At 70.8% G+C, this 57,671-nt stretch carries 44 protein-coding genes (2 of these 44 running past the window's edge); 27 read left to right on the top strand and 17 right to left on the bottom strand.

Annotated elements, in window-relative coordinates; all coding sequences use genetic code 11:
* Positions 1-423 carry the 3' end of a CdaR family transcriptional regulator gene (locus tag IWX89_RS19000; protein ID WP_196902809.1) on the top strand. The gene continues 1,182 nt to the left of window position 1, outside the view, so only the last 423 of its 1,605 coding nucleotides appear in the window; its start codon lies off the left edge, out of view; the stop codon is at positions 421-423.
* Between the two features lie 59 nt (positions 424-482).
* On the opposite strand, the gene IWX89_RS06895 is transcribed toward IWX89_RS19000, so the two are convergent.
* Positions 483-1,946 carry a cryptochrome/photolyase family protein gene (locus tag IWX89_RS06895; protein ID WP_196902810.1) on the bottom strand — a complete coding sequence of 488 codons (1,464 nt, stop codon included), beginning with the start codon at positions 1,944-1,946 and terminating at the stop codon, positions 483-485.
* A 242-nt stretch (positions 1,947-2,188) separates the two neighbouring features.
* On the opposite strand from IWX89_RS06895, the gene IWX89_RS06900 reads away from it, so the two are divergent.
* Positions 2,189-2,509: a type II toxin-antitoxin system Phd/YefM family antitoxin gene (locus IWX89_RS06900; RefSeq protein ID WP_196902811.1), complete on the top strand. Its 321-nt coding sequence runs from the start codon at positions 2,189-2,191 to the stop codon at positions 2,507-2,509.
* A gap of 74 nt (positions 2,510-2,583) precedes the next feature.
* Positions 2,584-3,480 carry an oxygenase MpaB family protein gene (locus IWX89_RS06905; RefSeq protein WP_196902812.1) on the top strand — a complete coding sequence of 299 codons (897 nt, stop codon included), beginning with the start codon at positions 2,584-2,586 and terminating at the stop codon, positions 3,478-3,480.
* Between the two features lie 72 nt (positions 3,481-3,552).
* Here IWX89_RS06905 and IWX89_RS06910 read toward each other — a convergent pair whose 3' ends face one another.
* From IWX89_RS06910 to IWX89_RS06920, 3 genes are all read right to left on the bottom strand, one after another.
* On the bottom strand, positions 3,553-4,533 hold the full coding sequence (locus tag IWX89_RS06910; protein WP_196902813.1) for a hypothetical protein: 981 nt from the start codon (positions 4,531-4,533) through the stop codon (positions 3,553-3,555).
* Between the two features lie 2 nt (positions 4,534-4,535).
* A complete protein-coding gene (locus IWX89_RS06915; RefSeq protein WP_196902814.1) occupies positions 4,536-5,204 on the bottom strand; it encodes a MerR family transcriptional regulator in 669 nt (222 codons plus the stop codon).
* 80 nt (positions 5,205-5,284) lie between these two features.
* Entirely contained in the window at positions 5,285-6,610 is a 1,326-nt protein-coding gene (locus IWX89_RS06920; protein ID WP_196902815.1) for a M18 family aminopeptidase, read from the bottom strand.
* Between the two features lie 60 nt (positions 6,611-6,670).
* Between IWX89_RS06920 and IWX89_RS06925 the strand changes: the two genes are divergently transcribed.
* Positions 6,671-9,154, top strand: coding sequence for a glycoside hydrolase family 65 protein (locus tag IWX89_RS06925; protein ID WP_196902816.1), 2,484 nt, complete (start codon positions 6,671-6,673; stop codon positions 9,152-9,154).
* A gap of 49 nt (positions 9,155-9,203) precedes the next feature.
* On the opposite strand, the gene IWX89_RS06930 is transcribed toward IWX89_RS06925, so the two are convergent.
* Positions 9,204-9,944 (bottom strand): hypothetical protein, encoded by a 741-nt coding sequence (locus IWX89_RS06930; protein ID WP_196902817.1) that lies wholly within the window; start codon positions 9,942-9,944, stop codon positions 9,204-9,206.
* Between the two features lie 79 nt (positions 9,945-10,023).
* On the opposite strand from IWX89_RS06930, the gene IWX89_RS06935 reads away from it, so the two are divergent.
* Positions 10,024-10,503: a PPOX class F420-dependent oxidoreductase gene (locus IWX89_RS06935; RefSeq protein ID WP_196902818.1), complete on the top strand. Its 480-nt coding sequence runs from the start codon at positions 10,024-10,026 to the stop codon at positions 10,501-10,503.
* A 31-nt stretch (positions 10,504-10,534) separates the two neighbouring features.
* On the opposite strand, the gene IWX89_RS06940 is transcribed toward IWX89_RS06935, so the two are convergent.
* Entirely contained in the window at positions 10,535-10,780 is a 246-nt protein-coding gene (locus IWX89_RS06940; protein WP_196902819.1) for a hypothetical protein, read from the bottom strand.
* A 202-nt stretch (positions 10,781-10,982) separates the two neighbouring features.
* Between IWX89_RS06940 and IWX89_RS06945 the strand changes: the two genes are divergently transcribed.
* Both IWX89_RS06945 and speB read left to right on the top strand, forming a co-directional pair.
* On the top strand, positions 10,983-13,172 hold the full coding sequence (locus tag IWX89_RS06945; RefSeq protein ID WP_196902820.1) for an ATP-dependent DNA helicase RecQ: 2,190 nt from the start codon (positions 10,983-10,985) through the stop codon (positions 13,170-13,172).
* Between the two features lie 126 nt (positions 13,173-13,298).
* On the top strand, positions 13,299-14,267 hold the full coding sequence (gene speB / locus IWX89_RS06950) for an agmatinase (RefSeq protein WP_196902821.1): 969 nt from the start codon (positions 13,299-13,301) through the stop codon (positions 14,265-14,267).
* Here the strand turns inward: speB and IWX89_RS06955 are convergent.
* Entirely contained in the window at positions 14,264-15,253 is a 990-nt protein-coding gene (locus IWX89_RS06955) for an ADP-ribosylglycohydrolase family protein (protein ID WP_196902822.1), read from the bottom strand. The two genes, speB and IWX89_RS06955, sit on opposite strands and share 4 nt — an antisense overlap.
* A gap of 254 nt (positions 15,254-15,507) precedes the next feature.
* Between IWX89_RS06955 and IWX89_RS06960 the strand changes: the two genes are divergently transcribed.
* Genes IWX89_RS06960 through IWX89_RS06970 form a run of 3 tightly spaced genes read left to right on the top strand, consistent with a single transcriptional unit; the run spans position 15,508 to position 17,839 of the window.
* Positions 15,508-16,323 (top strand): amino acid ABC transporter substrate-binding protein, encoded by an 816-nt coding sequence (locus tag IWX89_RS06960; RefSeq protein WP_196902823.1) that lies wholly within the window; start codon positions 15,508-15,510, stop codon positions 16,321-16,323.
* A 54-nt stretch (positions 16,324-16,377) separates the two neighbouring features.
* On the top strand, positions 16,378-17,046 hold the full coding sequence (locus IWX89_RS06965) for an amino acid ABC transporter permease (RefSeq protein ID WP_196902824.1): 669 nt from the start codon (positions 16,378-16,380) through the stop codon (positions 17,044-17,046).
* Positions 17,033-17,839, top strand: a complete 807-nt coding sequence (locus IWX89_RS06970; RefSeq protein ID WP_304505281.1) for an amino acid ABC transporter ATP-binding protein — start codon at positions 17,033-17,035, stop codon at positions 17,837-17,839. Before IWX89_RS06965 ends, IWX89_RS06970 begins: the two co-directional genes overlap by 14 nt.
* On the opposite strand, the gene IWX89_RS06975 is transcribed toward IWX89_RS06970, so the two are convergent.
* The 4 genes from IWX89_RS06975 to IWX89_RS06990 form a co-directional block, all read right to left on the bottom strand.
* Positions 17,836-18,897 (bottom strand): TerC family protein, encoded by a 1,062-nt coding sequence (locus IWX89_RS06975; protein WP_196902825.1) that lies wholly within the window; start codon positions 18,895-18,897, stop codon positions 17,836-17,838. The two genes, IWX89_RS06970 and IWX89_RS06975, sit on opposite strands and share 4 nt — an antisense overlap.
* A 187-nt stretch (positions 18,898-19,084) precedes the next feature.
* Complete coding sequence (locus IWX89_RS06980; RefSeq protein WP_196902826.1) at positions 19,085-19,429, bottom strand: DUF2834 domain-containing protein; 345 nt, start codon at positions 19,427-19,429, stop codon at positions 19,085-19,087.
* Between the two features lie 71 nt (positions 19,430-19,500).
* Entirely contained in the window at positions 19,501-22,497 is a 2,997-nt protein-coding gene (locus IWX89_RS06985; protein WP_196902827.1) for an AAA family ATPase, read from the bottom strand.
* On the bottom strand, positions 22,494-23,696 hold the full coding sequence (locus tag IWX89_RS06990; RefSeq protein WP_196902828.1) for an exonuclease SbcCD subunit D: 1,203 nt from the start codon (positions 23,694-23,696) through the stop codon (positions 22,494-22,496). Before IWX89_RS06990 ends, IWX89_RS06985 begins: the two co-directional genes overlap by 4 nt.
* A gap of 194 nt (positions 23,697-23,890) precedes the next feature.
* On the opposite strand from IWX89_RS06990, the gene IWX89_RS06995 reads away from it, so the two are divergent.
* The 5 genes from IWX89_RS06995 (at position 23,891) to IWX89_RS07015 (ending at position 29,788) form a co-directional block, all read left to right on the top strand.
* Positions 23,891-24,679 (top strand): DeoR/GlpR family DNA-binding transcription regulator, encoded by a 789-nt coding sequence (locus tag IWX89_RS06995; protein ID WP_196902829.1) that lies wholly within the window; start codon positions 23,891-23,893, stop codon positions 24,677-24,679.
* On the top strand, positions 24,676-25,647 hold the full coding sequence (locus IWX89_RS07000) for a 1-phosphofructokinase family hexose kinase (RefSeq protein ID WP_196902830.1): 972 nt from the start codon (positions 24,676-24,678) through the stop codon (positions 25,645-25,647). The genes IWX89_RS06995 and IWX89_RS07000 overlap by 4 nt, the downstream gene beginning before the upstream one ends.
* Positions 25,644-27,647 (top strand): fructose-specific PTS transporter subunit EIIC, encoded by a 2,004-nt coding sequence (locus tag IWX89_RS07005; RefSeq protein ID WP_196902831.1) that lies wholly within the window; start codon positions 25,644-25,646, stop codon positions 27,645-27,647. The genes IWX89_RS07000 and IWX89_RS07005 overlap by 4 nt, the downstream gene beginning before the upstream one ends.
* 92 nt (positions 27,648-27,739) lie before the next feature.
* Entirely contained in the window at positions 27,740-29,425 is a 1,686-nt protein-coding gene (gene ptsP / locus IWX89_RS07010; protein ID WP_196902832.1) for a phosphoenolpyruvate--protein phosphotransferase, read from the top strand.
* An 84-nt stretch (positions 29,426-29,509) separates the two neighbouring features.
* The gene (locus IWX89_RS07015; RefSeq protein WP_196902833.1) at positions 29,510-29,788 is read left to right on the top strand and encodes an HPr family phosphocarrier protein; all 279 of its coding nucleotides are present in this window, start codon (positions 29,510-29,512) and stop codon (positions 29,786-29,788) included.
* A 128-nt stretch (positions 29,789-29,916) separates the two neighbouring features.
* Here the strand turns inward: IWX89_RS07015 and IWX89_RS07020 are convergent, their stop codons facing one another.
* Positions 29,917-33,402, bottom strand: a complete 3,486-nt coding sequence (locus IWX89_RS07020) for a TM0106 family RecB-like putative nuclease (protein ID WP_307836456.1) — start codon at positions 33,400-33,402, stop codon at positions 29,917-29,919.
* Positions 33,403-33,623: 221 nt separating this feature from the next.
* Here IWX89_RS07020 and IWX89_RS07025 point away from each other — a divergent pair, with 221 nt between their 5' ends.
* The 3 genes from IWX89_RS07025 to IWX89_RS07035 all read left to right on the top strand — a co-directional run bounded on the left by IWX89_RS07025 (position 33,624) and on the right by IWX89_RS07035 (position 36,530).
* Complete coding sequence (locus tag IWX89_RS07025) at positions 33,624-33,899, top strand: hypothetical protein (protein ID WP_374220497.1); 276 nt, start codon at positions 33,624-33,626, stop codon at positions 33,897-33,899.
* 2 nt (positions 33,900-33,901) lie between these two features.
* Complete coding sequence (locus IWX89_RS07030) at positions 33,902-34,930, top strand: FHA domain-containing protein (RefSeq protein WP_196902834.1); 1,029 nt, start codon at positions 33,902-33,904, stop codon at positions 34,928-34,930.
* 199 nt (positions 34,931-35,129) lie between these two features.
* Entirely contained in the window at positions 35,130-36,530 is a 1,401-nt protein-coding gene (locus tag IWX89_RS07035) for a putative Ig domain-containing protein (protein WP_196902835.1), read from the top strand.
* 63 nt (positions 36,531-36,593) lie between these two features.
* On the opposite strand, the gene IWX89_RS07040 is transcribed toward IWX89_RS07035, so the two are convergent.
* From IWX89_RS07040 to IWX89_RS07050, 3 genes are all read right to left on the bottom strand, one after another.
* Positions 36,594-38,258 (bottom strand): DHA2 family efflux MFS transporter permease subunit, encoded by a 1,665-nt coding sequence (locus tag IWX89_RS07040; protein WP_196902836.1) that lies wholly within the window; start codon positions 38,256-38,258, stop codon positions 36,594-36,596.
* The gene (locus IWX89_RS07045; protein ID WP_196902837.1) at positions 38,255-39,061 is read right to left on the bottom strand and encodes a tryptophan-rich sensory protein; all 807 of its coding nucleotides are present in this window, start codon (positions 39,059-39,061) and stop codon (positions 38,255-38,257) included. The genes IWX89_RS07040 and IWX89_RS07045 overlap by 4 nt, the downstream gene beginning before the upstream one ends.
* Before the next feature lie 161 nt (positions 39,062-39,222).
* Positions 39,223-40,512 carry an LCP family protein gene (locus IWX89_RS07050; RefSeq protein ID WP_196902838.1) on the bottom strand — a complete coding sequence of 430 codons (1,290 nt, stop codon included), beginning with the start codon at positions 40,510-40,512 and terminating at the stop codon, positions 39,223-39,225.
* A gap of 132 nt (positions 40,513-40,644) precedes the next feature.
* Between IWX89_RS07050 and IWX89_RS07055 the strand changes: the two genes are divergently transcribed.
* Positions 40,645-41,031: a VOC family protein gene (locus IWX89_RS07055; protein ID WP_196902839.1), complete on the top strand. Its 387-nt coding sequence runs from the start codon at positions 40,645-40,647 to the stop codon at positions 41,029-41,031.
* 1 nt (position 41,032) lies between these two features.
* On the opposite strand, the gene IWX89_RS07060 is transcribed toward IWX89_RS07055, so the two are convergent.
* The gene (locus IWX89_RS07060; RefSeq protein WP_196902840.1) at positions 41,033-41,740 is read right to left on the bottom strand and encodes an HAD family phosphatase; all 708 of its coding nucleotides are present in this window, start codon (positions 41,738-41,740) and stop codon (positions 41,033-41,035) included.
* Positions 41,741-41,832: 92 nt separating this feature from the next.
* Here IWX89_RS07060 and IWX89_RS07065 point away from each other — a divergent pair, with 92 nt between their 5' ends.
* Both IWX89_RS07065 and IWX89_RS18770 read left to right on the top strand, forming a co-directional pair.
* Complete coding sequence (locus tag IWX89_RS07065; RefSeq protein ID WP_196902841.1) at positions 41,833-43,989, top strand: S9 family peptidase; 2,157 nt, start codon at positions 41,833-41,835, stop codon at positions 43,987-43,989.
* A gap of 148 nt (positions 43,990-44,137) precedes the next feature.
* The gene (locus IWX89_RS18770; protein WP_196902842.1) at positions 44,138-47,299 is read left to right on the top strand and encodes a DEAD/DEAH box helicase; all 3,162 of its coding nucleotides are present in this window, start codon (positions 44,138-44,140) and stop codon (positions 47,297-47,299) included.
* Between the two features lie 51 nt (positions 47,300-47,350).
* Here IWX89_RS18770 and IWX89_RS07075 read toward each other — a convergent pair whose 3' ends face one another.
* Complete coding sequence (locus IWX89_RS07075; protein WP_196902843.1) at positions 47,351-47,878, bottom strand: flavodoxin domain-containing protein; 528 nt, start codon at positions 47,876-47,878, stop codon at positions 47,351-47,353.
* A 354-nt stretch (positions 47,879-48,232) separates the two neighbouring features.
* On the opposite strand from IWX89_RS07075, the gene IWX89_RS07080 reads away from it, so the two are divergent.
* From IWX89_RS07080 to IWX89_RS07105, 6 genes are all read left to right on the top strand, one after another.
* A complete protein-coding gene (locus IWX89_RS07080; protein WP_196902844.1) occupies positions 48,233-50,416 on the top strand; it encodes a bifunctional diguanylate cyclase/phosphodiesterase in 2,184 nt (727 codons plus the stop codon).
* Positions 50,413-52,680, top strand: coding sequence for a bifunctional diguanylate cyclase/phosphodiesterase (locus IWX89_RS07085; RefSeq protein WP_196902845.1), 2,268 nt, complete (start codon positions 50,413-50,415; stop codon positions 52,678-52,680). Before IWX89_RS07080 ends, IWX89_RS07085 begins: the two co-directional genes overlap by 4 nt.
* A 127-nt stretch (positions 52,681-52,807) precedes the next feature.
* Positions 52,808-53,593, top strand: coding sequence for a hypothetical protein (locus IWX89_RS07090; RefSeq protein WP_196902846.1), 786 nt, complete (start codon positions 52,808-52,810; stop codon positions 53,591-53,593).
* Between the two features lie 36 nt (positions 53,594-53,629).
* The gene (locus tag IWX89_RS07095; RefSeq protein ID WP_196902847.1) at positions 53,630-56,497 is read left to right on the top strand and encodes a cation-translocating P-type ATPase; all 2,868 of its coding nucleotides are present in this window, start codon (positions 53,630-53,632) and stop codon (positions 56,495-56,497) included.
* Positions 56,451-57,005, top strand: coding sequence for an MOSC domain-containing protein (locus IWX89_RS07100; protein ID WP_196902848.1), 555 nt, complete (start codon positions 56,451-56,453; stop codon positions 57,003-57,005). Before IWX89_RS07095 ends, IWX89_RS07100 begins: the two co-directional genes overlap by 47 nt.
* A gap of 84 nt (positions 57,006-57,089) precedes the next feature.
* Positions 57,090-57,671: the 5' end (the start) of a bifunctional diguanylate cyclase/phosphodiesterase gene (locus IWX89_RS07105; protein ID WP_196902849.1), read on the top strand. Its footprint extends 1,707 nt past the window's final position; only the first 582 of its 2,289 coding nucleotides appear in the window; the start codon lies at positions 57,090-57,092; the stop codon falls past the right edge of the window.

The following is a 57,671-nucleotide window of genomic DNA, read 5'->3' on the forward strand; positions in this document are numbered from 1 at the left end:
ATCGGATCGTCAATGCCCACCCTCGGCGGCATCGCCCGGTCGCGCCACGACGCCGACCTGGTGCTCCTCCTGGTCGGCGGCCGGCCAGGCGGCGGTCGGGTGGCGAGCGCGCGGGACGCGCGCAGCCAGCTGACCCTGCTGGAGCTGGCCCAGGTCTTCCGGGACACGCCCCGGCTGGTCTCCCCCGTGGCCAGGCGCATCCTCGAATCGGATGCCGGCACCGGCACCGAGTACGCGCGCACGCTGCGCACCTACCTCGACTGTTCCCGGGACTCCGCCGTGACGGCCGGTCTGCTCTCGGTGCACCAGAACACGCTCCGCTACCGGCTGCGCCGCGCCCGCGAGTTGTTCGGTGTCGACCTCGGCGACCCCGACGGCACGCTCACCCTGTGGCTCAGCCTCCGGGTGGCAGAGTTCGACTGAACTGCGGCGTCGACCGGCATCGCGCCGGACCGATCGCCGCAGCCGGCGACGCGCGCAGGTCACCACTCCGTGCGAGTGCGCTCCTGTTCGACGACCGCGTCCCGATCGACGAGACGGCGCAGGCCGGCGAGCGGCTGTGCCATTCTCTGGTTGCCCCGGATGCGCGGCTCCACCCTGTGGAGGAACGCCCAGTACCCCGCGGTGAACGGGCAGGCATCCTCGCCGAGCCGTTTCTTGGGATCGAAGGTGCAGGATCCGCAGTAGTCGCTCATCTTCGAGATGTAGGCACCACCTGAGGCATAGGGCTTGGTGGCGACGATCCCGCCGTCGGCGTGCTGGGACATCCCCACCACGTTGGCGGGCATCACCCAGGGGGTGCCGTCGACGAACGCGTTCGTGAACCAGTCGGTCAATTCGTCCGGCCGGTAGCCGCGCTGCAGCGCCCAATTGCCGAGAACCATCAGGCGCTGGATGTGGTGTGCGTAGCCGGTCCGGCCGACCTCGTCGAGCACGTGGCTCAGACACCGTGCCCGCACGGTCCGGCCGTCGAGCTCGAGGAATTCCCTGGGCAGGGGCGTCTCTGCCCCGAGGTGGTTGCTGCGCCGCACGTAGTCTTCACCGAGGTGCCAGTACAGGTGCCAGACCCAGTCCCGCCAGCCCATGACCTGCCGGACCACGGCCTCCACGCTTTGCAGCGGGGCTCCCCCGGCCTCGTAGGCGGCGACCACGGCGTCGATCACCTCGCGGGGATGCAGCAGCCCGAGATTGAGCGGGACGCTGAGGCGCGAGTGGGCCATCGCGTCGTCACCGAGCAGCGACGCGTCCTCAAACGGGCCGAAATCACCCAGCCGTGTGTCCACGAAGTCGGCCAGCGCCGCCAGGGCTTCGGCTCGGGTGGCCGCGAACCGGCGCGGGCCGTCCTGCCCGATCAGACGGATGCGTCCCTCCGCCTGCAGCCGGTCGAGATCGGCACGAACCTGCTGGTCGATGTCATCCTCGACCGGCCGGTACGGATCAGGCAGGCCCAGGCCCGACGCACCCTTGGGCGGAGGGCGGCGGTTGTCGTGATCGAAGTTGAAGCGGCCGCCCTCCGGGTCGGGACCACGCATGAGCACCCCGGTGCTGGTGCGCACATGGCGATAGAACTGGTCCATGACCAATCGGGACGGGGTCCGGCCCTGGGCCCAGGCCGCGAAGTCCGCTTCACTCGTGACGAAGCCGCGACTGGGCAGCACTCGCGCGCCGAGTTCGCGCACGAGTGCCCGAGCACCCCACGAGGTCGGATCCACGGCTTCGAGGTCGCGCCCGGCCAGCACGTCGCGATAGTGCTCGGCATGGAGGTATTCCACCCGGTCACCGAGCTCCCTGGCCCGGTGACGGTGGGCGCTGAGGATCAGGTGCGCCTTGGCCCGGTGGTAGGGGCGCCGGCCGAGCACGCCGACCGCTTCCACCATCAGCAGCGGACCGCCATCGTCGAAGTGGGGGCCGAGCTGGTCGGCAAACAGGATACGCGACAGCGGCATGGTGCCGATCCTAGGGCGGCCGGGCCCGCAGCTGCCACCGCGGCGAGGGTTCCGGGCCGCGGGCGCGTCCCTTTTCGCAGCCCTCCCCTGCCCTGCCTCGCGGGCGCGGGCGGCCGAAACCGGCGCGGAGAGGACGGGCCACCGGCTCGGGAGGAGCCGCGCGACAGGGGCGACCGGCTAGCGAACGGAGGCCGATCGAAGTAGCGTCATTGCAGGCATCCGTCAATGGAGAGGAGCCGACGATGTTCTACCCGGACGATCTCGACCAGCTGCCCGAGCTCCCCGACCCCGGCCCGCGCGACGGGCGCCACGGCGTCGACCGCGATCCCGATTACGACCCGTATCCGCTGCTGCACTCCGGCACCGGCAGGCTCCTGCCCCTGACCGTCTCCGTGCCGGATGCGAGGTGGCACCTCGGTGTGCTGCTGGACCGCGTGGAGGCCGGAGAGGAGATCCTGCTGACCCGGCGCGGACGGCCGGTCGCGCGCATCGTGCCGTTCGGCCCGCCGGTGCGCGCCGCGGTCACCCGCGCCGGGCGCCGCCCCCCGCGCGACCCATCCTGAGCGGCCGCGGGCCGACAACGGGCCGCGGCCGGGTTCCGGGCCGATGCCCAGCCGGCCCGGGTTAGCCTCTCTGCATGGGAAGGTTCGTGGACAGCTGGCGGTCGCATCTCCTGGTGACGTTCTCCGGCAACGGTGAGGGCCGGCCGCAGTGGGTCGACAGGATAGAACTCGGCGACGACGTCGGCTTCTTCGGCCCCGGCTCCGCGGCCTGGGCCGTGCACGGCGGGATGGCGACGATGGTGGCCGGCATCCGTGCCCTGCTCATGCAGACCCTGCATCCGGGCGCCATGGCCGGCGTGCACGACTGGTCGCGGTACAAGGAGGACCCGCTGGGCCGGCTCTCCGGAACCATCCAGTGGCTCGTCACGGTCACGTTCGGCGACACCACCCTGGCCGAGAACGAATCCTCCCGGGTGGGGCGGTTCCACGACCGGGTCACGGGCACCTACCGCGACGCGCAGGGCATCGAGCGCCCGTACGCGGCCGGCGACCCCGACCTGCTCGCCTGGGTGCACATCGTCTTCACCGACGCGTTCCTCCAGTCGCACACCATCTGGGGAGGGCCGATCCCCGGCGGCGCGGACGGCTACGTCTGCGAATGGGCCAAGGCGGGCGAGCTCGTCGGCGTGCGCAACCCGCCCAGGTCGCGCCTGGAGCTGCAGCGCCAGCTCGACGCGTTCCGGGATGCCGGCACCCTCAAGAGCGACGAACGCGTCGCCGAGGCGGTGCGCTTCATCCGCAACCCTCCGCTCCGGCCCGCGATGATGCCCTTCTACCGGGTGATGTTCGCCGGCGCCGTCGCGTCGATCCCGCGTGAGTACCGCGACCTGCTCGGCGTGCGGCGCTCGATGCTCCCGGTCGTCTGGGGCACCGGCGCCGTGCTCGGCCTGGTGCGGTTACTGCTCGGCCGGTCGTCGACCTCCGAGGATGCCGCCCGGGCCCGGATCGCCCGTCTCGCCGCGGCGGCCTAGCCGCTCCCTGGCCGCGGGTGAGTTGCGGAGAAGACACCTTCGCGGCCAATGGGAAGGTGCTTTCTCCGCAACTCAGCGGGCGAAGGCTGTACCACTCGATCGAGCCTGTGTGCGATGGCCGGCCCAGAGCACTACGCCGGCGACGATGGAGGCCGCAACCATCAGGGACACCGCGGACACCACGACGACGACGTCCGGTCGCACGATCGACTGCCCGGCGAGCGCCTGGCCGGTCAGGAGGGCGAGCACCCCGAGGTAGAGCCCGATCACGACCCAGATCAGGCGAAACCGGGTGCGCGGCTCGGCGAGGGCCGGGATGCGCCTGGCCAGGAGTTCGAGCAGCAGCGCGGCCAGCGGGATCGCCTGCAGGGCGTGCATGCCGACGAAGTGCGGGATGCGCAGGTCGCCGGCCACTGTGCTCCAGCCGAGCAGCGGCAGGCCCGGCCCGCCGTCGGGCACGCCGACGGTGTGCGCGCCGGCGATGCCCTGGAAGCTGTCCCGCTGGGCCGCCGTCGGCCCGGTCATCAGGAAGGCGAGCCCCATCCCGGCCACCGCGACCAGGGCGCCGGCCCGGATGGCTAGCGACCGGGCCGGATCACCGAGGTCGGCCCGGAAGAGCAACACCGCCACGAGCAGCGCGATCGCCCAGACGATGACGATCGAGACGGCCATCACGCTCCAGAGCGCGGCATGGAACGGGGTCGTCACATTGAAGTGACTGGTCACGCCGGCGGCCGCAGCCCCGACGATGACGATCATCTCGACGGTCAGGAAGACCGCGGTGATGGTTCCGGCCCACCAGGCGAGCCGCCGGCCGCGCCTCAGCAAGCCGAGCAGCCAGGACAGCGTGAGCGAATAGATGAGGATCGACACCGCGAACTTGAGCGGCTTGGCCCAGAGCGGCGCGCCCGTGAGCGTGCGCGGGTCGACGAGGAGACCGACGACCCCGACCAGGGTGACTGCGGCCATGGCCAGTGCCAGCCAGAGCAATGGGCGGTGCCAGGTGACGGTGCGGGGACTCGGCCAGGACGGGCTGGACGACTGTGTGGACATTCTCACTCCTTGGTCGTGGGGGTTTCCCGGTTCGGGGATGGTGCCGGTTCGGAGTCGGCTGAGCCTGAGTAGCGCAGCGAGGAGACGTGTTCCTGGGCGGCGCGGCGCAGGCCGGAGAAGAGTGCGTCGCCGAGCACCGTGCCGACCACGACCGTTTCGGCCTTGGCCTCCCGGCCGGGCAGCGCGTCGACCTCGTCGAGGTCGGCCTCCGCGACGAGCAACGCGGCGGCCGCATAGCCGGCGAACCAGCCGCGATGGTCGACGTGCCCGATCTCCTCGAAGGTCTCGAGCACGCTCGCTGCGGCCAGCCGGCCGGGATTGGTCTCCGACACGCGCCAGCCGGCCAGCAGGGCGTCGACCCTGGCGAGGGCGCCGGCATCGATGGTGGCCGGGTCGAGGTCGGCGGAAACCGACCGCTGGGCGATCTCGAACGTCTCCGGCAGGGGCAGTTCGGAGTCGATCGCCTCGATCACCCGGCGGGCGGCCGCCACGCTCAGCCCGCCGACGTCGATCAGCCCGTGGATCAGACGGATGCGCCGCAGGTGAACCGCGTCATACCGCGCCTGGTTCGGGCTGGAGCGTTCCCCTCCCGGGAGCAGGTTCTCCCGCAGGTAGAACTTGATCGTCGCGACCGGCGTGTCGCTCGCCGCGCTCAACTGGGACATCTTCATGGTCGATAGCGTAACTATCGGATAGCGCCGCTGTCTATAGTTTTTCCCGGCCCGGCCCGGCCCGGGCCAGCCCGCAGCCGCTACCGTTCGGGGGCGAAGAACGCGCCGATCGCCGCGGACAGGGCGACCGGGTCGTTCACGTGGCACAGCTCGCGGGCCGAGTGCATCGAGAGCAGCGGGATGCCGACGTCCACGGTGCGGATGCCGAGCCGCGTCGCCGTCAGCGGCCCGATGGTCGAGCCGCACGGCACAGTGTTGTTCGACACGAACTCCTGGTACTCGACCCCGGCCGCCGCGCAGGTGCGGGCCCAGAGCGCGGCGCCGGCGGCATCCGTGGCGTAGCGCTGCGTCGCGTTGATCTTGAGCAGCGGCCCGCTCCCGGCGATGGGCAGGTTCGCCGTGTCGTGCTTCTCCGGGTAGTTCGGGTGCACGGAGTGGCCGGCGTCGGCCGACACGCACCAGGAGTCGGCGTACGCCCGCAGGCGCTGGCTGACGGATGCCCCGAGCCCGGCCCCGATCCGGGTCAGGATGTCGCCCAGCAGCGGGCCGCTCGCCCCCGAGCGGGTCTGGGAGCCGAGTTCCTCGTGGTCGAAGGCGGCCAGCACGCTGATCTGCCCGGAGCCGCCCTGCGAGGAGACCTGCGCCGGGTCGCCGGCCGCCAGGAGCGCGACGAGGCCGGCGTGCACCGAGGACAGGTTGTCCATCCGCCCGGCGGCGAAGAGGGCCAGGTCCTGGCCGAACCGGGCCGGAGCCTGGCTGTCGGCGGTGAGCAGGTCGTAGCCGGCGACCTCCGCCCCCGTCAGCCCGGCCAGGCCGGCCAGGTGCCCGACCAGGTCGGCCTGGGCCAGGTCGCCGACGCCGAAGACCGGGGTCAGGTGGCGCTGGCGATCGAGGGTGAGGCCCGTGTTCGCGTCCCGGTCGAGGTGGATCGCGAGCTGCGGGATGCGCAGGAACGGGCCGGTTCGCACGAGATGCTCGACGCCGTCCCGGGTGACGAGCCGGCCGGCGAGCTCGAGTTCGCGGTCGAGCCAGGAGTTGAGCAGCGGGCCGCCGTAGACCTCGACGCCCGCCTGCAACCAGCCGTGCGAGCCGATCGTGGGCCTGGGCTTGAGCTTGAAACCGGGCGAGTCGGTGTGGGCACCGAGGATCCGGAACGGCGTCGTCGGCCCGGCGCCCGCCGGCTGCAGCCAGGCGACCATGGCGCCGTCGCGCACGACATAGCGCCGGCCGGGCTCGGCCGGCCACTCGTCCGACTCGCTCAGCCGGGTGAAACCGCCCTCGTCCAGGCGCCGGGCGGCCTCAGCCGCCGCGTGGTACGACGACGGCGACGCCGTGATAAACCGGGCGAAGTCGTCGATGTACGCTGTGGTCGAGGCCGCGGTGTCGCTGGGCGCTGTGGAGGTCATGGGTCAATCCAACCACCCGCGGGCGGGCATGGTGGCCGCGGTGCGAGCGAAGGGACTGGCATGGACTCGACGACGAGCCGGGCCGGCGCCGAGCCCGAGGGCCGCACTGAGGGCCGCTCCGAGGGCCGCTCCCCCGCAGCCGCCGACGATCCCTGGCTGCTCGGCTTCGACGGCTTCGACCCGGAGGCCGAGGGCCGCCGCGAAGCCCTGTGCACGCTCGGAAACGGCTATTGGGGCACCCGCGGCGCCGCCCCGGAATGCGCCGCGGATGCCGTGCACTACCCCGGCACGTACCTCGCCGGCGTCTACAATCCGTTGCACACCGACCTCGGCGAGCACTCTCGCGACGATGAGCACATGGTCAACGCCCCGAATTGGCTGCCGCTCGGCTTCCGGTTCGCCGGCGGCGAGTGGTTCCGGCCCGGCAGCCCCGAGGTTTTGGACTACCGGCAGGAACTCGACCTGCGGCGCGGGGTGCTCACCCGGTTCGTGCGGATCCGGGACCTGGCCGGGCACACCAGCACGGTCACCTCGCTCCGGTTCGTCTCCCAGGCCGCGCCGCACCTCGCGGTGCTCGAGACCACGTTCGAGGCGGAGGACTGGAGCGGCCCGGTCACCGTGCGGGCCGGCATCGACGGCCGGGTCGCCAACCGGAATGTGGTCGCCGATGCGCTGCTGGCCGCCGGCCACCTCGTCGCCTGCAGCACCGAGCAGGTCACCGCCGACACCGTGCTGCTGCAGATGGAGACCACCCGCTCCGGCGTGCAAATCGCCATGGGCGCCCGCACCCGGGCGTTCGCGGGCGACCGTCCGCTCACCCCTGAGCGCCGGTTCGAGAGCGACCCGGCCGGCTGGGTCGCGCAGGAGTTCGACCTGCTGCTTGAACCGGGGCATCCGGTGCGGGTCGAGAAGACGGTCGCGGTGAGCACGTCCCGGGACCGGGCCGTGCTGTCCGCCCCGGCCGCCGTCACCACCTGGCTGGAGCGGGCGGCCGACCCGGCCGAACTCCTCGCCGCCCACGAACGGGAATGGGAGGGGCTCTGGGACGAGTTCGCGGTGAACCTGAAGAGCGGCGACCACCAGGCGCTCGCGCTCAACCTGAACACCTTCCACGTGCTGCAGACCCTCGCGGGCGTGGACGCGGACCTGGATGCGGGGGTGCCGGCGAGGGGTCTCAGCGGAGAGGGCTACCGCGGGCATGTCTTCTGGGACGAGACGTTCGTCTACCCGATGCTCACCCTCCGCCGGCCCGACCTGAGCCGGGCGCTGCTCGGCTACCGGTACCGGCGTCTGAACGAGGCACGGGCCGCGGCCCGGGCGGCCGGGTTCACCGGCGCGATGTTCCCGTGGCAGAGCGGCATCGACGGGCGGGAAGTGACCCCTGCCGAACTGTTCAATCCGCGCTCGGGCCGCTGGCTGCCGGACAACTCCTACAAACAACGGCACGTCGGCCTGGCCATCGCCTACAGCGTATGGAAGTACTACCAGGCCACCGGCGACGCCGACTTCCTCGTGCACCAGGGCGCGGAGCTCATCCTCGAGATCGCCCGCTTCTTCGCCTCCCTCACCACCCACGACCGGTCCGAGGACCGCTACGACATCGACGGGGTGATGGGACCGGACGAGTTCCACGACGGCCCGCCGGGGGCACCGGGTGCCGGGCTGCGCAACAACACCTACACGAATGTGATGACGGCGTGGGTGCTCGGCCGGGCGGTCGAGACGGTGGCCCTGCTGGCCGGGCGCAATTGCCGCCCGCTCTGGAACCGCCTCCGCCTGCGCCCGGACGAGGTGGACGGCTGGGAACGAATCAGCCGACGGATGCGGGTGCCGTTCCACTCCGACGGGGTGCCCAGCCAGTTCGACGGCTACGAGGACCTCCCTGAGTTCGACTGGGCGGGGTACCGGGAGCGCTATGGCGACCTGGGCAGGCTCGACCTGATCCTCAATGCGGAGGGCGACAGCACCAACAACTACCGGCTCTCCAAACAGGCCGACGTGCTCATGCTGCTCTACCTGTTCTCGGCCGAGGAGCTGCGTGAACAGCTCGAGGCGCTCGGCTATGAGTTGTCCCCGGAGGCCGTCGTGCGCACGGTGGACTTCTACAGCATTCGCTCCACCCACGGGTCGACGTTGAGCAACGTGGTGCACTCGTGGGTGGAGGCTCGTCGCGATCGGGAACGGTCCTGGCAGTTCCTCGGCCGGGCACTGGCGAGCGGCCTCGCCGACATCCAGGGCGACACCACGCACGAGGGCATCCACCTCGGGGCGATGGCCGGCTCCGTCGACATGGTGCTCCGCTGCTACAGCGGCCTGGAGATCAGGGACGACGTGCTCTGGCTCCACCCGGTGCTCCCCGCCGAGCTGGACGAGGTGGCCTTCAGCATCAACTATCGTGACCAGCCGATCCGGCTCGAGCTCACCCCGGCCACCCTGCGAGTCCGGCTGCGGGCGGGAGGAGCGGCACCGATCACGGTGCGGGTGGAGGGACGGGAGGCCCGGCTCTCGCCCGGCGAGAGCCGGGACTTCCCGCTCGGCGGTTGACGGCATCCGTTGCGGCGCGCGGCCGCGCGCGGGAGCCGGCCGGCAATTGTCAGTCGTAGTCCCGGGACTCGACGTCGGTCTGCAGGGCGGCACGGGCGAAGGCAGCCCCGCCGGGGGTGATCGTCCAGTGCCGGTAGTCGTCCGGGGTGCGCGCGAAGACCCCGAGCTGGTTGAGCAGCCGCCACTTGGGGGCGACCAGGGCCATCGCCACGTGGCTGGACAGCTGGGCGCCGTCGGGGGCCACCCAGCCCAGGGTCTCCAGGCCGAGGGCGAGCATCTGGGTGAAGAGTTCCGCCTCGTCGAAGCCGCGCCGGGCGATGAGCACGAGCAGCAGGTTGACCGCGTCGCTTTCGGCCGGGTTCCGGCTGATGTGGATGGTGCGCGCGAGATGCCACCACAGCTCCCGCGGAGCCTCGGCGAGCGCCCGGCCACGGCTGGTCAGCAGCAGCACGCCCTTGCTCACCCGCAGCAGCCCGACCGACCGCAGGTGGGCGCGCAACTCGGCCAGCGGGAGCAGGTTGGACTCCCGGTTCGCCCCGGTCGGCCAGTCCCAGTCGAGTTCGGCCGACGCGGCCGCCACGACTGCGGGCGGCAGGTGGCCGGCCCTGGTGAGGCGGATGCCGTCGGCCCCGACCCGGCGCAGGATCCACCGCACCTGGCCGAGCATGCGCGTCATCGCCCGCTCGGGGAGCAGGATCGAATCGGTGACCCGCGCCTCGGCGACCACCAGCCGGAAGCCGGCGATGGCATCCGGGTGCATACGGGTCTCGAGTTCCTGAATCACCTTCACGCTGCGAGCCTAGCGACGCCCGGCGCGGAGACGGCGCGACTCCCCGGCGGAGCACGGGTAACTGCCGTAGCCTTGCTGGATGGCCAGAAGCATCGCAACCACCACCGTCGTCGACCAGGACGGCATGCTCGATTTCGTCCGGCCACGGCACCGGATGCTGCTGGCCACCACCCGCGCCGACGGCCGCCCGCAGATCTCACCCGTGTCCGGCGGGGTCGACCCGTGGGGACGGATCGTGATCGCCTCCTACCCGGCCAGGGCCAAGACCCGCAACGCCGAACGGGACGTGCGCGCGTCCGTTCTCGTGCTCTCGGACGACTGGGACGGCGGCTGGATCCAGGTCGACGGTGACGCCGAGGTACTGCACATGCCCGAGGCGGCCGACGGCCTGGTCGAGTACTTCCGCTGCATCGCCGGCGAACACTCGGACTGGGCGGAGTACCGCGCGGCCATGGCGCTGCAGGACAAGTCCCTGATCCGCATCACGCCCACCCGGTGGAGCCCCATCGGCACCGGCGGCTTCCCGGCCGATGTGGCCGCCCGCCTCGACGCGGTTTAACTGTCCGACGCGCTCAAAGGGCCCGACGCGCTCAACCGTCTGTCCGCCGGGCACGCGCCTCGCGGTCGTCCTGGACGATCCACAGCGTGCCCAGGATGAAGAGCACCAGGGCTGCGGCGGCGGTCATCGCGACCCACGGCCAGAGCGCGAGCCGGTCCCAGCAGACCGTCGTTCCGGCGATGTAGATGAGCAACCCCACGTAGCTCAGGGTCCCCCGACGCGGCGTCGAGTACATGACCGTCACCGTGTCCGGCGTGAAAACCCGTCGACGCGTCATGTCGTGCGTGTTCCGCCCGGATGGCCGGGCGCGGCGGTCGTCAGCGAGCGCATCATTCCCCCGAATGTTGAGAGCACAATCGATACTGCGCCAACATGCACGCTATGGCGGGTGCCGCCTTCGCCGCCATTCCCAGTTCAGGCGCCCGCAGGTCTGGGGGCACGTGGGGCGCACTGTCACCTGCGTCTGCAAGGCTGGGCCGATGACCGACACCCGTGCCGCCGCCCTTGAGATCCTGCGCAGCCTGGTCGGTCGCGACGACGCCGACTTCCACGAGGGCCAGTTCGAGGCGATCGAGACCCTGGTCGACGCGCGCAAACGGGCGCTCGTGGTGCAGCGCACCGGCTGGGGCAAGTCGGCCGTCTACTTCGTGGCGACCCTGCTGCTGCGCCGCCAGGGCGCCGGGCCGACCATCCTCGTCTCGCCGCTGCTCGCCCTGATGCGCGACCAGGTGGCCGCGGCCGCCCGCGCGGGGGTGCGGGCGGTGTCGATCAATTCGTCCAACGCCCACGAGTGGGCCGAGGTTCTGCAGAAGCTCCGCGACGACGAGGTCGACGTGCTGCTGGTGTCGCCCGAACGGCTGAACAACCCGGCCTTCCGCGATGAGCAACTCCCCGCGCTGATCGCCAGGGTCGGGCTGCTCGTGGTCGATGAGGCGCACTGCATCTCCGACTGGGGCCATGACTTCCGCCCGGACTACCGGCGGCTGCGCGACCTGATCGCGGAGATGCCGCCCGGCGTGCCCGTGCTGGCCACGACCGCGACCGCCAACAGCCGGGTCGTGACGGATGTCGCCGAGCAGGTCGGGGCGGCGGTGGGGGTCGGGGCAGGCCCGACCACCGGCGGCCCGACCGCCGGCGGCCCGACCGCCGGCGGCTCGACCGCCGGCGGCGCGGAGGTCGTCACCATCCGCGGCCCGCTCGCCCGGGCCTCCCTGCGCCTCGGCGTGCTCCGGCTTCCCGATTCCCGTGCCCGGCTGGCGTGGCTGCTCAGCCACCTGGCCGAGCTGCCGGGCAGTGGCATCATCTACACGCTTACCGTCTCCGCGGCCGAGGACACCGCCCGGATGCTGCGGGAGGCCGGGCATCCGGTGCGGGCCTACACGGGCCAGACCGACACCGCCGAGCGTGAGGAGTCAGAGGGCATGCTCAAGCGCAACGAGGTCAAGGCCCTCGTCGCCACCAGCGCCCTCGGGATGGGCTTCGACAAGCCCGACCTCGGCTTCGTGCTGCATCTCGGCGCGCCCAGTTCCCCGGTGGCCTACTACCAGCAGGTCGGCCGTGCGGGCCGTGCCACCGCGAACGCGGACGTGCTCCTGCTGCCGGGGGTCGAGGACGAGGCGATCTGGCAGTACTTCGCCACCTCGTCGATGCCGAGCCGGCACAAGGCGGAGGCCGTGCTCGGTGCGCTCGCCGCCCACGGTGGGGCCCCGCTCTCCACACCGGCTCTGGAGGCACGGGTCGACCTCAAGCGTTCCCCGCTGGAACTGCTGCTCAAGGTGCTCGACGTCGACGGCGCCGTGCGCCGGGTCACCGGCGGCTGGGTCGCGACCGGGCAGCCCTGGGTCTACGACGAGGACCGGTACGAGCGCATCGCAGCGGCCCGGCTGAGCGAGCAACAGGCGATGATCGACTACGAACGCACCACCGGGTGCCGGATGGAGTTCCTGCAGCGGGCCCTCGACGACGACACCGCCGTGGCCTGCGGCCGCTGCGACAGCTGCACCGAGGCCTGGTACCCGTCGGGGGTCGCCGACGAGGCGGCGGCCGTCGCCGCCGCGTCGCTCGACCGGGTCGGCGTCGCCATCGAGCCCCGGGCCCAGTGGCCCACCGGGGTGGCGAGCCTCGGCGTCGACGTGCGCGGCAACATCCCGGTGGCCGAAAGGCTCGGAACCGGCCGCGCCCTCGCCCGCTTGACCGACCTCGGCTGGGGTGGCCCGTTGCGCGACGTGTTCGCGATCGACGCCCCCGATGCCCCGGCGAGCGCGGCCATGACGGCCGCGTGTTTCCGGGTGCTCGCCGACTGGGGCTGGGACGAACGACCGGCCGCGGTGGTCTGCGTGCCGTCACGGCGGCATCCGCTGCTCGTCGACTCGGTCGGCCGGGCGTTCGCCGACGCCGGCCGCCTGCCCTGGCTCGGGTCGCTCGACCTGGTCGGCGGCGGCCCGGTCGGCACCCCGGGCGGCAACAGCGCCTACCGGCTGTCCTCGGTCTGGGACCGGTTCGCGGTCGGGCCGGCACTGGCCGAGGCGCTGGCTCCCTTCGCCGGGCGCCCCGTTCTGCTCGTCGACGACCTTGCCGACAGCCGCTGGACCCTCACCGTGGCCGGCCGTCTGCTCCGCCGCCAGGGCGTGGGGGCGGTGCTGCCGTTCGCGCTCGCCCTGCGTTCCTGACTGCCGCCCGGATGACCTTGACAACGGCCGGGCCTGCCCGCAGACTCGACCCACACCAATATTGCCTCTGAGACACTTTTAATTGCGTCACAGTGCCACCGCTCGACTGAACAAGCAAGGAACACCATGGTCAACGGAGACTCACCCATCGGTCCGGTCGACGCCAGCCTCGTCCCGCGCTATGCCGGGATCGCCACCTTCGCCCGGCTCCCCCGGCTCGAAGACGTGAAGCGCGCCGACATCGCCGTGGTCGGCGTGCCCTTCGACTCCGGGGTCAGCTACCGTCCGGGGGCCCGCTTCGGCCCGGCGCACGTGCGCGAGGCCTCCCGCCTGCTCCGCCCCTACAACCCGGTGCAGGACGTCGAACCGTTCTCCAGCCAGCAGGTCGTCGACGCCGGCGACATCGCCGCGAACCCGTTCAACCTCACCGAAGCCGTCGCCCAGATCCAGGCCGCCGCGGCCGAGCTCTCCGCCGACGGCAAGCGGCTCGTGGTCATCGGCGGCGACCACACGATCGCCCTCCCGCTGCTGCGGGTCGTGGCCGAGCGGCACGGCCCGGTGGCGGTGCTGCACTTCGACGCGCACCTCGACACCTGGGACACCTACTTCGGCGCCCCGGTCACCCACGGCACGCCGTTCCGCCGGGCATCCGAGGAGGGCCTGATCGACCTCACCGCGAGCCTGCACGTCGGCATCCGCGGCCCCCTCTACTCCCGCGACGACCTCCGTGACGACGAACGCCTCGGCTTCGCGATCATCGCCAGCCACGAGTTCGAGACCGAGGGGCTCCCCCGCGCGATCGAACGGATGCTCGCCCGCCTCGGCGACCGTCCCGTCTACCTGTCCATCGACATCGACGTGCTCGACCCGGCGCACGCGCCCGGAACCGGCACGCCCGAGGCCGGCGGAATGACCAGCCGGGAACTCCTCGCGATGATCCGCGCACTGCGCGGCGTGAACCTGGTCGGCGCCGATGTCGTCGAGGTCGCCCCCGCCTACGACCACGCGCAGATCACCGCCGTCGCGGCCTCCCATGTGGCCTACGAGATCATCTCCGCGATGACGCCGTCGGCCCCGGTGCCGCCCGCCGCCTAACGCACCACGTGCAGCCGGAACGGCACGGGCTCGGTGTCCTCGCCGTACCGGCCGCCGTGGGAGCTGAGCACGGCCAGGCTCACCAGGTCCGGCCCTCTGAGCCCGGGCCAGCCCTGGACCAGGCGCCGCCAGGATTCCGGCACGGCCGCGAGTCCCCAGCGCGCGGCCAGGAGCGCGCCGGCAGCCCCTGCCACCGCGTCGGTGTCGCCGCCCCCGCGGACGGCCGCCTCCACGCCCCGCCGCAGCTGGCCGGCATCCTCCTCGGTGCGGCTGATCGCCGACCACACGGCCTGCAGGGTTTGCACCACCCAGCCGTTCCGGGGAAAATCGGCCGGAAGCTTCCGGGCGGCCTCGGCCAGCCGCGCCGCCCACACGTCCCTGCGGGCAGCGGGCAGCAGGTCCAGCCCGATTCGGAGGTCGGCCTCCCCCTCGAGCACGGCGTGCCGGAGGGCGAGCCCGAAGAGTACGCAGGCGTCACCGGCATCCTCCTCGACGTGGGTCAGTTCGCTGATCAGGCGGGCGGTGCCGGCGAGCGCGGCCGGGTCATCCAGGCAGGCCAGCGCCACCGGGGCGGTGCGGAGGAGGGAGCCGTTCCCGGCGCTGCGACCCGTGCGGTTGTGCTGCTCCCTGGCCATCCGCCGGCTGCCCGCCGCCGTCGGTTCGGTGCCGGAGAGCACCGCGCCGAGCTGGATCCCGGCGTAGGGCGCGGACCGGGCCCAGCCCACCCATTCAGCCACGATGTCGTCCAGCACGGCGTCGGCGGCAAGGTCGCGGTCCTTCGACGCGGCGATCGCGATCGGCACGGCCATGGCCGTGTAGTCGGTCCATTCCCCGGGCGCCCAGTGGAAGCCGCCCCCTCCGCGCATACTGACCGGCGTATTCGCCGGGAGGGGACCGGCGAATTCGTAGCCGGCGCCGAGGGCATCCCCGCAGGCCAGCCCGAGGAGCACGGCTGCGGATCGATCGTGTTGGGCAGCGCTGAGCATCAGGGGACTCCTTCGGGTTGAGTCGACGGGCACAACCTACTTCGGCCCGGAACGGCCGGGCAAGGCATTGACGGGAGGCCCGGGTCCGTGCAAGTAACCCGGCGTCACGGGAATACCCGCGGTCGCCGGGCGCTTGTTAGTCTTCGGACGTCGCCTTCAGGCGAGCCACGGAAATCCTGCACCCTGCGATTTCGTCACCTGCGGACCGTCTCCACCCTGACGTTCCCACCCGCATCCCGGTTAGGCCAGAAATAATGAAGCTCAAGATCATGTCGGCGGTTCTTCTCACAGCGGTTGCCGTTTCACTGGCCGGCTGCTCCGCCGGCGGTGCAGACCAGGGCAAGACGGCCGCGACGAGCGGCGACACCTCGCTGTCGTCCGTGCAGAAGGCCGGCACCCTCACCGTGGGCACGGAGGGAACCTACCGCCCGTTCTCCTTCCATGACGCAGGCTCCGGACCGCTCACCGGGTTCGACGTCGAGGTGGCGCAGGCCGTCGCCGCGAAGCTGGGCGTCAAGGCCAAGTTCGAGGAAACCCAGTGGGACGGCATCTTCGCCGGTCTCGAAGCTGACCGGTTCGACGTCATCGCCAACCAGGTCTCGATCACCCCGGAGCGCACCGCGAAGTACGAGTTCTCGAAGCCGTACACCTATTCCTCGGGCGTCATCGTCGTGAAGAGCGACAACACCTCGATCACCTCGTTCGCCACCCTGGCCGGCAAGACCAGCGCCCAGTCGCTGACCAGCAACTGGAACGCCCTCGCCACGGAGAGCGGCGCGAACGTGCAGGCCGTCGAGGGCTGGGCCCAGTCGGTCGCCCTCGTCGAACAGGGCCGCGTCGATGCCACGGTCAACGACAAGCTCACCTACCTCGATTACAAGAAGCAGACCGGCGCGGCCGGGCTCAAGGTCGCCGCGACCACCAAGGACCAGTCCGAGAGCGCGTTCGCGTTCAAGAAGGGCAGCACCAAGCTCGCCGGCGCCGTCGACAAGGCGCTCGCGGAACTCAGCACCGACGGAACCCTCGCGACGATCTCCGACAAGTACTTCGGGGCCGACGTCTCCCGGTAGCCTGAGACCGCGCCACCCCCAGTCAGCCTCGAGCAAGATCCTGGACCCCTTCGCATGAACCAATCCACGTGGGACCTGTTCCTGAGCTCGCTCGGACCGATCGTGCTGGGTGCCGTCACGGGGACGATCCCGCTGGCCCTGGTGTCATTCGCCGTCGGTCTGGCCCTCGCCCTCGTGCTCGCGCTGATGCGGCTGTCCCGGCGTCGGTGGATCTCATCGATCGCGCGGGTGTACATCTCGATCGTGCGCGGCACCCCGCTCCTGGTGCAGCTGTTCGTGATCTTCTACGGGCTGCCGTCGCTGGGCGTGCTGATCGACCCGTGGCCGAGTGCGGTGATCGCCTTCTCGGTCAACGTCGGGGGCTATGCGGCGGAAGTGATTCGCGCCGCGATCCTCTCCGTGCCCAAGGGACAGTGGGAGGCCGCCTACATGATCGGCATGTCCCACCGCCGCGCCCTCACCCGGATCATCCTGCCCCAGGCCGCCCGGGTCTCCGTCCCGCCCTTGTCGAACACCTTCATCAGCCTGGTCAAGGACACCTCCCTGGCCTCGTTGATCCTGGTCACCGAGCTGTTCCGGCAGGCGCAGCAGGTGGCCGCCTTCAGCCAGGAGTTCATGCTGCTCTACCTCGAGGCCGCCCTGGTCTACTGGGTGATCTGCCTCGCCCTCTCCTCGGTGCAGGGTGTGCTCGAGACGCGATTGGACCGCTATGTCGCCCACTGACCTGCCGGCGGATGCCGCGCCCGTCGGCGTTCCCGCCCCGGAACCCCTGCTGAGAGTTCGGGGCCTGCGCAAGAGCTTCGGCACGAACCGGGTGCTCGAATCGATCGATCTCACGGTGGGCCGAGGCCAGGTCCTCGCCCTGATCGGGCCGTCCGGGTCGGGGAAGACGACCATCCTCCGATGTCTCAACGGGCTCGAGCTCGCCGACGGCGGCACCATTTCCATCGGTGCTGAGGTGACCCTCGATTTCGGCACCGCGCCGGTGCGGAAGGAGCTCACCGCGCTGCGCGACCGCTCCGCGATGGTCTTCCAGAACTACAACCTGTTCCCGCACAAGACGGTGCTCGAGAACGTGATCGAGGGTCCGATCATCGTGCAGGGCCGGCCGCGCGCGGAAGCCACGGCGGAGGCACTCGCCCTGCTCGACCGGGTCGGCCTGGCCGACAAGCGGGATGCCCACCCGTTCGAGCTCTCCGGCGGCCAGCAGCAGCGGGTCGGGATCGTTCGTGCCCTCGCGCTGCGCCCTCAGTTGCTGCTCTTCGACGAGCCGACATCGTCGCTCGACCCCGAACTCGTCGGCGACGTGCTGCGGTTGATCAAGGAACTCGCGGTCGAGGGCTGGACCATGGTCATCGTCACGCACGAACTCGAGTTCGCCCGGGAGGTCGCTACCGAGGTCGCCTTCGTCGACGGCGGAACCATCGTCGAGCACGGCGACCCGAAGCAGCTGCTCCGCAACCCGACCCAGGAACGCACCCGCCAGTTCCTGCACCGCCTGCTCTTCCCCTTCTAGCCGCGGCCCTTCTCGCTCCGGTCCTTCTCGGCCCGGTCCTTCTCGGTCCGGCGCGAGCCGGCTCCCCAGATCGGTTCGAGGGCCTCGATTTCCTCCGCGCTCGCCATCCGGAACGCCCCGGCCGACTCGGCCGCGACGGGGCGGCGACCCTGGCCGCGCGTCGCGCGGAGGCTGAGCACGATCGAGACCCCGATGATCGAGGCGACGACGAGCAGTGACACGGTGGTCGGAACGTAGAACAGGTCGAGCAGCAGCATCTTGACGCCCACCCAGACGAGCACCAGCGCGAGTCCGATCCTCAGGTAGACGAACCGGTGCATGAGGTCGGCGAGGAGGAAGTACATCGCCCGGAGACCGAGGATGGCGAACGCGTTCGCGGCGAAGACGATGAACGGTTCGCTCGTGACGGCGAAGATCGCCGGGATCGAGTCCACCGCGAAGACGACGTCGGTCACCTCCACCAGCACCAGCACCGCCAGCAGCGGGGTGGCCAGCAGCACACCGCCGCGGCGGATGAGGAGCCGTTGCTCGTGGAAGGCGTCGGTCATCGGCACCAGGCGACGGAAGACCCGCAGCACCGGTGACTTCTCGGGGTGCACATGCTCGTTGCGCTGCCGGATCATCCGGTAGCCGGTGTAGATCAGGAAAGCGGCGAACAGGTAGAGCACCCAGGAGAAGCTCTCGATCAGGATGGCTCCGGCCGCGATGAACGCCCCGCGCAGCACGAGGGCCCCGACCACGCCGAGGAAGAGCACCCGGTGCTGGTACTGGCGCGGCACGGCGAAGGCCGAGAAGATGATCGCCCAGACGAAGACGTTGTCCACCGAGAGCGACTTCTCGATCAGGTAGCCCGCGAAGTACTGCTGCCCGAACTCGGCACCGGCGACGACCCAGATCCCGGCGCCGAAGCCGACCGCGACGAGCACCCAGGCCACCGACCAGGCGGCCGCCTCCCGCACTCCGATCACGTGCGCGGTGCGGTGGGCGAACAGGTCGACGGCGAGCATCACGGCGATGGCGCCGAAGACGATCAGCCAGGCGGAGAGGGGAACATTCATGAATCATGCCTTCCAGTCGGGATTCCAACTGGAGGTCTCGTCCGGCCCTCTCGGACCCGCTGCGCCGGATTCCGCCGGGGGAATCGTGGTGACGGCGCAACGTCGGGGACTACTCCCCTCCTGCGACCAGTGAACCAGACCGGCCGGCCGTCCCGGCTGGGAATCCACCGGGAACGCCAGCCCCGGCTCAGCCCACGACGGTCGCGCGTGCGGCCTGGAGGGTGCGTTCCCGCATCGCGAGGAACAGCGGGAAGGTGAAGGCGAACGCGGTCAGGCCGGACAACACCACGTACAGCCAGCCCCATCGCATCCCGAGCCGGCGTGCCTCGACGATGATCAGGATGCTGCCCGCCACCGCGGCGACGAGCAGGTCGACCGTCAGGGAGGAGACGGCCGGGCCGCTGCCCACCCAGTCGCCGATGAAGTCCCGCAGGCCGACGATTGCGAGGATGTTGAAGGACCAGGTGCCGATGAGTCCGGCCAGGCTCAGGGCCAGGTAGACGAGCGCGAGCGGAGTCCAGTGTTTGGTCATGGGGCCAGTATGCCCGCGCGCCGGCCGGGCTGGCGGACCGGCACGGCCCGCAGGCCGGCGAGCACCCGGCGTTACACGGGCAGAAGCGCCGGTTCGATCTCGCTGCAGCCCTGGTCGGTGACGATGATCGACAGCTTCGCGGGGATCTGCTCCTTCATCGAGTCGACGTGGCTGATCAACCCGATGGTGCGGCCGCCCGCCCGCAACCCGTCGAGAGTGCTCATCGCCGTCTCCAGGGTGGCGCTGTCGAGAGAGCCGAACCCCTCGTCGACGAAGAGGGTGTCGAGGGCGATTCCCCCGGCCTGGTTCGACACCACCTCGGCCAGGCCGAGCGCCAGGGCCAGCGATGCCAGGAAGGTCTCGCCGCCCGAGAGCGAATGCGTCGGGCGGGCACGCCCGGTGTGCTCGTCCCTGATCGCCAGGCCCAGCCCGGACTGGCTGCCCCGGTACTGCAGCGAATCGTCGTGTTCGAGCGCGTAACGACCACCGGTCATGGTGCGCAGCCGGCCATTCGCCGCGGCGATGATCTGCTCGAGCTGCGCGGCGAGCACGTAGGTCTCCAGGCGCATCCGTTTCGTGTTCGGTTCCTCCCCGTGCACCACCGCGGCCAGGGCGCGCACCTGGGACTGGGTGGCCAGCAGTTCAACCGACGCGTCGAACAGCGCACGGGCCTCGCTGACGAGGGCTGTGGTCACGGTCACCCGCTCGGCCAGGGAGGCACGGTCGGCGATCGCCGTGTCGCGGAGCGCCGCCGCGGCGGCCAGGTCGCGCTCTGCCGGCGCGGGATCGACCGGTTCGTCGGGGAGGCCGGCGAGGTCCGGCTCGGCGAGCACGGCGAATGCCGCGGCCGTCTCATCGTCGTGGCGGCGGATGCGCGCCTCGACCTGGAACAGGGCGGCCTCGGTGAGCCTGGCGGCGACCGCGGCCGCCTCGTCGGCGAAGCCCTCGACGGCCAGCTGGGCCTCCGCGGCCGTCGCCGCGGCGTCGCGCACCCCGCGGTGCTCGCGACTGCGGTCGAGAGCCTCGTCGAGGGCACGCGCCGCCTCGAGCTCGCGCTGCAACCGGTCGACGAGTTCGGTGACGGATGCGCACCGGCCACGCTGCGCCGCGACCCTCTCGAGGATCCCGGCCTGCTGGCTGCCCCGTTCGGTGAGCCTGGTCGAGTCCAGGTCCTTGGCCTGCCGCGCCTCGGCCAGCGCCCGGCCGGCCTCGTCCAGGTCGGCGCGGAGGCGAGCCTTCTCGCCCTTGAGCTCAGTCTCGCGCGCTGCAGCCTGGCGGGCGGCCGCAAGGTCGCCGGCGGCGGCCGCGACGTCCGTTTCGAGCGCGTCGACGCTGCGGTCGCCCGCCCGGCCGCGGGCCTCGGCCAGGCGCAGGTTGATCTCCTGGATCCGGGCACGGGTCTGCTCGAGCGCGGCCTGGCGCGCCGTCATCTGCAACCGCGCCTCCTCGATGTTGCTTTCGGTGACCGGTTCGCCGGCGCTCACCGCCCTGGCCGGGTGGACGGTCGAACCGCACACCTCGCACGCCTTCCCGTCGACGAGTTGTTCGGCCAGTTCACCCGCATGACCGGCGAGCCGGCGGTCGACCAGCACCTGGAACTGAACGGCGGCGGCCGTGTTCGCGGCCGCAGCCGTCCTGTCGGCCTGGAACGCCCCCTCGAGTTCCGCACCGCGGACGCTCACTTCCTCGGCGGCAGCCCTGGCTGCCTCAAGCCGGGTGAGCCTGGCGCGCGCCTCCGGCTCGCGTGCGGCGGCGAGGGCCGCCACTGAGCGGTCCCGGTCGACGCCGTCGATCTGTCCGGGCAGCCGCACGACCCGGGCCTGCGCCGCGGCCAAAGCCTCGTCGTGCCGGGCGAGCCTGGTTCGCACCTCGGCCAGTTCGCGCTCGAGGCCGGGCAGCATGTGCTCGGCGACGAGCACATCGTTGAGGGACCCGAGTCGCCCGAGCAGCTCCTCGATCACCGCCCCGACGGCCTCGTGCGACTCGGTGCCTGCGGCTCCGGCCGAGGCCGGGCCGTCGCCGGATTCGTCCTCGGCGAGGGTGTGCCACCGGTCGCGGGCATCCGCTTCGACGGCGACGGCCACGGCGAGGACCTCCTCGGCCTCCCGTCGTGCCGTGAGGAGCGGCCACACCCGGGCCGACCGGTACGCCGCGTGCACGGCGACGCGGTCGGCGTCGACGGATTCCTTCCGGCCGGCCAGGACCGCGGCCTCAGCTGCCGCCGTGTCCCGCCTGTCCTGGCGCCGTCGCAGGTCTTCCTGCGTTCGATGATGCTCGGTGGCGGCGGCCAGCGCCGTGCCGGCCTGTTCGGCGGCGTCGATCGCCTGGCCGAACTGGTCGTCGAGCCGTTGCTGGGCCCGGTCGAACCAGTCGCGGTCGGCGCTTCCCTCCGCCGCTTCGAACTGGGCCTGGCCGGCAACAGACGCCGCCAGCCCAGCCAGGCGCAGCTCGACGGCGACCAGTTCGTCGTCGAGGGACTTGCGCCGGTTGATCAGGACGGTCTCCAGCTGCTCGAACCTGGCGGTGCCGAACAGGGTGCGCAGCACGGCTCGGCGATCGTCCGTCTTCGCGAGCAGGAACTTCTGGAACCGGTTCTGGGCGAGCAGGATCACCTGCAGGAACTGATCTTGTTTGAGCGGCAGGATGCGGGCCAGCTCGTGGCCGACATCGACCGGCCGGGTGGCGATGGTGCGCCAGCCCTCGCTGCCGCGGAGATCGAGCCGGGCGTCCGGTTGAGCCAGGGTCGTCCCGGTGCCGCGCTTCTTGGCCTTCTCATACCGCGGGGTGCGATACAGGCGGTAGTCCTTCTCGCCCAGCCCGAAGTCGAGTTCGACGAAGGTCGGGTCCTCCGGCTCGCAGTAATCGCTGCGGAGCTGGGACTCCGTGCCCTCGTAGCGGGGAACGTTTCCGTAGAGCGCGAAACAGACGGCGTCCAGGATGCTGGACTTCCCGGCGCCGGTCTTGCCGGTGATCAGGAAGATCCCGTCGTCGTAGAACCGTTCGAAGTCGATCACCTGCTCGTTCTTGAAGGGCCCGAACCCGGCGATCCTCAGTCGTTTGATCTTCATGCCGTGATCTCCCCCAGATTGTTGGCTGCAAGCAGCTCGGCGACCAGTTCGCGTTCGAAGTCGGTCTGGCCGACGCCGTTGCGCACGAACTCGAGGAACCCCGCGACGATCTCGTGGTCGTTCTGCTGGTGCAGGCGCGCGCCGTAGCTCGCGGCATCCGTGTCCACGACGACCAGGGGCCGGTGTTCGACGGTGACGCAGTGCGGGAACCGTTTCTGCAGGCGGCGCATGCCGTCGAGGGGCCGCACCTGGTCGGTGAGCACGGCCGACACCCAGTCGGCCTCGAACCGTTCGTGCTCCTCGGCGGTGAGCAGTTCCTCGATCTCGCCGGTGAGCACGGACAGCCTGCGGGGAACGGGAAGCGCGACCCATTCGACCTCGGCGTTCCGGCCGGCCTGGAGGTCGACGAGCCAGGCGCCGCGCGGCTTGCCTGCCTCGGAGAAGGAGTAGTGCAGGGGTGCCCCGGAATAGCGCACCCGGTCGGTGAGCGTGGCCCGGCCGTGGATGTGGCCGAGCGCGACGTAATCGGGGCCGTGACTGGGCGGGCCGTCGCTGAGCGCGTCGCCGGACGGGCCGAACACCGCGAGAGGCACCAGGTCGAGGCCTCCGGCGGTGATGTCGCGCTCGACCTCGGTGGCCTCGGCGGCCGGCGTCACCCCGGCCGCGAAGCAGTGCGCCAGCACGACCGAGCGCCCGCCGCGCCCGGCGAGATCCTCGCGGATCCGCCGCATCGCGAAGGTGAGCACCTGCTCGTGGTTGCGCAGCGTCTCCTCGGGGAACAGGTGCCGGATCATCGCCGGCTCCAGGTAGGGGATGCCGTAGAAGTGCACGGGGCCGTTCGCGTCAGCGATGGTGACGGGTTCGAGGAACTGGTCGGGTCTGGTGATGATGTGGATGCCTGCCAGGCCGGCCCACTCCGACTGGAAGCCGAGGCGCGTCGCCGAGTCGTGGTTGCCGCTGGTCATCACGACCACGGCGCCGGCCTCCCTCAGCTCCCGAAGCACCCAGGCCAGGAGGGAGTAGCTGTCGGCCGACGGCATCGCGGAGTCGAAGACGTCACCGGCGACGACGACGACCTGCACCTCGCGTTCCCGCACCACCTCGACGAGCGCCTCGAACACCCCGCGGAGATGCCCCAGCGTGGAATGCGTGTGGAAGGTACGCCCGATGTGCCAGTCCGAGGTGTGCAGGATCTTCATGGTCCTCACGCTATGTGCGACCGCGGACATCCCCCCGGAGGATCGCCACCGCGGAGGCCGGCGATGCTGAAATCGCCCCCGAACGAGAATGATTCTTTGTTTGTCTGCGTTTTTCTTGACAAACAAAAGCAAACACAGGTAGCGTGAAGATTGTTCACACAGTGACCCCGGTCACTCAACGTCGAGGAGGTCTCGTGTTCGCAGAAGAGCGTCAGGCCCTGATCATCGATCTGGTCTCCAGTTCGAGTCGGGTCACGGTCAGTGAACTCGCGAGCCGCTTCGACATCACCCCGGAGACCGTGCGCCGGGACCTCGACACCCTCGAAGGCGCGCGCCAGTTGCGCCGGGTCCACGGCGGGGCGGTGGCCCTCGACCGGCTGAGCATGTCCGAGCAGAGCCTCGAGGAACGGCAGACCCAGCACCACGACGAGAAGGAACGGATCGCCGCCGCCGCCTTCACGCTGATCCCGGCCAGCCAGACCGGCTCGATCCTGCTCGATGCCGGAACCACCACCGAACTCCTCGCCGACCTCCTCGTCGACTGGTCGCCGGCAGACCCGGGAGACGAGCTCCTCGTCATCACCAACGCCGTGCCGATCGCCACGAAGCTGGCCGGCAACGACGACATCCAGTTGTACATCCTCGGCGGCCGCGTCCGCGGTCTCACCCGGGCCGTCGTCGGGCCGAGCACCATCGCCCAGCTCGACGCCCTGCGCCCCGACATCGGCTTCGTCGGCGCGAACGGCGTGCACGCCGAGTTCGGGTTCAGCACCCCGGATGCCGTCGAGTCGGCCGTGAAGACAGCCATCGTCCGTTCGGCCCGGCGCGTCGTCGCGCTGGCCGATTCCTCCAAGCTCGACAAGGAAACCCTGCTCCGCTTCGCGGCCCTCGGCGAAATCGACGTGCTGATCACGGACGCTCCCCCATCACTGGAACTTGCCGCGGCCCTCGCCGCGGCCGACGTTGAGGTTGTGATCGCGTGATCATCACGTTTACCCCCAATCCGAGCCTGGACCGCACGATCGGCCTGAGCGGGCCGCTCGCCCGCGGCGAAGTGCAGCGGGCCGTGTCCTCATCCGAGGAACCGGGCGGCAAGGGCGTCAACATCTGCCGCGCCCTCGAGGCATCCGGCCTGCCGAGCCTCGCCATCCTGCCCGGCGATGAACTCGATCCCGTGCTGCAGGGCCTTCGCGCGGCCGGGATCCCCTACCTCGGCATGCCGATCGGCGCCGCGATTCGCAGCAACGTCGCGATCACGGAACCCGACGGCACCACGACCAAGGTCAACGTTCCCGGACCGCAGCTCAGCACCGACCAGCAGCACGCGCTGATCGCCCTGGTGCTGGAGAAGTCCGAGGGCGCCGATTGGCTCGTGCTGGCCGGATCCCTGCCGCCGGGCGTGCCGGTGGACTTCTACGCCGACATCACCCGGCAGCTGCGGGCCCGCTACGGCGCCGCCACCCCCAGGGTCGCCGTCGACTCGTCAGGCCCGCCGCTGGCCGCCGCCGTCACCGCGGCGCCCGACCTGATCAAACCCAACGGCGAGGAGTTGGCCGAGCTCACCGGCATCCCCGACGCCGACGCGCTCGAGGCAGACCCGGCGCTGGTCGCCAGGGCCTCCGAACGCCTCGTCGCCGCCGGGGTCGGGGCCGTGCTGGCCACCCTCGGCGCCAAGGGCGCCGTGCTGGTGACCGAGGCCGGCGCCTGGCTGGCCCAGACGCCGCCGATGATCGCCGCCAGCACCGTCGGCGCCGGCGATTCGTCGCTGGCCGGATTCCTGCTCAGCACCATTGCCGGGGCATCCGCGCCCGACTCCCTTCGTCAGGCCGCCGCCCATGGGGCAGCAGCCGCGTCCCTGCCGGGCTCGACCGTGCCGGCAGTGAACCAAACCAGACCTGGCGATGTCACCGTGACGTCGCTTGTTACCCATCCAAAGGAGGATGTCCAGTGAGTGCACTGATCACGCCGGAGCTTGTTGCTCTGGATATGAATCTCGGAGCCGCTCCCTCGAGCGTAATCCGGCATCTTGCCGAGCTGATCGTCGGCGCCGGCCGGGCCACCGAGATCGAGGGCCTCTACGCGGATGCCCTCGCCCGCGAGGCGAAGACGGCCACCGGCATCCCCGGCGGCCTTGCCATCCCGCATTGCCGTTCGTCCGCTGTGACCGAGCCGACGCTGGCGTTGGCCCGGTTGACCTCGCCCGTCGACTTCGGGGCCAAGGACGGCCCTGCCGACCTGGTCTTCCTGATCGCCGCGCCAGAGGGAGCCGACCAGGAACACCTGAAGATCCTGGCGAAGCTCGCCCGTTCGCTGATGAAGAGCGACTTCACCGCCGCCCTGCGCGCCGCCAAGTCGCCGGCCGAGATCGTCGAACTGGTCACCAACGTCATCGCCCCCGTCACCGTGGGTGCGGGCGCGGTCGGCGCCGACAACGCCAACGCCGGCACCAGCTCCAGCTCGTCATCGGTCAAGCGCATCGTCGCCGTCACCGCCTGCCCCACCGGAATCGCGCACACCTACATGGCTGCCGATTCCCTGGTCGCGGCGGCCAAGGCCGCCGGCGTCGACCTGCAGGTCGAGACGCAGGGCTCCGCCGGCCTGACCATGCTCGACCCGGCCGTCATCGCCGCCGCCGACGCCGTCATCTTCGCCGTTGACGTCGACGTGCGCGGGCGTGAGCGCTTCGCCGGCAAGCCGGTCATCCAGGCTCCGGTCAAGCGGGGCATCGACGAACCGGCCAAGCTCATCCAGGACGCGCTCGCCGCGGCCAAGAACCCGAACGCGCGTCGCGTCGGCGGAAACGTCGGCGTCGTCGAGGCCGACACCAAGAACGAGCACTTCGGCCAGAAGGTCAAGCGCGCGCTGCTCACCGGTGTCAGCTACATGATCCCGTTCGTCGCCGGTGGAGGTCTCCTCATCGCCCTCGGCTTCCTGCTCGGCGGCTACGAGATCACCAAGGTTGCCGACGTCGTCGTGCTGCAGAACAGCCTGTTCAACCTCCCTGAGGGTGGCCTGCTGATCTACCTCGGCGCCGTCTTCTTCAAGATCGGCGCCCTGTCGATGGGCTTCCTGGTTCCGGCGCTCGGCGGATACATCGCATACGCGATCGCCGACCGCCCCGGGATCGCGCCCGGCTTCGTCGCCGGCGCCGTCGCGGGCTTCATGGGTGCGGGCTTCCTCGGCGGCATCGCCGGTGGTCTCCTCGCCGGTGTCGCGGCAGCGAGCTTTGCCAAGCTCGACGTTCCGCGCTGGCTCCGCAGCCTGATGCCCGTCGTCATCATCCCGCTGGTCGCCTCGATCGTCGCATCCGGCCTGATGTTCCTCGTGCTCGGCGGTCCGATCGCCTGGATCACCAAGAACCTGAACGAATGGCTCACCGGCATGAGCGGTGCGTCGGCGATCATCCTCGGTCTGATCCTCGGCCTGATGATGGGCTTCGACCTCGGCGGCCCGGTCAACAAGGTTGCCTACGCCTTCGCCGTCGCCGGCCTCGGCACCGCCACCATCGCCAACCAGGCGCCGTGGCAGATCATGGCCGCGGTCATGGCCGCCGGCATGGTTCCGCCGCTCGCCATGGCCCTGGCCACGGTGGTCGACAAGAAGCTGTTCAGCCTGGTCGAACGTGAGAACGGCAAGGCGGCCTGGCTGCTCGGGGCATCCTTCATCTCCGAAGGCGCCATCCCGTTCGCCGCGGCCGACGTGTTCCGGGTCATCCCGGCCAGCATGATCGGCGCCGGCGTCACCGGTGCCCTGTCGATGGCCTGGGGCGTGACCTCGAAGGCACCGCACGGCGGAGTCTTCGTCTTCTTCGCCATTGACAGCTTCCCGCTCTGGGCCCTCGCGATCGCGATCGGAACCGTCGTCGCGGCGTTCGTCGTGATCGTGCTCAAGCGGTACGCAGTCCGCAAGTCCAGCGTCGACGCGGAGACCCCCGCACTCGTCAACGCGTAACCATCACGTCGGCCGCCGTGTCACAAGCACGGCGGCCGACGCGTAGCATGAAATAGCGTGGGCAAATCGCTGCGCATGAAAGAGGTTATCCCGTGCAGAATTTCTCTGGAGTAGGCGTCAGCCCAGGACGGATCATCGGCTCCGTCCGACAGATGCCGAAACCGGTCAGCGAACCCCCCGTCGGTGAGCGACTGTCGTCGTCGATGACAGCGGATGAGGCCACGGCCAGTCTGCGCGCGGCGTCGAAGGTCGTGCAGTCCGAGCTCCAGGGGCGCGCCGCCGCCGCAACGGGTGCCAGCAAGGCAGTGCTCGAAGCCACCGCGCTGATGGCGGCCGATCCCATGCTGATCAAGGCGGCCGTGAAACTCATCGCCACCGGCACCTCCGCCGAGCGGGCGATCTGGGAGTCCGGCGCATCCGTTGCCGAGATGCTGCACAATCTCGGCGGCTACATGGCAGACCGGGCCACGGACGTCCTCGACGTTCGCGCACGCATCGTCGCTGAACTCCGCGGGGTGCCTGCGCCCGGGATTCCGCAATCCACCGAACCCTTTATTCTCGTGGCGGAAGACCTCGCCCCCGCCGACACCGCCACCCTGGACCCGGCGAAGGTCCTGGCCCTGGTCACCTCCGGCGGCGGCCCGCAGTCGCACACCGCCATTATCGCCCGCGCCCTCGGCCTGCCGGCCGTGGTGGCCGCCCCCGGCGTCGACGAACTCGTCGACGGCACCGAGGTCTACGTCGACGGCGCCGCCGGCACCGTCAGCGTCAACCCCGGCGCCGACGAGCAGGCGCTCGTTGCCGCCTGGCTGCTCGCCGCTGAAACCCTCGCCGTGTTCGACGGCACCGGCAGCACCGCCGACGGTCACCTCGTGCCCCTGCTCGCCAATGTCGGCGGGGCCGTGGATGCGGTCAAGGCCGCCGAGCTCGGCGCCCAGGGCGTCGGCCTGCTCCGCACCGAGTTCTGCTTCCTCGAGCGCGACACCGAACCGACCATCGACGAGCAGGTCGTCGCCTACCGCGGCGTCTTCGACGCGTTCCCGGGCAAGAAGGTCGTCGTGCGCACCCTCGACGCCGGCGCCGACAAGCCCCTCCCGTTCCTGACCGACACCACCGAGCCCAACCCGTCACTGGGTGTGCGCGGCTACCGCACGGACCTGACCACCCCCGGCGTGCTCAAGCGCCAGCTCACCGCGATCGCCACCGCGGCCGCCGACTCCCCCGCCGAAGTGTGGGTGATGGCGCCGATGATCGCGACCGTCGACGAGGCCGCCGACTTCGCCGCGATGTGCCGCGTCGCCGGACTGAAGATCCCCGGGGTCATGGTCGAGGTGCCGTCCGCTGCGCTGCTCGCGGATCGGATCCTCGGCGAGGTCGACTTCGTCAGCCTCGGCACGAACGACCTCACCCAGTACACGATGGCCGCCGACCGCCAGCTCGGCACCCTTGCCGCGCTGAACTCGCCGTGGCAGCCTGCCGTGCTGCACCTGATCAAGCTGACCGTCGCCGGGTCGATCGCCCAGGGCAAGAGCAAGCCCGTCGGCGTCTGCGGCGAGGCTGCGGCCGACCCCGTGCTCGCCGTCGTGCTCGTCGGTCTCGGCGTCGCGACGCTCTCGATGACCGCCCGTTCACTCTCCGCCGTCGGCGCTGTGCTGAAGAGCGTCACCCTCGACGAGGCGAAGCGCCTGGCCGAGCTGGCTCTCTCGGCCCGGAACGCCGACGAAGCGCGCACCCGCGTGCGCGCCGAGCTGCCGATCCTCGAAAAACTGGGCCTCTGAGCCCCGACGCACCATTTTCGCGGCGCACCACGCCGCACCACAGTCGCCGGGCACAACTCGACGAGCACCAAATGAGGAGAAACCATGTCCGAACGTAAAGCCACCATCGCCAGCCGGGTGGGCCTGCACGCCCGCCCCGCGTCCATCTTCGCCGCGGCCGTCGGCGAACTGCCGATCGAGGTCACCATCGGCCTCGAGGCCGACCCGGTGGAAGACGCCATGGATGCCTCGAGCATCCTGAGCCTGATGAGCCTCGGGGCCGCCAACGGCGCCGTCGTCGTGCTCCGCGCCGAGGGCGAGGGTGCCGACGAGGCCCTCGAAGCCCTCGTCAAGATCCTCGAAACCGACCTCGACGCCGAGTAGCACCCGGCCGTTCCCCCTTGGCTGGCCGGCCTGTCCCGGCCGGCCATGCCCCCGACTTCGACCCTTCCGGTCGAGACCGACCCGCGCACCGGGCGGTCTCGACCGGAAGGGTCGATCTCGGCGCCCGGCTACGGCGCGGCGGGGGTCACCAGGGTGATGAACGCGCTCAGCTGGGTGAGCACCTCGACGCTGGTCGGCAGCGACTCGGTCAGCGCCGGCGAATAGACCAGCCAGGCCGCCCACTGCGCCCGCGAGACGGCCACGTTCAGACGGTTCGCGAGGAGCAGGAACTCCAGGCCCCGCGGCACGTCCTCGGCGGCCGACGCCGCGAGTGAGACGATCGCGACCGCCGCCTCCCGCCCCTGGAACTTGTCCACGGTCCCGACCGGCACCAGGCCGAAACCGGCCTCCTTCAGCCTGCCGCGGAGGAGTTCCACCTGGGCGTTGTACGGCGCCACGACGATCACGTCGTCCTGCCCGAGCGGCGCGGTGACACCCCCGGATGTCCAGGGTCGCCCCAGCAGGTCGGCCACGAGCCCGACCACGACCTCCGCCTCCTCGACCGACGAGGTCGCGTTGCCGGAATGCGCCACGGGCAGCGGGTGCAGCCCGGGAGTCACCCCGGCCAGGCTGCGGTCCGACGGGTGCGAGAGCAGCTTGCCCTCATAGGACAGCGCCGAGACGGGAGCGCAGACCGCGGGGTGCATCCGCCAGCTGGTGGCGAGGAAGTAGCCGAATTCGGCCGGCAGCACCCGGTGCCCGTCGCTCAGCCAGCCGAGCGCGGACTCGTCAACGGGTTCGGGGTGCGTGCCCTGGCTCACCTGCGGCAGCTGCTGCGGGTCGCCCAGGAGCAGCAGTCGCTGCGCCGAGACGGCCGCGGCGATCGTGCTGGCCAGGGAGAACTGGCCGGCCTCGTCGACGACGAGCAGGTCGAGGGACCCGCGCGGCATCCGGTCGGCGTTGCTGAAGTCCCAGGCGGTGCCGCCGACCACCCAGCCGCCGGGGCGGCCGGTGAACGCGCCGAAGGTCCTGGTGTCGAGAAGCGCCCACGGAACGGGCTTGTTCTCCTCGCCCTTGCGGGCCTTCTTGCCGACCCGATCGGGGTCGAGGCCGACCGTTGCGCCGGCGGTGAGCACCGCGCGGAGCATATTCTCCACCGCGGCGTGGGACTGGGCGACAACGCCGATCGTCCAGCCGTGGTTGACGACGAGGTCGGCGATCACCCTCGACCCGACGTAGGTCTTGCCGGTGCCGGGCGGTCCCTGCACCGCGAGGTAGGAACGGTCAAGGCGCAGCAGGCTGTCCAGGATGGCCGGCTGCACGTCGCCGTCCCGCGGCCGGGCGAGGCCGGGCTCCGCGGTGGCTCCGGGCGAGTCGCCCGTGCCGGCCCGGAGCCGCGGCGGCCGGCGACGGAGCAGGTCGAATGCGGCATCCTGCAACGGCTCCGGCCAGGCGCCGAGCACGGCCCGGCCCCAGTCCGAGATCGCCCCGACCTGGCTGCCGGCCGGCGGCGGGGTGCCGGGGGTCAGCGCGATCGGCAGTTCGTGGTGGGTGGGGGCGTCCCGCTCGAGGATCTCCTCGACGACGAAGACCGACTCGTCGATCACCTCGACGATGGTGGCCTTGTCGTGCGCGGTGCGGGCGCCCGGCTCGGTGCTGGGCCGGATCGGCGGGTACGGCGGGTCGTAGAGCAGGAACGGGTTCTGGCCGACCTTGAGCGAGCTGCCGGGGGCGAGCGCGCCCGAGATGCGCAGCAGGCGCCGGTCGAGGCGTTGCCGGCCCTCCCGGTGCCACTCCGTCTGCACGATGACGGAGTCCACGACGAGCACATCGCGGGTGTCGGCCCACTCGTCGACGGGCGACCCGAGACGCGAGTAGTGGTCCCACCAGAACGACTTCTGTTCCCGCCGGTGGTAGTCGATCGCGGCGGCGGCCAGGGCGAGCGCCGTCTGGTCGGCGCTCCGATCGGCGGGCGCCACCGCGGCCAGGAGGCCGGCGAGCTCGAGGTAGACCGGGTCGGGCTCGCGCACGGGCAGGTCGAAGGCCAGGTCCGCGGCCGGCGCCGACGCAACCGCGCTCTCGGCGGCGCGCTCGCGCAGCCAGTCGCGCAGCCGCCGGGTGGAGCGGCAGTCGTAGGCGTTGTACCGGGCGATGTCGGCGAGAACGTCGGCCGCGGCATCCGCGTCGCCGTTCGCCAGCAGCTCGCGTGACCGCACGTACTCGGTGATCGAGTCGGCGGCGTTGGCGACGCCCTCCCGTTCGTCGCTGCCCATGTAGAGCGGCTCGAGCTTCTTCAGGGAGTAGCTGCGGCTGCCGATGCGCAGGCCCTGCCGCACCACCGGGTAGAGGTCGACGAGGACGTGGTCCCTGAGCAGGCCGTCGACGGCGTCCTCGCCCACCCCGTGCCGGGCCGCGAGGGTGAGCAGGTGGGTGCGTTCGTAGGGGGCGTAGTGGTAGATGTGCATCCCGGGATGCCGCTCCCGCCGTTCCCGCACGTAGTCGAGGAACTCGATCAGGGCCCGGCGTTCCTCGGCGTGGCTGTGCGCCCAGAACGAACGGAAGGTGTCGTCGGGTTCGACCAGGCCGAAGAGGTAGTCCAGCCCCCAGACGACACCGGTTTGGCCGGCCTCGCCCGCGTCTTCCTGGTACAGCGGGTCGCCCTCGAAATCGAAGAAGATGTCGCCCTCGTCGGGTGCCGGCAACGCCTGCAGCGCGAGCGGGTTGATCACCTCCCAGTTCACGGGCCGGTCGGCGACGGCCGGCGTGACCTGCAGCCTGGCCTGCTCGCTGAGCGTGTGCAGCGTGGCATCCGAGAGGCCGGGGACCGGGCCTGCCGCCGCCGCCAGCTGTTCGATCGTCTCCACGCCGGCGGCGCGCAGCTTCGCGCGCTGGCTGAGCCGCAGGTTCGCGACGAGCAGCACGTCGCGGTACCGCTGCACCTGGTCGTCGCAGAGGTCGCAGCGCCCGCAGGCGGTGTAGCGCGGGTCGCCCCACTCGGTCGGCCCGGTGTCGGCCAGCCGGTCGTCGACGAGGCGTTCCAGCCTGGCCCGGCGGGTGCGGTAGACGGGCAGGATGTCCCGCAATCGGTGCGAACTCGTGCGCCCGTCGCCGAGCAGCAGATGCACCTGCTCCCCCGTGGGGATGCCCATCCGTTCGAGCTGGTCGCTGTACGCCGCCAGCTGCAGCAGCGCGGTGATCTTGGCCTTGCGCGCCAGTTTCGTGTCGTACACCTCGTAGCTCGTGCCGTCGCCGGAGCGGATGATGAAGTCCGCGTAGCCGAGGAACCGGCCGTCGAAGAAGGCGGCCTGGAACACCACCTCGGCGCCGCCGGAGAGCGCCGCCTCGCTCGCCCGCACGGCGGAGCCGATCTCGGCGAGGGCCGGGCGTTCGATCTCGACGACCTGGCGGGTCTCGCGCAGCCGGGTGAGCATCCGCAGTTCGTGCGCATCGCCCAGCTCGGCAGTGCGCGCGAGCATGGCGTCGGGCGTCTCGGCGATCGGGTCGATCCGCCCGAGTTTCGCGTCGAGCCTGCGCATCAGCGCCCATTCGCAGCCGGCGGCGGCGCTGAGATCGCTCGCTGAATAGACGATGGTGCCGGGATCGAGCAGGAACACGGTGGCCTCCAGGGGTGCTCCCCCGAGGCTAACCGAACCCTCCGACGGTGTCGCCCTGAGAGCCTGCTGTGGATTCGCTACGGGCGTTCCGGCCTCAACTACTCTGGCGTCACGGCAGACAGCGGAGCAGCTGGATGCCGGAGCAGACGGACCCTGATCCGGGACGGTTCCGCACCTGCCTGAGCCAGTCTCCTCCCGGTGAAACCGAAAGAGAGTGCACCGTGACCGACGACTCGACCACAGACCAGACCTCGCCCGCCCCAACCGGCGCGAACGGACCCGAGGCCCACAGCATCCGGGACTGGACCGACCTCGGCAAGGAGATGTGGTCCTATCTCACCGGGAAGAGTGCGGTCATCAACTACAGCTTCATCGACATGACCGTCGAGGTGCCGCGGGATATCGGACCCGACGCACCGCGGGCGACCTGGAAACTCAACGGCACCCTGCGCGTCACCACGAGTGAGAACGCCGGCGCCGAATCCCTCCCCCAGTAGCCATGACCGCGACCACCCGGCTGGACATCGACCTGGCCTTCTCGCTGGCCGAACCGAGCCTGCCCCCGACCACGGCGGACCAGACGGCGGCCGGTGCGGCGGTGCCGGCGCCGACCGTCGAGACGATGTCCGGCACGGTCAGGGCCGCCGGCCTCGATGTCGAGATCTTCGCCGGCAAGCCCGAGTTGTTCGTTTCCCCGTCGGTCAGGCTGAAGGACCTTCGCCGGATCGCGGCTGACCTTTCCGACCGCGGCCTGACGGTGTCGCTGAGCGGGCCGAACGGGCTCATCGTTCGCGTGGGGGCGGTGACCGCTCCCCCGCTCCAGCGGGTTCTGACCGGGTCGTCCCATATCGTCCTCGGCAGCCGGGCCGCGCTCACGCCACTGCTGCGGCGGAGGTCACGGCGCCGGGGCGCGCCCCCGCTGCCCACCGTGCCGTTGCCGCCGTCGACCCTGTTCCCGCTGGTCCCGACGTTCGACCGGCGGATCCGCCGCCGGGTCACGACGACCCACTACGCGCCGGGAGCCGGGCGGCCTCGGCTCGTGTTCGTCGTCGGCTCGGAGAACTGGAACGGACAGACACCGCGGGAGTTCGATCTGCTGCCCGGGGTCACCACGATCGGGTCCGGACCGGACTGCGACCTCCGGCTGGATGGTCTGCAACCGGTGCACGCCGAGATCCGGCACGACCGAAACGACGAATACGTGCTGTTCCCCCTCGGCCCGGTGGCCGGCGGCACGAAGCAGGAAGTTCGGCCGCACGGCGGCGGACAGATTCTGCGCACCGGCGCCCGGATCGAAATGGGGCCGTGGCGGATGGCCTTCTTCCGGGAGGAATACGCCGACCACGGTCGACCGTTCGGAGGCCGGCTCGGCGGCGAGCTCGCCGTTCAACGGCCGCAGCCCGCCCGCACCGCGGCCCCGCCCGAGCGCACCGGAGCCGACCGTTCAGGCACCGGTGCCGGCAGCGCCCAGCAGGAGGGCGACGTGCGCCCCGACCTGGGCGGGCGACTGGACGACTCCGAGATCTGAGCGCCGACCCGGTCGCGGCGCACCCTCGGGAAGCCGGCGCACGGCGCAGCGTGCGCCCGCTTGCACAGGGTGCGCCGCGACGGATGCCGCCGGCCGCGCCGCCGTATGCCCCGCATCCGGGGGTCCCGTCCCTATCGGAGCGCCCGCGGGGCGACTACTGTCCCCACGGACGACTGCCCCACGGATGACGGGAGACCCCATGCACACATCCTCCGCCGGGCGCCTCGGCCTCCGGGCCGGCACGGCACTCGCCCTGGCCGGCGCGATCGTCGTCGCCCCGGTCGCACTCCAGGCGGCCTTCGCGGCCTGGGCCGTCGCCGACACCATCCCGGTGGGCTTCAACCCGTTCGGCGTCGCCGTCGACGCGGGCACCAGCACCGTCTACGTGGCCGCCGGAACTCCCGCCGCGGTGTCGGTCATCGACGCGGGGGTCGTCACCGCGACCATTCCCCTCCCCTCAGGGGCCACCGGCGTCGCGGTCGACCCCGTGACCCACACCGTGTACGTCACCGGCGACAACCGGGTCTCCGTGATCGACGGGGCGACGGATGCCGTCACCGGCACGATCGACCTCGGCTCCCCTGCCGACCAGGTCGCCGTGGACCCCGGAACCAGGGCCCTCTACGTCACCTCCCCGGACAGCGGCACGGTGACCCTGGTCGACGGGGCAACGGAGTCGGTCATGGGCAGCGTCACCGTCGGCACCAGCGTCAAGGGAGTCGCCGTCGACACCGTCAGCCACGCAGCCTACGTCACCGATTCCGACAACGCCACGGTCACCGTGCTCGACGGCACCACCGTCGTCGGTACCATTCCGGTCGGGGCGTTCCCGTACGGGGTCGCGGTCGATTCGACCAGCCACACCGTCTATGTCACGAACGCGGGCGACAACACCGTCTCCGTCATCGACGGCACCGCCGCCGCCGTGACCGCCACCATCGCCGTCGGCACCGCCCCGTACCGGGTCGCGGTCGACCCGTCGAACCGGACCGTCTTCGTCACCAACATCAACGGCAACACCGTGTCAGTGATCGACGGCGCCGCCAACACGGTCACCGCCACCGTCCCCGTGCCCAACGCGCCCTACGGTGTCGCCGTCGACCCGGGGACGCACCGCGCCTATGTCGGCAGCACGGACGGCAGCACCGTCACCGTGCTCGCCGACCTGCCGGCCATCACCTCGGGGCCGCCGTCCAGCGGCGTCGTCGGCGGCGCGTACCGGTTCGCTCTGACGGCCTCCGGCCTCTCCGATCCCGTCTTCCGGATCATCGGCGGGTCTCTCCCCACCGGCCTGATCCTCGACTCGGCGACCGGCGTGATCGCCGGCACGCCCTCCGCCGCCGGGACCAGTTCGGTCGTCATCTCCGTTGCCAATGCCGACGGAATCGGCGGCAACCCGGCCGCGACGGCAACCTACTCGATCGTGATCGCCCCCGCGGCAGCGCCAGCACAGCCTGGGCCGGCCGCGCCGGCCGCCCCCGCGAAGCCGCACCTGGCCCCCACCGGCGTCGACCTCGGTGGGGCGGCCGCGGCGGCGGCGCTCATCCTCGCCGGTGCCGCTCTCTTCCTGCTCCGCCGCCCCCGGCACCGCCTTCCCTGATCTGCAATCCCTGACCCGCAAGCCAGGGCATTGTGGGGTGACGGGCCGGGCGGCCGGGTCGATCTAGGCGGGACCGCCGACCCCGGCGGGGGCGGCATCCGTGTCGAGGGGAATCCGGTGCGGAGCAGTGCCGGAGAGCCGCAGCGTCGCCAGGAAGCCGAGCACGAGGAAACCGGCCGCGGCGAAGGCGGAGTACCGGGTCCCCTCGCTGAACGCGTCCCGCGCGGCCTCCGCGAGGGCCGGGCTCCGGGCCTCGAGTGCCGGGATGGCCGCACCGGCGCTGTCGACGACCGCGTCGACGACCTGGGACTGAGCGGCCGCCGGGATGCCCGGCAGGTCGGCGAGTTTCGCGTCGAGCGACGCCCCGACCGAGGTGAACAACACGGTGCCGAGCACGGCGATGCCCAGGGCGGAACCGATCTGCCTGGCGGTGCTCGAGGTGCCGGAGCCCTGGCCGCTCTTCTCGACCGGCACGTCCTTGAGCACGACCCCGGTGAGTTGCGCGGTCGCGAGCCCCACGCCGATGCCGTAGACGAAGAGGAACGGCACGACCGACAGCCAGGTGGCATCCTTCGAGATGACGACCCCGAGACCCGTGACGCCGATGATCTCCGCGACGATGCCCAGCCGCACGATGGACTCCGGGGAGACCTTGTTGCCGAACGCGCCGGCCAGGCCGCTCGCCACGAAGGAGCCCAGGGCCAGGGCGAGCAGCACGAAACCGGTCTGCAGCGCGTCGTAGCCGAGCACGTTCTGCAGCCAGAGCGGCAGGGAGAGGATGATCCCGAATTCGCCGAGCGAGACGATCATGGCCGCGATGTTGCCGTTGCGGAACGAGGCGATCCGGAACAGCGAGAAGGCGAGCAGGGTGGTCCGGCCCGTGCGCTGGCGGTACAGACCCCAGGCGACGAACGCCACCCCGGCGACGAGCGTGACCGCGAACGCGAACGGGATCGGCGACAGTTCGAACGGCCAGGTCCAGTCGCCGATCACCATAGCCTTGTTGGTCAGCCACCAGCCGTAGCTGCGCCCCTCGATCAGACCGAAGACGAGCGACGCGCTGGTGAGCACGGAGAGCACCGCGCCGACGACGTCGACCCGGCGCGGCTCGCCGGCGTCCCGGGATTCGACCACGAAGGTGAGCACGCCGATGACGATGATGATGCCGAGCGGCACGTTGATGCCGAACGCCCAGCGCCAGGAGAAGTAGGTGGTGAGCCAGCCGCCGAGGAGCGGGCCGACAGCCACCATGCCGCCGATCGTGGAGCCCCAGATGGCGAACGCGATGCCACGGTCGCGGCCGCGGAAGGTGGCGTTGATCAGCGACAGGGTTGTCGGCAGCACCATCGCCCCGCCGACGCCCTGGACCAGGCGCGCGCCGATCAGGAGATCGCCCGATCCGGAGAACGCGGCGAGCACGGATGCCGCGGCGAAGACGACGACGCCGAGCAGCAGGATGCGGCGGCGCCCGTAGCGGTCGGCGAGGGTGCCGAACACCAGCAGCAGCGCCGCGAAGACGAGCGTGTAGCTCTCCTGCACCCACTGCACCTGGGTGGAGGTGATGGCGAGGTCGTCGACGATCGAGGGGATGGCCACGTTGATGATCGTGGAGTCGACGATGATGAGCGCGACGGCGACGCTGATGAAGACCAGGCCGGCCCAGCGGCGACGGGGAGAGCCCGTGGCCTCGGCGGGGCGCGCGGCACGGTCGGAGGCGGGGATGGTCATGCGGTGGCCAATCGGGGAGCGACGGATTTCGCGCCGCGCAGGCGCAGGGCGAGGGTGAGAAGGACGATGACGGCGACGGCGACCAGGGCCGCGATCGCCGCCGGGGTGGACGGCGGGCTGCCGGTCAGCCGCGCGACGGCCAGCCAGGCCAGCCCCCAGGACAGGGACACGGCGGGGGCGAGGCGCCCGCGGCCGGCGACGGCGATCAGCACCCCGACGAGCCCCGCAACGGCAACGACGGCGACCGCCCACACGTCCGGTGAGGCGCCGAAACCGTCGAAGCCGGCCGCTACCAGGACCGCGGTCACGTTGGCGGCGGTGGCGACGCAGACCCAGCCGAGGTAGAGGCCGATCGTGCCATCGGCGAGGACGGTCTCGATCAGGTTCTTCGGCCGCGAAGCCAGGGTGATCCGGAACGTCAGCACGAGCACGGCGAGCAGGAGCACGATCACCGGCACGCTGAGCCAGAGCTGGTCGAACTGCACGCTCAGGATCCACGCCGCGTTCAGCAGGAGCGACGCGGCTACCGGGTAGCCGAGGCGACGCTGACGGGCATCCGTCTTCTGCGCGGGCAGGAACTGCCAGATGGCGTAGCCGATCAGGCCGAGGTAGATCGGGGTCCAGATGCCGAACGCCGGAACGGCGGGAGCGATCAGGGTGGCGTCGGCGGCGAGCGCACCGCCCGACGCGTTCTGGATCGGCGTGCCGCCGGCCGCACCCGAACCGATGAATGAGCCGATGATCGCCAGGATCGCGCTGACCAGCACGACGCCCTGGCGGAGAAGGTCACTGCCCTGCTTCATCTCATCCTCCTAATAGTCAATTAGCTTAGCTAGTTGACGTTAGCACTGGATGAGGGTCGGGAAAAGACCCGGCCAATCCCGACACTAACCCCGCCGGGTCAGGTCGAGTCGGGTCAGGTCGAGTCGGGTCAGGTCGAGTCGGGCTGGGCGCACCAGCCGGGTCAGTAGTCGTACGCGATGGAGCAGGTCTGCTGGTTCGCGGTCTGGCCGCGCAGCCCGGCGATCGTTTCCGGCGCGGCGGGCGCCGGCGTCGCGGCCGGATCGGTGGCGGCCGGGTCGGGCGTCTCGGCCGGTGCCGGCGTTTCGGCGGGAGCCGGCGCGGCCGGATCGGCCTGGGTGCTGTTGCCGAGGGAGTTCTCGTCGAGCGTGAACGGCTGGTCGGCCTGAATTTTGGCGAACAGGGCAGTGGCGAGCTCTTCCGAGGGCACCAGCTTCGCGGTGTTCTCGGGGTCCTCCGCCGACGGGTACTGCACGAAGACGAGCTTGTCCAGGTCGATGTCCTTGAGCGCGAGCGCCATGCTCACCATGGTCGGGATGTTCGCGAGCGAGGTGGAGAGCTTGAGGTTCGTTCCGGCCGCGTTGGCCAGGCCGGTGAGCTTCGACACGTCGGTGAGGGTCGAGTTGCTCTTCATCACGCGCATCAGCGAGGACATGTAGGCCTGCTGCGATGAGATTCGGGACAGGTCGCTGCCGTCGCCGACGCCGTGGCGGCTGCGAAGGTAGGACAGGGCCGTCTGGCCGGCGACGACGCTGGTGCCCGCGGGCAGGTTGAGGCCGGAGAGCGGGTCGTCGATGGCATCGTTGAGGCAGATCGGAACGCCGCCCACGGCATCCGCCATCGCCACGGTGCCCTGGAACGAGATCAGCCCGGCGTAGGGGATGTCCAGCCCGGTGAGTTCGGAGACCGTCGAGACGACGCAGCCGAGGCCGCCGCGGCCGTAGGACGCGTTGACGGCCTCGGCGTCGACGGCGGAGTTGACGTCACCGGTGTCGGGGTTGGTGCACTCGGGCTGGGCGATGACAAGGTCGCGCGGGATGCTGACGACGACGGCGCTCTTGTGGTCGGCAGAGACGTGCAGGAGGATGTTGACGTCGTTCAGGGTCGTGTCGCGTTCGCCATAGGACTCACCCTGGGCGGTGGAGTTGTCCACGCCGACCACCAGCACATTGAAGCCGCCGGCGAAGGAGGCCGCTTTGGCGGTCTTCGCGGGCTTCTTGCCGTTGGAGATGTCCACCGAGTTGGCGGCGACCTTGGTGGCGAACTGGTTCACGGCGATGGCGGCGACGGATGCCCCGCTCACCAGTGCGACAGCCAGCGTGATCGCGACCACCTTGAGCAGCGGCGCCCAGAACTCACGCCAGCGGGAATGGCGTTTGTGGCGCACGAGACCGGTCGCTTTGGCCTGGCGACGGGCGTCTCCACGCCCGGTCGGCTTCTGCTCCCGTGCCATTGATCTCCCTGCCGATGAATTTTGCGCTAATCAACCACCATATAGTCGGCACCCGTGTGCGCCCTGAAGATTCCTGTGGATGCCTCACAGACGGCGTCCCTCACACCGCGGTCGACGTGCGAAACTGCCGGGATGCGCATAAACGGAGTGCACCACATCGCCATCATCGCCAGCGACTACGAATTGTCGAAGGCGTTCTACCAGGACGTGCTCGGCGCCACCCTCGAGGCCGAGTACTTCCGGGCCGAACGGGATTCCTGGATGGGCAAGCTCGCCCTGAACGGGCATTACCTGATCGAGCTGTTCTCGTTCCCGGACACCCCGCCACGGCGGAGCGGCCCGGAGGCGCTCGGCCTGCGTCACCTGGCCTTCGAGGTCGACGACGTGCCGGCGACCCACGCCGAACTCCTGCGGAAGGGCGTCGATTGCGAGGAACTCAGGGTGGACCCGAACAACGGAAAGGCCATGTTCTTCTTCCGCGACCCCGACGGCCTCCCGCTGGAGATCTACCAGAGCTGATTCACGCCGGGAGCAGCTCGACGCCGACCCCGTCGTCCTGCACCAGGATCCGAAGCCGGTCCAGGCCCGGCACGACGAGATCAGCGACCAGGTCGGCCGCGGCGTGGGTTCCCTCGACGCCGATGGTGGCGCAGCCGGCGGCGCGGGCCGCCTCCAGGCCGGCCGGGGCGTCCTCCACGACGAGGCAGCGGGCCGGGTCGACGCCGAGGCGCGCGGCGGCGGCCAGGAACGGCTCGGGGAACGGCTTGCCCCGGCTCGTCTCCTCGATGGTGACGACCGTTGCGACGGCGGGGACGCCGGCGGCGGTCAGGCGCACCAGGCAGAGCGCCCGGGTGGCGGAGGTGACGATCGCCCGCCGGTGCTCGGGGATGCTCGCGAGGAGTTCCCCCGCGCCGGGGAGGATCGCGATGTCGCCCGTGTCGGCCAGTTCGAACTCGGTCAGCCGCGAGACGGCCAGGTCGACCTGGTCGGCCGGGACCAGGGTGGCGAGCATCTGGCGGGCCGGCACCCCGTGGCGGGCGCCCGTGAACGACTCGCCGAGGCCGGCCTCGTCGGCCCAGCGCCGCCAGGACCGGTTGACGGCGTTGGTCGAGTCGACGAGGGTGCCGTCCATGTCGAACAGCACAGCCTCGAAGACCCTGCCGTGCAGGGTGTTCGAGGTGTCGGGAGACTGCCGAGCTGCGGTCACGTCGGTCGGGGCATTCGTCATGGGTGTCCTTTCCCGGGGCCGCGATTGTCGGCTCCGGTCACCCTCGATTCTCCCCCACCGTCGTACGAGGGCGCTCCCCGTACGCTTGACCAATGACCATTCCTCCCCTTGCGGCGAAGAAGCCGACCCGGCGCGTGCACCACGACGACGTGTACATCGACGACTACGAGTGGCTGCGCGACAAGGACAACCCGGATGTCCTCGCTCACCTCGGCGCCGAGAACGACTACACGGATGCCCGCACGGCTCACCTCGAACCGCTGCGGGAGCAGCTCTTCGAGGAGTTCAAGGGCCGCACCCAGGAGACCGACCTCAGCGTGCCGGTGCGCGAGGGCCGGTGGTGGTACTACACCCGCACGGCCGAGGGTCAGGAGTACGGCATCCACTGCCGGGCCCCCATCACCGGGCCGGACGACTGGGAGCCGCCGGTGATCGCCGCCGACGGCGACCCGGCCACGGCCGGGCTCCCGGGCGAGCAGCTGCTGCTCGACGACAACGAGGAGGCGGCCGGGCACGACTTCTACTCGCTCGGCAGCTTCGATGTCAGCGCCGACGGGAGCCGGCTGCTCTACGCCGTCGACACCGAGGGCGACGAGCGGTACACGATCCGGGTGCGCGACCTGGCCACCGGGCAGAACCTCCCCGACGAGATCGAGGACACCGCCGAAGGCGCCCTGTTCGATCCGAGTGGCCGCTACCTCTTCTACACCACGGTCGACGACGCCTGGCGGCCGGACACCGTCTGGCGGCACGAGGTGGGCGGGGCGGCATCCGTCGACAGCGAGGTGTTCCACGAGCCCGACGAACGGTTCTGGGTCGGCGTCGGCGTCACCCGCAGCCGCAAGTTCCTGCTGGTCGAGGCCGGGTCGAGCGTGACGACCGAGACCCGGCTGCTCGCCGCGGACGACCCGACCGGCGAGTTCGCGGTGGTCTGGCCGCGCCGCGACGGCGTCGAATACGACGTGGAGCACGCCGTCGTCAACGGCGAAGACCGCCTGCTGATCGTGCACAACGACCACGCGGTCAACTTCGAGCTGGTCAGCGTGGCCGCGGTGGACCCCCAGGGCCCTCAGCGGATGCTGCTGCCCCACGACGACGCCGTGCGTCTGGAGGGCGTCGACGCGTTCCGCGACTTCGTCACCGCCGAATACCGCCGGGACGGGCTCACCCGGGTGGCCATCGCCCGCACCGGCACCGGCACGGACTCAGACTCCGGCCCAGACGGGCTCGACTTCGCCGAGCTCACCTTCGACGAACCGCTCTTCACGGTGGGCACCGGCGCCAACCCGGAGTGGGATCAGCCCACGGTGCGGTTCGGCTACACCAGCTTCCTCACGCCGTCGAGCGTGTACGACCATGTCGTCGCCACCGGCGAGCGCCGCCTGCTCAAGCAGCAGCCGGTGCGCGGCCAATACGACCCGAACCTGTTCGAACAGCGCCGGGAATGGGCGGTGGCCGGTGACGGCACCCGGGTGCCGATCTCGCTGGTCTTCCGCCGCGACCTGGTGCGCCCCGGGGTGCCGGCGCCGACCGTGCTCTACGGCTATGGGTCGTACGAACACAGCATCGACCCCGGCTTCAGCATCCCGCGGCTGAGCCTGCTCGACCGCGGCATGGTCTTCGCGATCGCGCACGTGCGCGGCGGCGGCGAACTGGGCCGCCCCTGGTACGAACAGGGCAAGAAGCTGCACAAGCGCAACAGCTTCACGGACTTCATCGACTGCGCCCGGCACCTGGTCGACCTGGACCTGACCAGCCCCGACCGGCTCGTCGCCGACGGCGGCAGCGCCGGCGGGCTGCTGATGGGCGCGGTCGCGAACCTGGCGCCGGAGCTGTTCGCCGGCATCCACGCCGCCGTGCCGTTCGTCGACCCGCTCACCTCGATCCTCGACCCGTCGCTGCCGCTCACCGTGATCGAGTGGGACGAGTGGGGCGACCCGCTGCACGACCCCGAGGTGTACGCGTACATGAAGGGATATTCCCCGCTCGAGAACGTGCGCGAGACGCAGTACCCGCGCATCCTCGCCGTGACCAGCCTGAACGACACCCGGGTGCTCTACGTCGAGCCCGCCAAGTGGGTGGCCCGGCTGCGCGAGGTCGGAGCGGATGCGCTGCTGAAAACCGAGATGTCGGCCGGCCACGGCGGGGTGTCCGGGCGCTACGCCGCCTGGCGCGAACGGGCCTTCGACTTCGCCTGGCTGATCGACGTGGCGGGCGCGCATCCGACCGGGGCCGCGCTGCCCGAGTAGCGCGCACCGCACCACCGCCCCAGCGCCCTTCCGCCGGGATGGAGATTCTCGCGACTCGCCGTTGCCGCCGCCGCGCACCCCGGCGTGTTCGGATTTTCTCCGATCCGACGTGCCGCGGGGCCCGGGTCGCGCGTGAGAGCATGGAGCCATGTCGCGCTCCGGGCCTCCAGCGGCATCCGCCGACTGGAAGCGGATCGCGGGGCCTCCGGCCGGGCCTGCGGCCGAGGCGACCGGCTCCCCCGCCGCCCGACCGCCGGTGTCGATGGGGCTGCAGTTCGAGTTGCGCGAGCAGACCCCCCGCACGAACGAGCGCTGGCGCGGTCCGACCGCGCGAACGGCCACCACCGTTCGGCCGGGGCACGGCGAGCTCCGGCTCGGGGTGCGGCCGGTCATCCTGAGCGGCCGGGGCAGCTGGGTGCGCACGAACGTGTCCTGGAACCAGCTCGGCTACCACCTGAACCGGCTGAATCTCAACCCTGAGCACCACCGATGGCTGAGCCAGCTGCTCGCCCTGCACCGGGCGGTGCGCGGCGTGTACACCAGCCAGGAAGCCGACTGGCTCTACCTCGACGACTTCACCAGCCCGCTGCTCTGGACCCTCTTCGACGAGGCCGCCGCGATCGGCCTCCAGCTGGTCGGCAGCAAGAAGGATGCCCAGGTCACGGTGGGCCGCACGGCTGGCCTGGGCCTCGACGCGAGCACCGACGCGGTCAACGCGGGCCTCCGTCTGGCCACCCGGCTGCAGATCGACGGCGAAGCCCACCCCGCCGAACACGCCGGGGCCATCGGCAGCCACGGACTCTACGCCTGGGCGCTCGGCGCCCGGCCACAACTCACCCTGGCCCCCGTCGACCGGCCGCTCAGCCCCGAACAGCTGCGGCTGCTCGGGCAGCCGGGCACGGTCGACGTGCCCGAGTCCGACGTGGCCGAGTTCCTGACCGTGTTCTACCCGGCACTGCGGCACGCCCTACCGGTCACGAGCACGGATGCCTCGGTGCACTTCCCCGAGGCAGACCCGCCCGTGCTCGTGCTCACGGCCCGGTTCCGGCCAAAGCAGGCGCTGGAGCTCGAGTGGCACTGGGAGCACCGGGAGGGTGCCCGCGTGACCCGGAGCCCGCTCCGGGCGGCCCCCGGCTCCCCCGACGCCGGCACCCCCGATGCAGGCACCCGCGAAGCAGGCACCCGCGAAGCCGGCACCCCCGATGCAGGCACCCGCGAAGCCGGCACCCCCGGCGCCGAGACGCCCGATACCCGTGAAGCCGCCATCCTCGCCGCCGCGGCCGACGCCCTCCGGCTGGACGGCCACCCGGCGCCCGGCCCGGCAGCCCGGCTCCTGCACGACATCGAGACGGCCGAGTACGCCGGACAGACCCTGCCGAGGCTCCGCTCGGTGCCGGGCGTGCGCGTCGACGTCGTCGGTGACCCGCCCGACTACCGTGAACTCACGGCGGTGCCCGAACTCACCGTGACCACGGTCGAGACCGATCGGCGCGACTGGTTCGATCTCGGCGTGCTGGTCACCGTCGACGGCCGGAGCGTGCCGTTCGGTCCCCTCTTCAAGGCCCTGGCCAAGGGGAAGGCCAAGCTGCTGCTGGTCGACAACAGCTACCTCTCCCTGCGCCAGCCGGTCTTCGAGCGCCTTCACGAGCTCATCGCCGAAGCCCGTGCCCTGCAGGAGTGGGACACCGGGCTGCGGATCAGCCGTCACCAGGCCGCTCTCTGGTCCGAGTTCGAGGACCTCGCCGACGAGACCGTGCAGGCCGTCGCCTGGCGGGCGACCGTGGCCGGGCTGCTCGCCCTCACCACCGCCGACGGGCAGACGGCCGGCCAGCCCCTCGCTGAGCCGCACTCCCTCGCCGAGCCCGGGTCCGTTCCCCTGCCGGCCGGACTCGTGGCCACGCTGCGCCCGTACCAGCTGCATGGTTTCGCCTGGCTCGCCTTCCTCTGGGAGCACCGGCTGGGCGGCATCCTCGCCGATGACATGGGGCTCGGCAAGACGTTGCAGACCCTGGCCCTGCTCGCCCACGCCACCGCGCAGCCGCGCACCCCCGGCCGACGGCCGTTCCTGGTCGTCGCCCCGACCTCGGTGGTCTCCAACTGGCTCGCCGAGGCCGCCCGGTTCACGCCCGGCCTCGTCGTGCGCGCCGTCACCGCGACCGAGGCGGCCGGCGGGGTACCGATTGCTTATGCCGCGGCCGGCGCCGACGTCGTCGTCACCTCATACGCGCTCTTCCGCCTCGACTTCGAGGCCTACCAGGCCGCCGGCTGGGCGGGGCTGGTCCTCGACGAGGCCCAGTTCGTCAAGAACCGCGCCTCGAAGGTGCACCTCTGCGCCCGGGACCTGGCCACCCCGTTCAAGCTCGCCCTCACCGGAACGCCGATGGAGAACAACCTGCTCGAACTGTGGGCCCTGTTCGCGATCGTCGCGCCCGGCCTCTTCCCCTCGGCCCGCCGCTTCGCCGAGGACTACCTGCGACCCGCCGCGACCGGCGCCGACCCGGCGCTGATCCATCGGCTGCGCCGCCGCATCCGGCCCCTGATGCTGCGCCGCACCAAGGACGTCGTCGCTCCGGAACTGCCGCCCAAGCAGGAGCAGACCCTGCAGATCGAGTTGAACCCGCGGCACCGGCGGCTCTACGACACGTTCCTGCAACGGGAGCGGCAGAAGCTGTTCGGCCTGATCGAAGACCTGGACCAGAACCGGTTCATCGTCTTCCGGTCGCTGACCCTGCTGCGCATGCTCAGCCTGGACCCCTCGCTGGTCGACGAGAAATACGCCGGGGTGTCCTCGAGCAAACTCGACGCCCTGTTCGATCAGCTCGCGGACGTCGTCGCCGAGGGACACCGGGCGCTCGTCTTCAGCCAGTTCACCTCTTTCCTCACCAAGGCGGCGGCCCGGCTCGACGCCGTGGGAATCGCCTACTGCTACCTCGACGGGTCGACGCTGCATCGTCCGGCCGTGATCGACCGGTTCAAGCAGGGCACCGCGCCGGTGTTCCTGATCAGCCTCAAGGCGGGCGGGTTCGGCCTGAACCTCACCGAGGCCGACTACGTCTTCCTGCTCGACCCATGGTGGAACCCGGCCACCGAGATGCAGGCGGTGGACCGCACCCACCGGATCGGCCAGACGAAGAACGTGATGGTCTACCGGATGGTCGCCACCGACACGATCGAGGAAAAGGTGATGGCGCTCAAGGAGCAGAAGGCGGCGCTCACCGGCTCGGTGCTCGACGGTGCAGGGACGGCCGGCGACGCCGGCTTCAGCGACGCGCTCACGGCCGACGACATCCGCGGCCTGCTGGAGCCTTGAGCCCCGGCGACGCCCTCAGGCGACCGCGGCGCGGGCGGCGTCGACGGGGCGTCAGCCCGCGGCCAGCTCCTCGGCGATCCCGGCCGCCCACTCGTCGATCGCGGCCCAGTCGCGGAAGTCTCCCTCGGGCAGCAGCTCGCGCCCGGACGGGATGCGCCGCACCAGCCGGTCCCGGCGACCGAGCCCGTTCGGGTCGAGGGCGCCGAAGAACACCTGGCGCCCGCGGGGGCTGAGCGCCTCACCGAACTCCTCGAACTGCTTCGGTTCGGCTTCCTTGAGCTTGTCGCGCCCCTCGGCATCCTTCGGGTCGGTGCCGAGCGGTCCGCTGCTGAACAGCCAGACCGGCTTGCCGGCCAGCTCCGCCAGGTTTCCCCGTACGAATCCGGTAGCCTCCTTGCGCCACGACCCCATGTAGACCGCACTGCCGAGCACGAAGGCGTCGTAGTCCGCCGGCTTGTCCACGGATGCGAGGGGCCGGGCGATCGCGTCGCAGCCCGCCTCGCGCAGCTTGCGGGCGATGCGCTCGGCAATTCCTTCGGTCGCACCGTACTTGCTCGAGAACCCCACGAGTACCGTCATGATGAGCGCCTCCTGTTTGTGCTGCCTCGGTACGTCAATCGTAACGACCGAGGGCCGGATCGGGCTGCGCCAACAGCGGGCTACCTGAGGGACCCGCCAGGCCCGAACACACAGGAGACAGCACCGGCGATCGCCGTCGCCACGGTGAAGGTCACCGAGCTCCCCGGAATTCATGCTGACGTCCCCCGGATTGGTCTCCGGCTCGTAGCGTTCGTTCCCCGTTTCGGCCGCAGCCCGCTGCTACGCTGAACAAACGTCAGTCCGGGAGCTCCATTGCAGTCGAATAGTTTTGCGCGTCTTAGCGGTCCGGTACTGAGGTACTTCGGTCGGTCCGCCATGTGGCTGGCGTGGGTCATGGGACTGCTCGTCGCCGCCTACACCGGCGCCCTGCTCCTATACGGACCTGGCTTCAACCCGCTCATCGATGGCGTCCTGTCGATGCTCACCCAGTCGGTCCTGCTGACCGTCTGCTGGCTGGCGGTCGCCCGCGCCGGGCGCGGCCAACGCGAGTTGCGGCTGACAGCGGTGGCGGTGACCGGCGTCGTCGCCGCGAACGTCTACGCCCTCAGTGCGGAGATGATTGGTGAGGAGCTGTCGTTCCCCTCCCCGACCAACCTCGGCTATCTGCTCTTCTACGCCCTGATGACAGTCGTGATCGGGATGCTCGTGCAACGCAGCGCGCGCGGCCTGGCCTGGGCGGTGCTCCTGGACAGCGCCGTCGGCGCCCTGGGCACGGCATCGGTGCTCGCGGCGCTTCTAACGCCCTTCCTGGCGTCCCTCGGCGACGCCGCACCGGACGCGACGGGCAGCATCGCGGTTGCCTACCCGCTCTTCAGCCTCCTGCTGGCCCTGGCCGTCGGCGGAGTCGCCGCGTCGCAGAGTTCGGATGCCGACCGCCGCTGGATAATCCTCGTCTTCGGCCTGATGATCTTCGCCTCCACCGACATCGTGTTCGCGATCATCGGCGACCGGTACGTACTCGGCACCGCGCTGGACGCGGGCTGGCTGATCGGCCTGGCCCTCGTAGCGGTCTGGCTCGACGCGTCGACTCGCCCGGATGCCGTCCTCGGCCACGCGGCGCACAGCGCAGCCGCTCTCGCCCTGCCCGCGGTGTCGACCATTTCGGCGCTCGGCGTGCTGGTGCTGTCAAGCCAGGTGCCGGTCTCCCCCGTCGCGATCGGCCTGGCGGCGGCGACGCTGGGACTGGCCGCACTGCCACTCATCTCCCGGCAGATGGTGCTCCGGCGTCAGCTCCGCACGGACGACCTCACCGGCCTGCCCAACCGCCGGGCACTGTACGCCGCCGTAGCCGGGCGGCTCGCGGCCGACCGTGAGCAGCCGCGCGCGCTGATGATCCTTGATCTCGACCGGTTCAAGGAGGTCAACGACAGCCTCGGCCACGACGCCGGCGACCGGCTGCTGATCCAGGTCGGCTCCCGCCTGGCCCTGGAGCTGACACCGGGCGATTTCCTCGCCCGGCTGGGCGGCGACGAATTCGCGATCCTGCTCAACGACTCCGGTCAGGTCGAGGCGGAGGCCGCCGCGCTCCGGCTGCGCACCGCCCTGGCCGCGCCCTTCACGCTCGAAGGGATCTCCCTGCAGACCAGCGCGAGCATCGGCATCGCACTGTACCCCGACCAGGGCGATAGCCTCACCGGCCTGCTTCGCAAGGCCGATATGGCCATGTACAAGGCGAAGTCCGGCCACAGCGGCCACCACGTCTACCGCAGCGCGGACAACAACCACGGCGCCACCCGGCTCCGCACGCTGCACGAGCTGCGGATCGCGCTGACCGACGACCAGCTAGTGCTGCACTACCAGCCCAAGATCGAGCTTCGGACCGGCACGGTGAACGGGGTCGAAGCGCTCGTGCGATGGAACCATCCCACCCGGGGTCTGCTCTTCCCCGACCAGTTCCTGGCCATGGCCGAGGAGGCCGGCCTGATGCACACTCTCACCCAGGTGGTGATGCGGCAGGCCCTCGACCAGGCCGCCGTGTGGCTGGCCGCCGGCCGCTCCTTCACCGTCGCGGTGAACCTCTCGGCCAGCTCCCTCGTCGATGCCGAATTGCCAGAGCGGGTCGCCGCCATGATCGAGAGCCGCGGCCTGCCCGCATCCGCCCTCACCCTGGAAATCACCGAGGAGTTCCTGATGGCCGACCGGGACCGGGCCCGGGAGATCCTCACCCGGCTGCGTGCCAGCGGCATCCGGATCTCCGTCGACGATTTCGGCACCGGTTACAGCTCGCTCGCCTACCTGCGCGACCTGCCCATCGACGAGCTCAAGCTCGATCAGTCCTTCGTCTTCCCGATGGCGGACGATGCCAGGGCTGCCGCCCTCGTCGCATCCACCATCGACCTGGCCCACGGACTCGGCCTCCGCATGGTGGCCGAGGGAGTCGAGAACGGTGTGGCCTACGACGAGCTGGTGCGCTACGGCTGCGACTACGCCCAGGGCTACTTCATGTGCCGCCCCATCCCGGCCGCCGACCTGGACCAGTGGCTGGCCCGCCGCGAGATCCCGGCGACCACCGAATGAGCGCCGTCCCCCTGCGGTGGCGCTGGTCTCTCTGGGTCATGGCCGGCCTGGTACTCGCCTACGTGATCGGCCTCATGGTCCCGGACTCCGGCTTCAACCCGTTCGTCGACGGGTTCCTGTCCATGGCCTCCGAGTGGGCCTGCGTCGCCGTGTGCTGGGCCGCCGCCTACCGGGCGGGCCGGGGCCGCCGGACCGGCCGGGGGCGCCGGGAAGGCCACGGCCGCCCGGAGGTGCTCCTCGCCGCCGCCGCGGTGACCGCCAACACTCTCGGTGACACCTACGAGCTGATCCAGCGCGAGACCAGTTTCGCCGCCTACCCGTCGCCGGCCGACGCGGCGTACCTCCTCTTCTACATCTTGTTCCTGGCCTCGCTCATGATGCTGGTGCGCCGTCAGCTGCGCGGCTCCACCACATCACTGGTCCTGGACAGCGTCGTCGGCTCCCTCGGCGCCGCCTCGCTGCTCGCGGTGCTGTTGACGCCCGCGCTCAACACCGCCGCCGCGAACCCGGCGTCCCTCGGGACCGTTGTCGCCATCGCCTACCCGATGCTCGACCTGCTCCTCCTCGCCTCCATTGCCGGGATCGTCGCGTCGCACGGGCCCGAAGCAGGCCGCCGCTGGATGCTGCTCGTTTCCGGACTGGTGATCTTTGCGGGCGCCGACGTGGTGTTCGCCCTCGCACCTGACCTTTACGTGATCGGCACCCCGCTCGACGCCACCTGGGCGATCGCGATCGCCCTGATCACCCTCTGGGTCGACCGGTCGGGTGCCCCCCGCTCGACGACGAGCCGCGGCACCCGAAACGTTTCGGCAGTGGCCGTGCCGGCGGTGTCCATCCTGGCCGGGCTCGGCGTGCTCATCCTGGCCAGCCAGGTTCCGGTGTCCGGACTGGCCGTCGTGTTGGCCGCCCTGACGATGGCCGTGGCCACCATCCCGCTCATCGGCAGGCAGCGGGTGCTGCGCGTGCTCTCCCGCACCGACGACCTCACCGGGCTGCCCAACCGGCGCGCCTTCTACGCCGACGTGCCCGGCCGACTCGGAGCCGGCGACAGCCGGCGCAGCGCCCTCCTCCTCCTCGACCTGGACCGGTTCAAGGAGGTCAACGACAGCCTCGGGCACGATGTGGGCGACCGCTTGCTGGTGCAGGTAGGGGTGCGTCTGGCTGGAGCGCTGCGGGCCACCGATCTGCTGGCCCGGCTGGGCGGTGACGAATTCGGGGTGCTGCTCGTCAACTCGGGCCACGACGAAGCCGTCGCCGTCGCCGTCAAGCTCCGCGCCGCCCTGGCCGAGCCCTTCCTGCTCGAGGGGATCACGCTGCATTCCAGCGCCAGCATGGGCATCGCCGTGCACCCCGAGCAGGGGAACGATGTCACGGCACTGATGCGCAAGGCCGACATGGCCATGTACAAAGCCAAGTCCACGCGGAGCGGGCACCACGTCTACCAGAGCGACGACGACAGCCACGGCGACGTGCGCCTGCGCACCCTGCAGGAGCTGCGGACCGCCATCGCCGACGACGAGCTCGAATTGCACTATCAGCCGAAGGTCGACCTGGCCACCGGCGACGTTCAGGGCGTCGAGGCGCTCGTGCGCTGGAATCATCCGACCCGCGGCCTGCTCCTCCCGGAGCACTTCCTCGACCTGGTCGAAGAGGCCGGGCTGATGCACGCGCTGACCCAGATCGTGCTGAACAAGGCCCTCGACCAGGCCGCGCTCTGGACGGCCCAGGGCGAACCCCTCACGATCGCCGTGAACCTGTCGGCCAGTTCCCTGGTCGACCGCGACCTCCCCGACCGGGTCGGCGCCATGATCGACTCCCGGGGCCTGCCGGCATCCGTGCTGACCCTCGAGGTCACCGAGGAATTCCTGCTGAACGACCGGGAGCGGGCCAGGGACATCCTCACCCGGTTGCGGGCCCTCGGCGTCCGCATCGCCGTCGACGATTTCGGCACCGGCTACAGCTCGCTCGCCTACCTGCGCGACCTGCCCATCGACGAGCTCAAGCTCGACCAGTCCTTCGTCTTCCCGATGATCAACGACGAGCGGGCCGCCACCCTGGTCTCCTCCGCGATCGCCCTGGCCCACAGCCTGGGGTTGCAGATGGTGGCCGAAGGTGTCGAGAACAGTGTCGCCTACAACGAACTCGTGCGCTTCGGCTGCGACTCCGCTCAGGGCTACCTTGTCTCCCGCCCGGTTCCCGCGGGGGAACTGGATGTCTGGCTCGCCGACCGCAAGGTCACCGCGATCGTTCGCGGCGCCTCCTGAGCCCGCCGGCGTCTCCAGGGCCGTTCGACCTTGTGAACCCTGACGCCCGGGAGTAGACCACGAATAGACCGGTCTTCGCGAGCAGTGGCGTTCGGGGCCATTCGAAACCGGCTCATTGGGGTCGATGATGATGTCCAGCACCTCCCACCGGCGGATGCGCCGCACGGCCGGCCTTCTGATCGCGATTCCCGCGGTGCTCGCCCTGGCGGCCTGCGTGCCCTGGCTGCCGCTCCCCACCGACACCGCCACGCCCTCCGGCACCGCGACCGCGCCGGTCACCTCCACCCCCACGCCCTCCGGCACCTCCCCCGCCACCCCGCCACCGGACCAGACCGAACCGCCGCAGTCCGGTGACAAGGTCATCTCGTCCCGGCTCGCCCACGACTGGGCCTGGCCCGGACCGGACCAGCCGATCTCCGTGGTGCACGACAACACGGTTCCGATCGCGCCGCCACCCGAGCCGCCGCTGCCCTACCTCTACTCGATCGGCGTGGGCGCGCATCCGTCGGACAATCCGCCGTTCGACCAGATGAGCTTCCGTTTCAAGGGCGGGTTCCCCGGCTACACCCTGGAATACGTGCCAGAGCTCGACGGCGACGCCAGCGGCCTGCCGATCCCGATGCCCGGCACGAACACGATCCTGCGGGTCGTCTTCCACACCGCGCAGGCGCACACCGAGGACGGGCAGTCGAGCGTGGTCTCGTCGCCGCCGGCCTTCGTCGGCTACAAGGCGATCACGAGATACGCCCCCGCCGGCGATTTCGAGGGCTACGTCACCTACGGCATCGGCGTCGGCCGCCCGCTGAGTTCCACCCCGCAGACCCCTGTGCGGGTCTACGAGGTCGAGAAGATCGAGCAGGGCCAGCACCTCTACGTCGTGGCCGTGCAGGTCGATGCGACAAAATGGAAGTAGGCGAGGTGCCTCGCCGGGAATGAGGGGCTGCGCCAGATGGACGATCCGGTCCGGCCTGCTGCCTCCCTGAACGCCCCGTCCCTCCCCGATCCGTCCGTCACCGACGCGGCCGCGGTCGCCCGCCTGCTGGGCACGGATGCCGCGCGCGGCCTGACTCAGACGGAGGCAGCCCGTCGGCTGGCCGCCGACGGGCCCAACGAACTCGACACGAAACCGGCGACGCCGGCCTGGCGGAAGGCGCTCGCCCAGTTCCAGGACCCGTTGATCTATCTCCTCCTGGCCGCCACCGCCGTCTCGGTCGGCGCGTGGGCGATCGAGGGCGCGCCCGGTCTGCCGGTCGACGCCATCGTGATCGCCGCGATCGTCGCACTCAACGCGGTGCTCGGCTTCGTGCAGGAGGCCAGGGCCGACAACGCGGTGGCCGCCCTGGCCGGGCTGACCGCGGCATCCTCGACCGTGATGCGTGATGGCGAGCTCGTCACCGTTCCCAGCAGCGCCCTCGTGCGCGGTGACCTGCTGGTGCTCGGCGAGGGTGACAGCGTGGGCGCGGATGCCCGGCTCGTCTGGGCGAGGTCGCTGCGGGTGACCGAATCCTCCCTCACCGGGGAGAGCGGGGCGATCAGCAAGGATGCGCTCTCCCTTCCTGCACCGGCACCGCTCGGCGAGCGCCGGAACATGGTCTTCAAGGGCACCGCCGTCAGCCAGGGCGTCGGCCGGGCCGTCGTCACCGGCACGGGAATGCGCACCGAGGTCGGCGCCATCGCCATGATGCTCGAGACCACGGTCGCGCACCCGACACCCCTGCAAACCGAGATCAGCGCCATCGGCCGGATGCTCAGCGTCGTCGTGATCGCCATCGCCATCGTGGTGATGCTGACCATCGTGCTCGTGCAGGGCGTCTCCACCCCGGCCGACTTCGTCACGGTTTTCCTGCTGGGGGTGTCACTGGCCGTGGCCGCGGTGCCCGAGGGACTGCCCGCGATCCTGTCGGTGATCCTCTCGATCGGGGTGCAACGGATGGCCGCCCAGAACGCGGTCGTCAAGAACCTGAAATCCGTGGAGACGCTGGGTTCGGCATCCGTGATCTGCTGCGACAAGACCGGAACCCTGACCCGCAACGAGATGACGATCCAGCGGGTGCTGACCGCGTCCGGACAGGCGGAGGTCACCGGGGTCGGCTACCGGCCGTTCGGCGACGTGCTCCAGGGCGGTGAGCCGCTCAGCGACGCAGCGCTCCTGGCCGAGGTGCAGCTGGTGCTCGGCGCCGGTGCGCTCGCCAACAACGCCCAGCTGACCGAGCGGGACGGTGACTGGCAGATCCAGGGCGATCCGACCGAGGCCGCGTTCCTCGTGGCGGCAGCCAAGCTCGACGGCACGACCGGCCGCATGGCACGCTTCGACCGGATCGACGAGATGCCGTTCACGTCGGACCGCAAGATGATGTCAACCCTGCACCAGGAGCGCAGCGACGGCACCCTGCGCATCTTCAGCAAGGGAGCACCCGACGTGCTGCTGCGGCTGTGCTCGAAGGCGCAGGTCGGCGACGGGGTCGTTCTGCTCACCGACGAACTGCGCCGCCAGGCCCTCGACCACGTGCAGGAGCTGTCCGAGCAGGCGTACCGCACGCTCGGCGTCGCCTACAGCCGCGCCGATGAGACCACGGCGCCGCTCGACGAACTCGACGAGCGTGACCTCGTCTACGCCGGCGTGGTCGGCATCATCGACCCGCCGCGGGCCGAGGCGAAGACGGCGATCGCCGAGGCCCACCGGGCGGGAGTGCGCGTGATCATGATCACCGGCGACCATCCCGTCACCGCTGCCCGGATCGCCGGTGACCTCGGCCTGGTCGAACCGGGCGCCTCCGCGCTCTCCGGCACCGAGCTCGACGGGCTCGACGACGCGGGACTGCGGGATGCCGTGCGCACCACCTCGGTATTCGCCCGGGTCTCCCCCCATCACAAGCTGCTCATCGTCGACGCGCTGCAGGCCAACGGGGACATCGTCGCGATGACGGGCGACGGCGTCAACGACGCCCCGGCGTTGAAATCGGCCGACATCGGCGTCGCGATGGGCATCACCGGCACGGAGGTGACCCGGGAGGCCGCGAAGATGATCCTCCTCGACGACAACTTCGCCACGATCGTCGCCGCCGTGCGCGCCGGCCGGGTCATCCTCGACAACATCAAGAAGTTCCTGCGCTACCTCCTCTCCTCGAACATGGGCGAGGTGCTCACCGTGTTCCTCGGCGTGCTCCTCGCCGGCGCCCTCGGCCTCACCGGGGCGAGCAGCGAAACCGTCGTACTGCCGCTGCTGGTCACCCAGGTCCTCTGGATCAACCTGGTCACCGACTCGGGGCCGGCCCTGGCGATGGGCGTCGATCCCGAGATCGACGATGTGATGGCGCGGGCGCCGCGCGGCCCCGCCGACCGGGCGATCGACCTAATGATGTGGGCGGGCATCCTGTCCACCGGACTCGTCATGGCGGTGGTCACCCTCGCCACGATCGACCTGTTCCTGCCCGGCGGCCTCTTCCCGGCCGGGCAGGACAGCCTGGCCGTCGCCCGCACGGCCGGCTTCACCACCCTCGTTTTCGCGCAGCTGTTCAACACGCTGAACGCCCGCTCCGCGCTGACCAGCGCTTTCCACCGGCTCTTCGTCAACCGGTGGCTCTGGGCCTCGCTGGGCCTCGGGGTGCTGTTGCAGCTGGCCGTGGTCGAGCTGCCCGTGCTCCAGACCGCGTTCGGAACGGCCCCTCTCGACGCGTGGCACTGGGGGATCTGCCTGCTGATGGCATCCGTCGTTTTGTGGGTGGAGGAGCTGCGCAAGTGGCTGCAGCGGGTATGGCAGACTCGAGCGCATGAATCCGAGTGGGCAGAACACGGTGGTGTCGGTGAGCCGCGATGACCGGCACCGGTTCAGCAAGCCGGCCGTCGGCAGCATCCGTCTGATCGAGGGTTTCGGCGTCGAGGGTGACGCCCACGGCGGGGCCACCGTGCAGCACCGCTACCTCGTCGCCAGGGATCCGACCGCCCCCAACCTCACCCAGGTGCACCTCATCCCGGCCGAGCTCTTCGAAGAGCTGACCGCCCTCGCCTACCAGGTCGCCCCCGGCGAACTCGGCGAGAACGTCACCACCCGGGGCATCGACCTGATCACGCTTCCGCTCGGCGCCCTCCTGCACCTCGGTGACGACGCCGTCGTGCGGGTCACGGGCCTGCGCAGTCCGTGCTCCGAGATCAACGGCTTAAAAAAAGGCCTGATGAAGAAGCTCATCAGCACGGATGCCGCCGGCCGGGTCGTGCGCAAGGCCGGAGTGATGGGCGTCGTCGTGCAGGGCGGAACGGTGGCTCCCGGCGACCGGATCCGGGTCGAGTTGCCGGCCGGGGAGCAACTGCCGCTCGGCGTCGTCTGAGCTCGCGCCGGCGAGCGCACGGCCACGGCCGCCTGCGCCGCTAAGGTGAACCAGGGGGATCCAGTGCGAGCGAAAGTGCAATACATGACGAAGTCCGCGCTGGGCGCCGCGTTCCGCTGGCATGCGAGCTGGCCGGCCTGGCTGCTCGGCTCCCTGCTCGCCGCCTACACGCTCGGCCTGGTCTTGAAGGGCGACGCCGACAACGAGGTTTTCGAGAACGTGGCCGCGACGCTCACCCGCTGGGTGCCCGCCATCGTCTGCTGGCTGGCGCTGCTCAGGGTGGACAGGCGGCGCGGCGAGATGATCCTCGCCACGGCCGGGATCACGGTGAACGCCGTCGCCGACAGTTACTTCTACTTCGTCGTGCACAACAGCGGTGTCTCACCGTTCCCGTCGCCCGCCGACGCGGGCTACCTCGTCTTCTACACACTGATGCTGGGCGCGCTCGGCGTGCTGGTGCACCGGCAACTCCGGGGGCTTTCCCGCACGGTGCTGCTCGACTGCGCCGTCGGCGCGTCCGGCACGGCCACACTCCTGGTTGTGATGCTCGGCCCCCTGGCGGAGTCCGCGACCGAAGGCCCCGAAACGCTCGGCGGCACGATCGTGACGGCGTATGCCGTGCTGGACATCCTCCTGGCGGCCACCCTCGCCGGCCTGGCCACCTCG

The organism is Cryobacterium sp. MP_M3 (assembly GCF_015752155.1).
GTDB lineage: Bacteria > Actinomycetota > Actinomycetes > Actinomycetales > Microbacteriaceae > Cryobacterium.

What these genes read in the sequence shown, in the direction of transcription:
- IWX89_RS06895 (WP_196902810.1), bottom strand. Translation starts at nt 1,946, where the DNA reads ATGCCGCTGTCGCGTATCCTGTTTGCCGACCAGCTCGGCCCCCACTTC.
- IWX89_RS06900 (WP_196902811.1), top strand. Translation starts at nt 2,189, where the DNA reads ATGTTCTACCCGGACGATCTCGACCAGCTGCCCGAGCTCCCCGACCCC.
- IWX89_RS06905 (WP_196902812.1), top strand. Translation starts at nt 2,584, where the DNA reads ATGGGAAGGTTCGTGGACAGCTGGCGGTCGCATCTCCTGGTGACGTTC.
- IWX89_RS06910 (WP_196902813.1), bottom strand. Translation starts at nt 4,533, where the DNA reads ATGTCCACACAGTCGTCCAGCCCGTCCTGGCCGAGTCCCCGCACCGTC.
- IWX89_RS06915 (WP_196902814.1), bottom strand. Translation starts at nt 5,204, where the DNA reads ATGAAGATGTCCCAGTTGAGCGCGGCGAGCGACACGCCGGTCGCGACG.
- IWX89_RS06920 (WP_196902815.1), bottom strand. Translation starts at nt 6,610, where the DNA reads ATGACCTCCACAGCGCCCAGCGACACCGCGGCCTCGACCACAGCGTAC.
- IWX89_RS06925 (WP_196902816.1), top strand. Translation starts at nt 6,671, where the DNA reads ATGGACTCGACGACGAGCCGGGCCGGCGCCGAGCCCGAGGGCCGCACT.
- IWX89_RS06935 (WP_196902818.1), top strand. Translation starts at nt 10,024, where the DNA reads ATGGCCAGAAGCATCGCAACCACCACCGTCGTCGACCAGGACGGCATG.
- IWX89_RS06940 (WP_196902819.1), bottom strand. Translation starts at nt 10,780, where the DNA reads ATGACGCGTCGACGGGTTTTCACGCCGGACACGGTGACGGTCATGTAC.
- IWX89_RS06945 (WP_196902820.1), top strand. Translation starts at nt 10,983, where the DNA reads ATGACCGACACCCGTGCCGCCGCCCTTGAGATCCTGCGCAGCCTGGTC.
- speB (WP_196902821.1), top strand. Translation starts at nt 13,299, where the DNA reads ATGGTCAACGGAGACTCACCCATCGGTCCGGTCGACGCCAGCCTCGTC.
- IWX89_RS06955 (WP_196902822.1), bottom strand. Translation starts at nt 15,253, where the DNA reads ATGCTCAGCGCTGCCCAACACGATCGATCCGCAGCCGTGCTCCTCGGG.
- IWX89_RS06960 (WP_196902823.1), top strand. Translation starts at nt 15,508, where the DNA reads ATGAAGCTCAAGATCATGTCGGCGGTTCTTCTCACAGCGGTTGCCGTT.
- IWX89_RS06965 (WP_196902824.1), top strand. Translation starts at nt 16,378, where the DNA reads ATGAACCAATCCACGTGGGACCTGTTCCTGAGCTCGCTCGGACCGATC.
- IWX89_RS06970 (WP_304505281.1), top strand. Translation starts at nt 17,033, where the DNA reads ATGTCGCCCACTGACCTGCCGGCGGATGCCGCGCCCGTCGGCGTTCCC.
- IWX89_RS06975 (WP_196902825.1), bottom strand. Translation starts at nt 18,897, where the DNA reads ATGAATGTTCCCCTCTCCGCCTGGCTGATCGTCTTCGGCGCCATCGCC.
- IWX89_RS06980 (WP_196902826.1), bottom strand. Translation starts at nt 19,429, where the DNA reads ATGACCAAACACTGGACTCCGCTCGCGCTCGTCTACCTGGCCCTGAGC.
- IWX89_RS06985 (WP_196902827.1), bottom strand. Translation starts at nt 22,497, where the DNA reads ATGAAGATCAAACGACTGAGGATCGCCGGGTTCGGGCCCTTCAAGAAC.
- IWX89_RS06990 (WP_196902828.1), bottom strand. Translation starts at nt 23,696, where the DNA reads ATGAAGATCCTGCACACCTCGGACTGGCACATCGGGCGTACCTTCCAC.
- IWX89_RS07015 (WP_196902833.1), top strand. Translation starts at nt 29,510, where the DNA reads ATGTCCGAACGTAAAGCCACCATCGCCAGCCGGGTGGGCCTGCACGCC.
- IWX89_RS07030 (WP_196902834.1), top strand. Translation starts at nt 33,902, where the DNA reads ATGACCGCGACCACCCGGCTGGACATCGACCTGGCCTTCTCGCTGGCC.
- IWX89_RS07035 (WP_196902835.1), top strand. Translation starts at nt 35,130, where the DNA reads ATGCACACATCCTCCGCCGGGCGCCTCGGCCTCCGGGCCGGCACGGCA.
- IWX89_RS07040 (WP_196902836.1), bottom strand. Translation starts at nt 38,258, where the DNA reads ATGACCATCCCCGCCTCCGACCGTGCCGCGCGCCCCGCCGAGGCCACG.
- IWX89_RS07045 (WP_196902837.1), bottom strand. Translation starts at nt 39,061, where the DNA reads ATGAAGCAGGGCAGTGACCTTCTCCGCCAGGGCGTCGTGCTGGTCAGC.
- IWX89_RS07050 (WP_196902838.1), bottom strand. Translation starts at nt 40,512, where the DNA reads ATGGCACGGGAGCAGAAGCCGACCGGGCGTGGAGACGCCCGTCGCCAG.
- IWX89_RS07055 (WP_196902839.1), top strand. Translation starts at nt 40,645, where the DNA reads ATGCGCATAAACGGAGTGCACCACATCGCCATCATCGCCAGCGACTAC.
- IWX89_RS07060 (WP_196902840.1), bottom strand. Translation starts at nt 41,740, where the DNA reads ATGACGAATGCCCCGACCGACGTGACCGCAGCTCGGCAGTCTCCCGAC.
- IWX89_RS07065 (WP_196902841.1), top strand. Translation starts at nt 41,833, where the DNA reads ATGACCATTCCTCCCCTTGCGGCGAAGAAGCCGACCCGGCGCGTGCAC.
- IWX89_RS18770 (WP_196902842.1), top strand. Translation starts at nt 44,138, where the DNA reads ATGTCGCGCTCCGGGCCTCCAGCGGCATCCGCCGACTGGAAGCGGATC.
- IWX89_RS07075 (WP_196902843.1), bottom strand. Translation starts at nt 47,878, where the DNA reads ATGACGGTACTCGTGGGGTTCTCGAGCAAGTACGGTGCGACCGAAGGA.
- IWX89_RS07080 (WP_196902844.1), top strand. Translation starts at nt 48,233, where the DNA reads ATGGGACTGCTCGTCGCCGCCTACACCGGCGCCCTGCTCCTATACGGA.
- IWX89_RS07085 (WP_196902845.1), top strand. Translation starts at nt 50,413, where the DNA reads ATGAGCGCCGTCCCCCTGCGGTGGCGCTGGTCTCTCTGGGTCATGGCC.
- IWX89_RS07090 (WP_196902846.1), top strand. Translation starts at nt 52,808, where the DNA reads ATGATGTCCAGCACCTCCCACCGGCGGATGCGCCGCACGGCCGGCCTT.
- IWX89_RS07095 (WP_196902847.1), top strand. Translation starts at nt 53,630, where the DNA reads ATGGACGATCCGGTCCGGCCTGCTGCCTCCCTGAACGCCCCGTCCCTC.
- IWX89_RS07100 (WP_196902848.1), top strand. Translation starts at nt 56,451, where the DNA reads ATGAATCCGAGTGGGCAGAACACGGTGGTGTCGGTGAGCCGCGATGAC.